The following is a 55,969-nucleotide window of genomic DNA, read 5'->3' as shown; positions in this document are numbered from 1 at the left end:
CTGCTTGGCAACCTTGCACCGGACGCGGTGGAAACGAAGAACGAATTCCATTTCTTCCAAGGGTATGTGAGGGGAAATCATTCAGAGACACTAACAAATAATAATTATTTCTTTAGCTTGTATAAACGGCAGAACAGAGGTGAGGAATCTGTCAGGTGACAAGAACATTATTTCATCAAAGGCCGCGAAATCGCGGCTTTTCTTATTTATGGGTTCTTGTCAAATCCCAATGATAAGAGCTTGATCTCATTCCCGCGATAAGGTGGGAAATCGCATAATGACCGACATCTCATCATTGAACTAACGGGCAGGATAGAGGAATCACTTCACGAATACCTTTAGGTGTACGAATAATTGCGAATTTTGTATGAGAGGACTTAAAGCATGGAAATTACGTTAAATAAAAAGGATGAATAATCATTTGAAAAATCCATTTGGTCATGAGATGGGACTTGCAATAACCATGGGTCCTAAACTAAAAGCAGAAGTTGAACGACAATTGCTTATAGACTTGGATTTTTATCTTGAATTTGATGAAGAACTTAGATTTGATTGGTCAAATAGTAGCATTGAAGGTAAGTGTATGAATTATTTAGATGGCTCATTAGACTGTTTTTCAGGGATCATGATTTATGATGAAGCAGACCAATTAGTGTGCGATGGTTGGATGAACTTTTTGTATTTAGAGGAAAAAGACCAATTAATTGTTTATTGGGATTGCTTGGATGTCTATATAAACGGAATTAAAGTTGAAAAGAAGTCTGATTTTCAAACACCAGAACATATTATGATAAATATGAAACTTAATAAGGATTGAAAAACTTCGAAAGTAAATTAATATTTAATTCATTCAAGGATGAAATCACTTTGAACTAACGGGGAACGTTAGTAAAATACCTCAACAGATGGCGATCGTCGATCGGTTAAGTTTGGAGGAGAATATGAAGTGCAATGAATGCGGATATGAACATAACCGAAACATTCAGAATTGGGCGTTTAACGGAAATGAATCTTATGAGATAAAGTCGAATATTTTTGACTCTCAAATACTTGTGGAAATAGTTGAGTATGCATTATTTCTAAGTATTCCAAAAGATACAACATATATAGATACATGGCTAATCGATTGCCTATCCTGCGAAACCTGTTCACTACAAAATATCAGAAACAAAAGGGAACTATCAGAAATTGAAAATAGATATCAAAACAGAGGACTTGATATACAGTATTTCTTTTAGAATTTACTTTGTTAAACTAAAGGGGAACGAGAGTTCAAAGAAAATGCAGCAGTTTGCCGGTACCTACTGCTCCATGTTTCATTTCGCTAACGGGTCCGATAGTTCAACGAAACAAGGAGCAGATTGCCAGTGGCAGTTGCTCCTTTATTTTGTTGAAGTAACAGGAAGAATAATGCAATAGTTTAGCGCAATAGTTTAAAGACATAAATGATAAAATGGACTTAAAACAAATAAAGGACTGAATTATATATGAACAGTTGTACTTTTCTCATATCAATGGCGACAATCGATGATCTTGATGAATTAACAATTTTGTTTAATGATTATCGGATGTTTTACAATCAAGAATCAAATATTTCAGCAGCAAAGGAGTTCTTATTTGAACGATTTCAACACAGAGAATCCATAATCTTTGTTGCTAAAGATCATAATCACAATAAAATAATCGGGTTTACTCAACTGTATCCTTCATTTTCTTCAATTTCTATGCAGAGATCTTTGATTTTGAATGATCTGTATGTACTTTCAGATTTTAGAGGTGCAGGAACTGCTCGGGCATTATTAGAAGCTGCAAAAGATTATGCAAGAAGCATTAAAGCCAAGGGACTAGCGCTCTCAACAGCGATTGATAACGTAAGAGCACAAGGGATTTATGAAAAAAGTGGCTATGAAAGAGATGAAGCATTTTATCATTATTTTCTAAAGGTTTAGAGAGACAGCAAATTCAATGCCAAGTCATAGTAGTATCTACAAGGATTAAGCTGGGAACGTTAGTTAATTCCAAAGACACAAAGAAGGCTGCCGGGCAAATATGATCCAGCAGCCTGTTTTTGCGTTATGTTATTTTTTGAATCGCTTATTTGCTTTATTAATTTTCACAGGCTACACCATCGCCGTCACGATCTAACTGGGTACTATATCCAGGCTGACCTTTGTATAGCGGTGCCTTGCCCGCGGCTTTTACGGCAGCGCAATTCGCGTAATAGACCGGTTTAGGTGTCGTCGGTGTAGTTGGCGGCTTGGTGACTGTGCCTGCTGCCCCGTCAATTACGAACAAAACTCGCGTACCATCCGGGTACTTCTCAAGATGATTGCCGATCCATGAGCCGGAGCCGCGATTGTCGGAGTACTGCACATAAGCGACATCTGCACCGGTACCGCCTTCGGCGCACATCGCCATAGGGAATTCATCTCGATCAAAGCCCTCCTTTGTCGGGATGCCTTGAAGCGCTTGCTCGCGGCTCTCGTCTGCTCCGGCCCGATCAATCGTGCAGATTGGCGATTTTCCCTTTCCAATCGCGGCTCTCATATGTGCTGCCGTTAACGGGTAGTTGGCAGCTGGGAAGTAGAGGACTTTTTGATGCATCTGGTTGTTGATGTAGACGGCTTTAATTATCGCATCCCATGTCACGAACTTCTTCAGCAGCTCGCCTGCCGCACGTACGGGTACATAAGTCACGCCGTTAATGATTTTCGGGGCGACGTTCGCCTGGTTTCCGTTAACAATCAGCTTCAATGCTTTGCTCGCGGGCTTCTGCTGCTGTTGTTGGTTCTCATCATTAATGAAGACTGTTTTCGTCGCTGCCTCCCATATCACATATTTGTTCAACATTTCCCCTGCTGCACGAACGGGAACAAATGTAACGCCGGTTATGATCGTAGGTGCGACATTCGCCAGATTGCCGTTTACAAATAATCGAATGGCTGTGAGGGCCTTCAACCTTAGAGTCCTCTCTGGAGCGCTTATTTCCTTGTAAGTAACAAGACGTTGTTGTTTGACAACATTTGGTCCCTCATGAGCTGTAGAGCCGCATCCAGTTAAAGCTGCAATCAATGTCGCGATTAATAGTATTTTCTTAAGCATTTGCTGCACTGCACTCCTTCGATTATCTCTTTCCCCATATCCTGCTCCTTCCAGATTTTATTTATTACTTGCGAAGACTTAATATTTAAACTTTGCTTCGACTAGTTTATGTCAATCATTGTTGTTTTTCTATTAAGCTAGCGGGCAGGATTGCGTAATAAAGGAATCAGGAAAGTTTCGTGGAATTGTTGGTTTTGCATGTGATATCTTAAGGAATTGATTTAATGGCTGTTAGTGAACAATTAGATGAAAATATCAAAAGTTTGGTTCAATTGCTCAATTCATTTGAAAGTATTGAAACGAGTGGTAGTTGTGGTGGTCATACTAATTCAAAGGAAGGGCAATGGGTAAAGGGAACGTGATATGTAAAGTTTTGAAGTTATTGAATCACCTGCCGGTTGGGCGCACAATCGAATTTTTAGCATGGTACTTGAAGGATATAATGAACAGGACCCGAATTAACTGGCTGAGTTCTTGGGTTTAGTCAAAGGTGACTTTTATGATTAAACTAATGGGAATCTCTAGTTCAATAAAGATTACGGATAGAATGCTTAGATAAAGGAGTTGCGTCAAATGAATAAGAATAAAAGTACAGAAATAAAACGCTCTTCAAAAGCAGAAAACATTCTAACACAGATCAATAGTAAAACTAAGCTAGGCGACTTACGAAAAATCGCGAAGGACATTAATAAAGATCACGAACTAGCTATGGAACTTTGGTCAACCGAAAAGTTTTTGCCCAGACTGTTGGCAATCTTAATTATGGACAAAAACCATCTCTCACAAGATGTGCTAAATAAGCTTGATACGGATATGCAGATTCACACATTTGATGAGCGAAATAACTTAATGGATTGGCTAATGGCTAATCAGCTCACCAAAGACAAGAAGAAAATTGCATTGATGGAGTTATGGGAAAATAGTCCTTCTGCTCTTCAAAGGCGAGCCTTCTGGTATTATAAAGGGCGTTTGAGATGGACTGGACAAACACCGCCTGATAACAACGCAGACTTACTTTCTGTTATTGAAGCTAATATTACGGAGGAAGAACCGGAAGTTCAATGGGCCATGAATTTCACCGCAGGCTGGATTGGCGTTTATGATCAAAAGAATCGAGCACGTTGTATTAAACTTGGAGAGAAAACAGGTCTTTATAAAGATGAAATGGTATCAAAGGGCTGTACTCCCAATTATTTGCCGGAGTTCATTGCGATTGAAGTTAACAAACGAAATAATAATTAGTTACCCCTGAAAAATGCAGGCTAGTTTAAGCTCATTCGCGGTGAACCGTATCACAAATAAATCGGAGAGTTGAAGTTTTGGTTAATTTGACAAACTGTAATACGAGTAGAGGAAATAAAGTAAAGTGAGTTGCAGGTAATTTATGGATTAATGGCGAATTGAAGAGGCTATTTATTTCTTCAAGGGGAGGCTGTAATCTGTAGTGAATAATGATTCGATTCAATACACATCCGAAGAAAAAGTGAAAGTCTCGCCAAAAAAAGCGTTAGCAAGTGGTAGGTGTGAATGCGGAGAGGGCAAACAATTTAGACTTTTTTTCTTAGAACATAAACTGCACAGACAATGTCGTACATGTGGGGAGACAGTGAATTTAGAGCTATAGCCCACCGAGAAAATTACATTTCTAATCAGATCATTGAGCTAACGGGGAACTATAGTTGAATGGAGTCACAACGGCAGCCGCCACACGATCGGCTGCCGTTGTTCATTGAAGTAACGGCAGTTTAGTTGAAAAGCAATAATAATAAATGCTTGTTATAAAACAAGAAAACCTGAGCTCGATACATGATGAAAACAGCCGCTCATTGTGAGCGGCTGCTTTTTTCATCTAACAGGCGGTTAATTTATTTTAAACTTGTCTTTATTTTTTTCTGCCCATTCTTTAAATGAAGTTAATTTGATATTGTAAGTCTTCAATAAATCAATATCTACATTATAACCAACTACGTTATTCCATTGCTCACCTCGTACAGCTAATGGATGAATTCCTTGCTCTAATGCTTCTTCAATACCAAGTGTTGTGATTTTAAGTTCTTTTCCTGTTACCTCCGAGATGATCTCGGCAATTTTTTTATATGAAATCGATTCGGCAGCTAACTCAATATTATGTTTATTGAATTTTTCAGGATCTGCAAAGGCTGCACAAACAAAAGAAGCAAGATCTTCAATTGCAATGTGATCTATAGGTGTATCCGCAAACGTAACCGTTTTTATTTCCCCTTGTTGTAAGTCAGGATACATGAATGCAGATTTTTCAGAAGTGAAATTTTCCATAATACATGCTGGCTTCACGATAGTCCATAAAGGAAAGCCTGCTGATCGAACAGCCTCCTCTATATCCCATTTATCTGTCCAATACTTTTCAAACCAGTAACCTGTTCCCCATTCTGGAAATTGCGTATATCTGCTTGTGGCTGCAACGGATGTATGCACAAATTGTTCTACGCCACTTTTTATTGCACCTTGAATTAATGCAAAAGCCTGTTTTCTCTCTCGATCTGTTTCGTTGGTATCTATTCCAGAAATCGGCACTGAGAAAACAGCATCGACATTTTTCATAGCATTTTCCAAAGAGGTTGGGTCATCGAAGTTACCTACTACAGCTTCTGCCCCTTTTTGAATAAGTGCCTGGGCTTTAGTAGAATTTACATCTCTAACTAAAATACGAACTTTAAATCCCTGTTTTAATGCTTCATTTGCAACAGCACCGCCTTGTAATCCAGTAGCACCCGTAACTAAAATCAATTTTTTATTATTAATTTTAATATCACCTTTCATGTGTATATTTTTAGTTTGGTTGTAGACTATAGAGCTAAACAAGTTTCTCATACAATAGCCTTCTTGGGCAGTTGACACCAATTTCGGCTTCAATTCGCTCTGAGTACCCCGCGTTGAACCATTTTCTGCTTAAAAGCCTATCTTTGGTTGTTTTCACATCTATAAGGTCTCTTAAATGTTCAATTTCCATTCCTCCATCATGAAACAATTTATTTTAAAATAACAGTAATCGTGGTAATATTACTTTATTTCTTATAAGCGATAATAACAAGTACTGTTATTTTTAATAGGTACTATGGTTTTTGGTAGTAATGATAATTTAATGCTATTTTAGGAGGAGAATTATGACTAAAAATACTAAGTTCTTTGCCCCTGATTGTGGTTTAACAAAAGTTCAACAAATGTTAGGAGGAAAATGGAAACTATTACTACTATGGTATCTTTCAGAGGGGCCAAGACGTTTTGGAGAGATCCGTCGATCTTTCCCGGAGACTACTGAGGCCATGTTGACGAAACAGTTGAGGGAGCTGGAGCAGGATAATTTAATCCATCGTGAAGTATTCAAGGTAGTTCCGCCAAGAGTAGAGTATTCTTTAACAGATTTAGGATTAAAATTTTCTCCAATTATAGAGGCAATGTATGATTGGGGTGAAGAGAATTTGAAGGATTCAACCCATTTGATAATTAATTGATATACTTGTTTTTTGAACACGATTAGCGTTGTGGATTGGTTCTCATATTTTCTTATTCATTATTTATTAAGCTAACTGGAAACGATAGTTCAATGACAATAGGAGAGAATGAACATTTCACACGAGTGGAGAAGTTGTCAATGCACTTCATAAATTAAGAACGTACGGATGATAATATTGTAACCTTTGATGCAGTTCCATTGAAGGATACCTGGACCAATAGAATTAATCATATACCGAAAAGGTAGTGAAAAAGATATTCCTGCATTTGCGGGAGACAGGTTTATTCTCACTGAAAAGGCGAGAGAAAAAATCGGGCATCTTATAGAGCCATTTGTAGAGTTTTTACCAATTAAAAATTCACCATTAGTATTTGTTAATGTCATTAATCTCGTGAAATGTTTTAATGAGGAACGATCGGTTATTCAACGATTGGATAATGGAAACATAGACTACATTCGAGAGTATTCCTTCTATCCAAATGCTCTTCAGAGGCAACTACTGTTCAAGATACCACAAAACACCACTCCTATATTCGTAACAGAGGAATTCAAGACAGCAATCGAGGAGTCTGGCTTGAAAGGACTGGCATTCAATGAAATGTGGGATTCAGCAGTTACACCTGAAGTGGAAGCTGAAATGAAAGGCAGTACGACTACCATCTTGCAGAAATCGAACGAACAAAGGGAACTCAGTATGACTGGGAAACGGCGCTTCAATTTCTGAATGAGGGCAAAGCTATCGCGAGTGGTGAATAAACTGCAGAAAGTGGATGGAGAGTTGTTGACGGGCAAGCTTCTGGCCAATGGAGATTATAGTTGGTTTAATCCGCTTTATCTCGCTCCTGTACTTTTAGACATGAAATGGCATGTTGTAACAAAATCAGAGATATACCTGCACAAAAAATAAATAATATTACTTAAATTAGGGCGACCAACTCTTATCCGTTGAAGTAATGGGCAGATTAAGCTAATACGATTTCGCAGGATCTCTTGTGCCATTGGCAGAACGAACTCTCCGCTGTCTTTTGACATCCTTTTTCGTTGAATTTGTTCAACCTATCTGAAAACTCTTCACTGACCGCATATCGTAACACTTTCTTTTAAATTTGCTGTTACATAAGTTTGACGATATTGGAAAGGATACAACTTGGGGTTCCATCATTTGGAGAAGGGGATGATTTCAGATGAACAATAACGAAAAAACGGATCCAAAACAAAATGTTGACCAAGGTAAGATGAAAAATGCTCAGGAGATGAATGAATTAGGAATCGACTATATCTGGGGTAGCGACCAAGATGAACTAGTCCAGAAACAGAAGAAGGAGGAGTAATCCTGAATTAACAGGATACGAGCGCAAAAGCGATGGAACCAATCCCTCGCTTTTTTTGCATTGCGGTGCCGAGCTACGCTAACGGGCAGGTTAACGCAACCATTCATGGATTTTTATGTATTTATTATGATTGGTAGCAAATGACCAATACTTTTTATAGGTGGTGAGTCGAGATTATGAAAAAACCAGCGTTGATTGGAATTGATGGAGTCTATATCCCTGTTTCCAACAGGGAGAAATCAGAGCAATGGTACATCGAGCACCTTGGATTGGAGAGTAACGAGGATTATTTACTCGCAGGTAAACAAGAGGTTTTTCTACGCGAGCGATCGGATAATCAAGTTCTAACTTTTAAGACAAACCAATGGTTGGTAAGTGGACAAACTTATGAAATGCCAGTAGTCTGTTTTCGAACTTCAGATATTGGTGGACTTTATGAGCACGCCCGTTCGAATGGGATACGTATCGAAGAAATGATTGTACATAGCTGGTTTAGAGAATTTGATTTCTATGACCCCGATGGCAATAAATTAAAAGCTTGGCAACCGAATGAGTAGCAAAAGAACACAATGGTTATTCAACTAACGGGAGACGATAGTTCAATAAAACAGCAACAGTCTAGGACTTTATTTTCTCAGTCCATGGCTGCTGCTGTTTTATTTTTGAGGTTAGTCTAATACTTAATTTTCGAATGTAACGGTTTGTAAATCCAATAAACCGCGCGGCTGCAATACATGCAATCTAATACTTTATTTTCTCAATACATCGGAAACGCGTGTTTTTGGGACCATAATTCAAATACGCCGATTCTGGGCAAAATAACCGCTTTCCTGTCCGCTTACGGAAGCAAGGCGATCCCCGGCGCTCGGCTCGCCCGTTCGATCCCCTCAGCCTCCGGCCATCTGCCGGATGCGCGACTCGACGCGTTCGCCGAGCACTGCTGACGCTTGGCACAGATAGTCAAGCACGACGCGCTGCGATTCGGCGGTTGCAAGGCTCAGAGCGCCGGAGAGATTGTCGACCAGATGCGTCTGCTGCATGGCATCGAGGGCGCGATAAAATTGGCCCGCTTGGGCGAAATTATCGGCCTTGGGCAGCTCGGCGCGCACGAGCTGGCCCTCCACGTACCGGCCTTCCCCGCTCGTGATCTGGGATTCCGGCGTCCAGTCGGCTTGCCGATTGACCGGGACGTTGCGGAAGTCCGGCCCGATGCGCCGGCGCTGCGAGTCGGTGTAGATGTTCGCGCGTCCTTGCAAGATTTTATCGTCCGATAGTTCGGCGCCGTCCAGCAGGTTGGATACCGAGAAAGCGAGTTTCTCCACCTGCTCCATGTAATTATCCGGATTGCGGTTCAGGTAGAGGCGTCCAACGGGCTGCAGCGGGTAGAAGTTCTCGTCCCACACTTTCGTAGGGTCGAGCGGATCGTACGAAAGGACGGCGGCGTCATCGGGGTTCATGAGCTGCACGCAAAGCTCGTATTCTACCGTGCCGCCGGCGGCTATCGCGTCGTAGAGGTCTTGACCGGCGAAATCCGGATTCTCGCAGCCGAGGCGCGCCGACTCGACGGCATCGATGTACTGCAGACCGGCTAGCGGAATCCAGCGGTACTTCACGTACTTACGCACGCCTTCGGCATTGCGCCAGACATAGGTATTCACGCTGTGGCCGGATAGATGCCGATAACTCTTGACGGTGCCCGCGTCGGAGAAGAGCCATAATAGAAAATGGGTCATTTCCGGCGCCCGGGCGACGAAGCTCCACAGAAGCTGGGGATCGGCCAAGTTGTTTACCGGGGAGGGCGAGAGCGCTCGGATGGATTCCGGGAAACGGATCGGATCTCGGATGGTAAAGACGGGAATGTGGTTGAAGATGAAATCGAGCACCCCTTGCTCGGAGTAGAATTTGGTCGCGAACCCGCGAATGCCGCGGGACGTATCGGGCGTTCCTTTATTGCCGCCGGCCAGCGAGAAGCGCACCGCGACGGGCACTTCCTGACCCGGCGTCTGCAAGAAGCAGAGCTTCGTATGCGCCGACATGTCGTGCGTGGTGCGGAAGTAGCCGAACGCGGCGTTGCCTTTGACGTGCACGGGTCTCTCGATGATTTTGCTATGTATGAACGTCTCGAGCGTCTCATGCAGCTTACTGTCTTGCTCCAGTATGGGGCCGCGCGGGCCGACGGTCTGCGAATGAAGAGCTGCGGAGTTGTCGCCGGTTCCTTTCGCGGCAGCTTGCGTGTGAGGGTGGTATACGTCATGCGTTTCCGCGGGTTGCGCTTGCTGCGACGGCTGCGTCTGCTGCGCCTCTGATTTCAGGTTGGTTTCGTTCACGTCGTCCATGCTTTAACCTCCTATGGCAATCCTCCTCGATACAATACTGTTTATGCGGAGCATCAGGGCAACTATGACTGCTTGTCGCGAATTGGTGATCGATACCTTGCAATTCGCATGGAAGAAGCAGAAAAGCTGCTTCCCTCTCGGAAAACAGCTCTCGTTCCAATGCTTATTCGTCTTCGCCTACGACGGTGAAGCGCTGGTTCGCGTGTCGCGGCTGCTCGATCTCGTCCACGATGGCGTCGGCATAGTCGGTGTAGCTAATGTAGTTCTGACCTTTGCCGTTAAGGATCACATGGTCCTTGCCGGTTACGTAAGCGCCGGTTCGATTGCCGGAGGGGTCGAAGAATGCCGCCGGGCTGACGTAGGTCCACGAGATGCCGGACGACGCGCGCAATTGATCGAGCTGTTTGCCGGCATTGAGGGCCGTCGTGTCCATCAGCTTGGTTCGCGTTGCTGTCGTCGGTATAGAGGCTGCCCGCTCCGGGAGGTGGGCGTGATTGCGGAGCCCGGCAAAGTGCGGGCGATCGAGCATGCCGGCGATACGTTCAAAGTGCGCGGACCGCTGAACATTCCGCGTTCGCCGCAGGGGTACCCTGTCCTCGTGCAGGCCGGTTCGTCCGAGGATGGCAAAGAATTCGCCGCGCAGTACGCGGAGGCGATCTTCACCGAGCAGCAGACGCTAAAGGAAGCGCAGCAATACTATGCGGACGTGAAGGCGCGGGCGGCCCGATATGGCCGTAACCCGGATCATTTAAAAATCCTGCCCGGCATTTGCGCGGTAATCGGCGTGACAGAGTCCGAGGCGAAAGAGAAGGAACAGACATTGAGCGAGCTGACCGTACCGGAATACGGGTTGAATCAGCTATCGAATATGCTTGGCTTGGATCTGTTCACGTATCCGCTCGACGGCCCGCTGCCGGAACTGCCGAACGTCAGCCAAATCAACGGCAATAAGAGCCGATTCCAGCTCGTGGCCACTCTTGCGCGGCGCGATCAGCTGACGATCCGCCAGCTGATTCACCGTCTTGCCGGTGGCCGCGGGCATCGGGTATTTGCTGGGACAGCGGTGCAGGTCACGGACCAGCTGGAAGAATGGTTCAAGCAGGGAGGCAGCGATGGCTTCAATGTCATGCCGCCATACTTGCCTGCAGGGCTGGAAGAATTCGCGTCGCAGAGCAAAGAAGAGAGCAAATCACGGAACGGAGAAGACATCAAAGAGAATTGTTTTATTGATGTATTCGGGTGAGGGGGGCATGTCACGTTCGCTGCCAAGCCGAAAAGTAAAGTCGAGAGAGATCTTCGATGACTGGACGATTCCCTTTTGCATTTTCTATGGAAACTTCGCAACCACAAGCAGGAGTGCATTGCAGTTCTCGATTCCATGCCTATTGGTTCTATATCCTCCGACAAAAGATCATTCCGACCACTAGGGCAGCTAGCGGGTCTAGTTATGGGAAGGTGAAGAATAGCGCCTTAGATTATCAGATAATCTAAGAAAACCGCTGCAGCCGCGAGGCTCAGCGGTCGGATAGAAGAAGGGATGGTATCGTCAAATTCGGTAACCGAAGCGCATGCGGGAACAGAAGGGGCGAGTTTTCGCTCCTTTTTTTACTGCTCTGTTGCACGCCGCTCCACGTACCTCCGGAGGCTTTCACTCCCATTTCTCGACGGGTCGATGCCCTTTCATTCCTTCGTTACGCCTATCCGGTGGGTGGAGGCCGGTTATCCTAACGGTACGGGTCTGTGCCCTTTTGTTTAACGCAATCCGGTACTCCGTGCAGTCTTGAGATCCCGCGAATAAGCCAATATTCGTACTATTTCGAGAAGTAGTTAAGCAGCTTGTTTCATAGGGAGAGCGCGATCCGGTTCGTAAGCTTCACCGCTTTGAGCCATGGCAACCAATAGGCGTGCCAACCTGCCGCAAAGCTTCATCACAGAGCGCATCGGCTTCATGCTTTTCGTCTTTACATTCATTTCGTGCTGTCGTTTAAACGATCCATCGTTCATGATGAGGGCCATGGTTGCCATAAACAGGGCATGCCGAAGCCTTGGCCGGCCACGTTTGCTGATCGACATCTGGCCTTTCCATTTGCCTGAACTCGCTTCAGCCAGGTTGAGGCCGGCATGCCGCAGCAATGCATTGCCATGTGAATAGCCGCTGAGGTCGCCAGCCTCACCCAGAATACCGGCGACAGACAAAATGCTCATGCCCTTGATGGCCAGCAGCGGCTTGGCTAGTGGGATCCGGGCCAAAGTAGCCGCCACTTCACCTTCGATGACTTTCAGCTGCTCCGTAGCCAGCTCATATTCGGCAAGCAACTGTTGCAGATGAAGCTTGTAGGCTTTCTCGGCATGCTTGGCGCCAACTGAGCGCGTTGCTAGTGCTAGTAGTTCACCAGCTCTTCGTTCACCGCTGTGCCGCTTCATGACCGTTTTCCAACCGTCGACGATTTGACGAACAGTGAGTTTTTGAAGATCGGCAGGCGTTGGAAAGAGACGCAAGGTTGCTAGCGATCCGGAGCCAATGAGGTGTTTGTAAACCTGCCGCAGCTCGGGGAAGACAATGTCGACCCAGCGGTGGATCTGGTTTTTGACGCTGACGTTACGATGGACAATGGTCTCCCGGTTTGCCATGAGGACGCGCAGTTCCATGAACACTTCACTGTTTTCTTTGATGATGGTGTAGTAGCCGTTCTTCACCATGTCGGCGATAACAAAGGCATCTTTGATGTCACTTTTGGATGGGGTATTGTCGCGGTTTTCTTTGTTCTTTTTGACGAGATGAGGGTTTGCCAGCACGACCTCGAGGCGCCTGTCTTTGAGCCAGGCAGCGAGGCTGAGCCAATAGTGGCCGGTTGGTTCCATGCCGAGGCGATGTCGATGCCGACGACAAGGTGCTGGATTGAAATGATTTTGTTTGGCTTGGGCTTTAAACTTCAAGATAGAGCGACCTCCTTATGATGGCTAAAGGGCTATGACCCGTGATTAACCCATCGTACCGGAGGCGTTCGTTTTTGTGCAAAGCGCAAATTTAACGCTCTACAGGAATCCTAACGGGAAACGTTAGTTCAATTAAGCAGCACCAAAGCAATAAACCGGCAGCAAGATCGGAGATCCGCTGCCGGTTTATTAAGCGTTAGTAGTTCTAAAGCGGTTTGAAGAAGAGCGGAGGTGTCGGAGGTCAACAACATCTATACACTCAAATTCGCATAAACAGCGGCTTTTTTTATTTATTGTATAGAAGTTCTTGTCGTCAACTCAAGACAAGAACTTCTATACAAAACCGTATTAGGACAAGAACTTCTATACAGCCCCGAGACCCCCGAAAATGCAGGATTTATTAAGCTATTTCTTGCGAATCAGAACCAGACAGAGCACCGTGCCAACAGCCAGAATCACGGAAGCAATCCGTATAATGTCAATCGTTCCATCCACGAAGGATGCGCGAGCAATCTGACGGTAGGTTTCAAGAAGAGGATCATTGTGGAATATGGCGTCATACTCTATTCCCGCCAGACCGTCGCTGCCTGCCATGGGACCCCCCGACTCGATTGCTTGGATCACTTGCTCCCTCGCTGATCCAGTAAGTTGGTTGTCTTGCAACGACTGAACTCTATCTGTAACCAATGAGTTGTAACGGCTGGACAGGATAGCTCCGAAGAGAGCAATTCCGAATGCACTCCCCATCTGGCGAGCCACACTGTTCATTCCGGACGCCATACCCACTCGTTGAACCGGCACGGCTTCGACCGCCAGGTTGGAGATGGGCGGATTAATTAATCCGCTTCCTATTCCGGCGATAATGAATCCGGGTAACAGGACCACCCATTCCGAGGGGGCGTTATGATGGGAGAGATGAGACATGGAGTAAACCCCGATTGTTATCAAAACCATGGAAGCGAGGATAAGCCATTTTGAACCTATTTTCCCCATCAATGCACCGGCCAGAGGGCCGAATAGCAGAGCCATCGCGGTGAATGCGATTAGCTTAACGCCTGACTCCATTGCATCCAATCCGAGGAAGCCTTGCAGGTAGATCGTTAGATTGAATAACAATGCGTACATCCCAGCGCTTAGACAGAAGGCGGCAATCGCTGAGCCCGTAAAGCTGGGAATCCTGAATAAACGGGGATCTACCATGGGGTGTTTTATTTGAAGCTCACCTACGATGAATACGACTAGGGCAAAGATAGATAGGCTGAGCAGTTGCCAAACGTGCGACGAGGTCCAATCGTTGCCCTCTTGGTTAACTTGAATCAATCCGTATATGAGGCAGAACATGAAAACGGTGAAGGCAATGAACCCGAACAGATCGATTCTGCGCGCGGCAGACTCGTCCTTGGATTGCTTGATCGCCCATAAAGAAAGCGATATCGCTACGATGCCGACGGGAAGATTCAGATAGAAAATAGATTGCCATCCGATATGCTTAACTAGAAGCCCGCCGATTACCGGGCCGATCCCCGTGGCTAATCCGCTGACACCGCCCCATACCCCGATTGCGATCCGCCGCTGCCTTCCGCTGAACGTCGCCGAGATGATCGCGAGCGATAAAGGCATCATTGCGGATGCGCCTAGTCCTTGAATGCCTCTAGACATATTCAGCATCGCGATACCGCCTGACAATCCGCACAACAGAGAGCCAATTGTAAATACGGCTATCCCCAACATAAAGAGCGTCTTCCGTCCGAAAATATCGCCCAATCGACTCACAGGAACCAGCACCACAGCAAATACTAAAGTATAAGCGTTGACAATCCATTCCAAGCCTGAGAAATCTGTTTGAAGATCGCTGCTAATGGCCGGCAAAGCGACGTTTACAATTGTAACATCTAGCAGGGCCATGAATAGTCCAAGGCAAACAGCACCGAGCGCCCACCATCTCCTTTCCGGGATTTTCTCCGCAACTTCCGCTAACGACATAACCATTCCTTCCCAGACCTCCTTTCCATCGCGTGTGTAACATGCTAAAATTATATTGCATGTAACGATTGTAATTACCAAGGAGTGACATGTCAAATGATTTTTACCTATTACCAATCGCTCTCCATAGGCCTTGCGGTTGATCTCATCAATACGCTTTGTCCCGTTAAGGGGACCGACAGCTTGTCAACGCCTGAAGAATTGAAGCAATTTCTCGTCGAGAGCGAGAAACATGTTCTGGATTCGGCCTCTAGGAAAAATGAAGGGTTTGATTGGGATGCCGCTATCGCTGTTCATCGGGATACCATTCAATCGTGGCCTGTTCGTTCGGAGGATATCGAGATCGTCCGATCGCTGAGAAAATCTTTGCGGACCGTGTTCGAGTTGGCAAAAGAGCAGAAGGCGCAGGATGCAGCGGCACTTTTGAATGAGCAACTCCGTATTAGTGGGGCGACGCCAAGAATAAGCTGGCTACATGGGCCCTACCATCTGCATTTTGAATCGGAGGAGGATGGATGTGCTCATTGGCTGGCTACGACGACAACCATGGGGCTTGTCTTTGTCTTGATTGAGTTTGGAACCGAGAGATTCGGAATCTGTGCCTCTGCACCCTGTCAGAATGCCTTTATCGATACATCCAAGAACAAGTCCAAGCGCTACTGTTCCGAAGCATGCGCTCATCGTGAGAGCGTAGCGGCCTTCCGCAAACGTCAACGCACTGAAAGCTGAACAAACAGCAAGAAGACACCTATTGGTGCCTTCGGATTTAGCCCTGTAGATGATAAGCTGAACCGTATCACACCTACGTGATCACCCTGACGGTCAATTTTGACTTCGCTATGAAGCAGATCACGATACTTTTTGTCCTCGTAGATCGGCTGCCTTTATCGCAGAATTGCGGGGAAAGCAAAAAAGTCCCAAGTGGGCGCTCAATAATCGACCAGCCACTTGGAACTTTGGAAATCAGTATAGTACGAGGCGAATGTTTCGCTTAGTTGCGAGGGGTGCCAAGTGGTTTATCACGGTCTACTAGAGTTATCCTTTGTATAGTTGCATCCAGTTTGCTCCGTCCTTCAGTAGTTCAAAGCCGAACTTGGCGTAAAGCTCATGCGCATCTTCGGTTACAAGTAAGAAACGCCTCAGTCCTTGCAGATCCGGATGATTCACAATGATCTCCATCATCCTCTTGGACAAGCCTTGACCACGATACTTAGATATGACGAAGACATCGGTCAGATAGGCGAAGGTTGCGCAGTCCGAAACGACCCGGGCGAATCCGATCAGTCGTCCGTTCACCGACGAATCGTACGTACCGACCACGATTGCCGAATGGGCGACGGCTCTCTCGAAAGCGTCAAACGTTAGGTTTTTCGCCCAGTACATATGCTCATGCAGATAGCGGTAGGCAAAGGGCAGGTCGAGCAAGCTCCTATCCGTCGATATCATTACGCCGGAAGTGTTTGTTTCCGTCCGGTTCATAACCAATCACCATCCTCCGGGATGTAGACACGGTCGAGCAACCGCTGCTTGGAGAGCATCGTCCGCAGCACGTCCCTTGTGACATGGCAATGGTTGATGGAATCCATATGAATGGCGACAACCTGGGTATATGGCGCGTATCGGATTAGCTCGACTACGTGATCTTCGTCCATCGTAATCACGTCGCCCACAGCAAATCTCGCCCCGCCTGCGTTGACAATCGTCATATCGGGTTTATAGGTATCCAGCGCTAACTTCACATCTTCACACCAAATTGTATCTCCTGCGATGTACAGTGCGGGCTCTCCTGATGCTTGAAAGACGAAGCCGGATACATGCCCCATTTTCTGGCCGATTTCGCCTGTTCCATGTTGACCATTCGTACGCTGAATGGTTACGCCTCGGAAGGTTACTGAGGTTTGAATCTCCGTTATGTTGGTAAAACCTGACGAACGGATAGCGTCGCTATCTCCCTGTTGACAGAATATAGTCAATGACTTCGATAGCGTCAGCATTGCTGCCTCGTCCCAGTGATCGCGGTGCAAGTGTGATACGAGTACGGCGTCCGGAGAGAGCCATGTGTCTAGTGCGCCAGGCAATGGAACGAGCGGATTGCGCCGTTCGTCGCCGGAATTGGGAATCGGCGGGTTGGCAGCCTGATCACTGAACATAGGGTCTAACAAGAAGGTCACTCCCGCATATTCAATCCATAAAGTCGCATGTCGAATGAGCTGAATGTTCATCTGAATTTCCTCCCAAAAAGTTGATGTGTGATAGTATTGATTTTAGCAATAGTCTCGGGACTCGATACATAACTTGATGAACGAATTCAGGCGGTTTTACTTACGCCGTGAAAGGAGTGGGTGCCAAATGGCCAACCAAGCCATTGACGATATTGATCTGAAGGTTCTGCAAGCTTTGTTGAATAACGCGCTCCTTACCTACAAGGAGATCGGAGAGATTGTACATCTCACAGGGCAGGCAGTTGGCGCGCGGGTACGAAAGCTGGAAGACAGCGGCGTTATCGAAGGTTATACGCTGCGTTGGAATCCCGAAAAGATTGGTTTGAATGTTCATGCCTTTCTTATCGTCTTCATGAACTCCAATCAAGCGCATCAAGCCTTCCGAGACTTCGTCCAGTCGTCTGAATCTGTAGCGGAGGTGCATCGTGTAGGTGGTGAAGGCTGCTATTGGTTGCGCATCCGGATTAGAGACGGTTCTGAACTGAACAAACTATTGGAGGAAGTGCTGAAGTACGGCAATTATAAGTTGAGCCTTTCGATCGATCAGGTCAAGTAGACGACTGTGAGAAAATGGTTAAAAGGATGCAATACGAAATTATTTCACGAGGGAGCACATATTGATATGCCGTACGCCTGGGCAGAGGTAAGGGAGAGGTATCCCTTACCTCTGTGTGTTTTAGGAGATAAGCATGAAGGCCCAGAGAGAATGCGCTCGATCTGATTTTAAAAAAGTCGAAATAGATGTGTGCTGGCAAGTCACAGACCTAACCTGCTAAGAGGACAGCTGCGAGAAACACCAGCTGCAGCAGCAATGTACGGACAAGCAGCTTAGGCGTAGGTCTTCCGCCGATAGTTAATCCTTCCCGGGCTGCCCTTACATTGGCAGGGAACATGGCCACGAGTAGAACCGCAAACAGATGGAAGCCGCGCGGGAGGTAGCGGGGAACAGAATGCCGAGGGCACCCGCAATTTCCAGCCACCCGGTGGCCGTCACAATCCAATTCGGTTTTGGAAAAGCAACCGGGATCATCCGGATGAGATCAGGCCGTCTTTTTCCCCAGTGGGCGGAAGCTGTAAGCAGCAGCATGACGGCCACTGCTCCCTGAAGCGGAGAATGCCAATTGTCGAAATAAGACCAGCTGAACAGCCCAAGAACCCTGAACAGCAGAATCGAAACAACAAGCGTAATTAAAAGTGCCAATAAATGGACCGTGCTGGTCGTTTATGCATTGGAAGGGGGCAGCCTGAGGTATGGGGAAATTAGAAGAAGAATCGACGGTATATCGCAGAAGATGCTGACCCACACACTCCGGCAGCTGGAACGGGACGGATTGGTCAAGCGTATCGTCAAGCCGTCTGTTCCGCCAGTCGTTGACTATTCGCTTACGCTGCTAGGGGTAACGTTAGTGGGACCTCTGCAAACCTTGAAGCAATGGGCAAATAGTGTCTTGCCGCTTATCGAAAGCGCGCGAGAGAATTATGACCAGAATACTGGTGTGGCCACCATAAATTCCGAATTAGAGTTAAAATGACAAAGGTAAAGATTCAACCACAAAATCTGAATACCCAAAGAAATTATTGAAAAGTGGGGCCCCTATAAATTTGAACCCCAATAGTACATATGGGATAGAATCAAATGAGATATTAAAAAGTATTCAGAGTGGAGAGTCTAGAAATCCTGAACTTATTATCAGCTATCTGCAAACAATTCTTTAAATGTATTATCCTGATGGCAAAATAAATATCAGCCGTAGTGAAGATCAAAGCATTGCTAATAAAATAGTTGTAGTTCTAGACTAAACATCCTTACGCCAACGGAGATCATTACTTTAATTAAACAGCCTGCCGGCGTGATTCGGCAGGCTGTTTAGCAATGGGGGGCTTGCAATAAATGTCTTAATACCTCAATTAATTACGCCCCCTATTCGCTGCTCGAACAAGAAGGGTAGCGCCATTTGATATGAAAATCGATAATGTTTCCGTAGTGATCCGACTCAATATGGCAGCATCCAGTCAATAATTCTTTTAGCATCTCACGCCCTCGCTGTACTCTTGATTTTGCCCCCGAATAGGAAATCCCTAGTTGTTCACTCAATTCTTTTTGGGACATTCCTCTCAATATGGAGAGTTCCAAGGCTGTCTTGTATTTTTCCGGAAGCTGTTGAATAACCGATTCGAAACAGGCAATGACCTCTTGGGCCAGATCTGGTTCATCATATTCATCCGTCGTTTGATGTTGGTCGAGCAACTCATCGTTCCACTTTTTCTTGCGAAAATAATCTACCATGCTATTGCGAGCGATTTGATAGATCCAGGACGTCAACTTTTCACTATCCTTCAGTTCGTCGACATGATTATTTATCTTAATAAAGATTTGCTGCACGATGTCTTCCACATCTGCCTGATTCTTGATTCGATTCGAGACGAATCTCTTGAGTTGAGGGTAATAGTCATTCCATATTACGGATAATTCCAAAAAAATTCACTCCACCCTGAAGTTTTTTTAGTCAATCTTGCGTCCATGGTCCATTTCCTACGTCTTCCTATTGTAAAACAAACTTGAAATGAGGAGTAGATCGTATGCCAGTAAAACAAATTCTGTTAATTGGTGATGATTACCCGGGGGCCTGGCATCCACTAGAGCAGGTGGCGCAGGAGTTGGAACAGATTCTGGAAGGTGAATTTCGTTTGACCGTAACCAATAATTATGATGACTTATCCACGCTGGATACCAATGAGTACGAGGCATGCATCTCTTATGCGGATATCTGGACACGAACTTTGACATCCGAGCAAATTGCGGGGCTGCTCAAATTCGTAGCGGACGGAGGCGGCCTGCTTGCTATTCATAACGGCATCTCATTGGCGGGCAGCTATGAGCTGCTGCAGGTAATCGGTGCCAAGTTTATTACACATCCCCCTTATCAGCAGCTTCATTTTTATCGAACAATGCATGATCATCCGTTGTTAGACGGAGTGGAAGATTTTACGATCGATGAGGAGCCGTATCAATTTGAATTCGATCCATATACGCCTCGTACAGTTTTTCTGGAATACGAAAATGCCGGTAAAAGATGGCTTTCTGCATGGGAACAGAATTATGGACTAGGAAAGGTAGTCTATTTACATCCGGGTCACAGGGCAGATTCGTTCAAACCAGAAGCCATCCAACGGCTTATTCTGAATAGCGCACGCTGGATTGTTGAACGCGAACGAGAGTAATGAAGGAAGGTCGCATCTTGCACTCGCCCGAGGAGAGTGAAACGATGAACATAGACCTTCTGTACGAAATTAATCCATCTACAGGAATGCTAACGGGAGACTATAGTTGAATGGACAACGGCAGCCGGCTTGCGATCGGCTGCCGTTGTTCATTGAAGTAACGGGCAGGATAGTTCAACAATTAATTATTCAGTATCGGAAATTCAACAACCGTAAGCTGCGCTGTGCGCGGCTTTTTGTTTATTTAGGGCGATTTATTTTCAAATTCGCTTTGACAACGCCACTACTCCGTGTTACGATGTAGCAGTAGTAAGTAATACTGAATATCAGCGATACAGAATAGTAGAGGGTGATCGGAATGGAAGATTTAACGGAAATGCTAAAAGGCGTGCTCGAGGGCTGCGTTCTTGAAATCATAAGCCGTCAAGAAACTTACGGTTACGAAATCACGCGGCAGTTGAATGCCTCAGGCTTCTCGGACGTCGTGGAGGGAACGGTGTACACCATATTAGTCCGGCTTGAAAAAAGCAAGTTGGTAGAGATCACTAAAAAACCCTCCGACATGGGGCCGCCTCGAAAGTTTTTCGCGCTCAACGAAGCAGGGCGCGAGGAGTTGCGTAGGTTCTGGGCAAAGTGGGAGTTCGTATCTTCGAAAATGAACGAGTTAAAGGAGAGCAGATCATGAACTTCTGGGACAAAATCACCGGCAACGACATGAAGAAAGAATTTAAAGCATTCGAATCGAGGAGCCAAGCGTTGCCGGCCGATTATCAAGCGGCATGGGAAGAAATCAAAGGTAACCTTTGGGGATACTCGGATTTCACCGGTCGCAATCTCATGCCGATTCTGGACGGCGTGCTTGGCCTGCTCGAAGAAACGGCAGCGGAGGGTCAGCAAGTCCAAGAGGTGTTGGGCGATGATATCAAGGGTTTCTGCGGAGCTCTGGCAGGCGAAGAAGGAGCTAAATCTTATCGCGACAAATGGCGCAAGCAGCTCAACGATAGTGTCGCTAAAAAACTAGGCAAATAAGGAGGATAAAAACATGAGCATTCAAGATATCATCAAAGGCAAAAAAGAGTGGCGGGCGCATGTGGCCCGCGTCAAAGCGCTCCCGCAGGATTATCAGATCGTGTATAAAGAGATTCAAAAATACCTTTTCAAGATCGGCCCAGTCGAGCTGACCGAAGGAACGGGTTTACTCTCGGGAATCATTGATTTGTTCGAAGAAGGCGCGGCCTCGGGGAAAGGCGTGCTTGAAGTGACGGGCAGAGACGTAGCGGGTTTCTGCGACGATCTCATCAAAGATTCGAAGACCTTCGCCGACATTATTCAAGAGTCAGTTGACCAAGAAGTGAACAAAGCCATGAAAAAGGTTACCGACAAATTGAAGTAAGAGGGGATACCGGGATGCCAAACGCAATTGAAGTGAGAAATCTGCGAAAATCTTTCAAGAACACGGAAGTTCTAAAGGGAGTGGATTTCGAAGTGAAGCAGGGCGACATCTTTGCTTTGCTTGGCTCAAACGGCGCGGGGAAGACGACGGTGGTCCGAATTCTCACCACGCTGCTCAGAGAGGACGGAGGCACCGCCAATGTTAATGGATTCGACGTCGCGTCTAAACCCGATCAGGTACGGCAGGCGATCAGTCTGACCGGACAATTCGCCGCCGTGGACGAAATCTTATCCGGTCGGGAAAACCTGATTATGATCGCCAAGCTGCGATATCTCAAAAACCCGCGTCAGGTGGCGGACGACATGCTGCGGCGATTCGGTCTGAAGGATGCCGCCGATCGTAGGGTATCCACTTATTCGGGCGGTATGAGACGCAGACTCGACATCGCCTTGAGCCTCGTCGGGAATCCGAAAGTCATTTTCCTCGACGAGCCGACGACCGGACTCGACCCCGAAGCGCGCATAGAGGTTTGGAAAACCGTGAAAGAGCTTGCCAATGGCGGGACGACGGTTCTTCTGACCACGCAATATTTGGAGGAGGCCGAGCAGCTCGCTGACCGGATCGCTATCTTGCACGAAGGCAAGATCATCGCCAATGGCACGCTCCAAGAGCTTAAAAAGCTGTTCCCGTCCGCTAAGGTGGAATACGTGGAAAAACAGCCATCATTAGAGGACATGTTCCTCGCCATCGTCGGCAAAAAGGAGATGAAGTAAAATGGAGACGGTAAAACCTCGTTTCTTCACCGATATCGGTGTCATGCTCGGACGATCCATGCGCCATATTTTCCGCAGCATGGATACGATCATCACGGTCTGCCTTACTCCGATCGCGATGATGCTGTTGTTCGTCTATGTGCTTGGCGGCGCCATTCAAGCCGATACGGATAACTATGTGAATTACCTGTTGCCCGGCATCCTGCTCATGGCGATCGCCAGCGGAATCGCTTATACTGCTTACCGACTTTTCATGGACGTGCAGCGGGGGATTCTCGAGCGGTTCCGCACGATGCCGATTTCCCGTTCCGCCTTGCTTTGGGGACATGTGCTAACTTCTCTGATGTCCAACGCCATATCGCTCGTCGTCATTATTCTTGTCGCGTTGATCATGGGTTTTCGTTCATCCGCCGGTATCCTGCCATGGCTTACCGTCGTCGGTATCCTCGCCTTATTCACTTTAGCCTTAACTTGGATCGCCGTCATTCCCGGATTGACCGCGAAATCGATCGAAGGCGCAAGCGCCTTTTCCTACCCGCTCATCTTCCTGCCCTTTATCAGTTCGGCGTTCGTGCCGACCGAGTCGATGCCGAAAGTCGTGCGCGTCTTCGCCGAAAATCAACCGGTTACCTCAATCGTAAACGCCATCCGCGCTTTGTTGTCGGAGCAGCCGGTCGGAAACGACATTTGGATCGCGCTCGCCTGGTGCGTCGGCATTATGATCGTAGCTTACTTTTTTGCAATTAGGGCGTATAAGAAAAGAACTTAATTGTCACCCGACCGTAAGGTTAGTAATTATTGAACACTTAGGGCTTTATCATTAGGATGACCGGTTGCCCGCCGGTGGCAACCGGCATATAGTCGGTTGCCGTTTTTCATTGAAGTAACGGGCAGTTATGCGTAACTTCCAGGGAATGTAAACGTCTAAATAAAGTATGGAACGAGGAGGCAGACATTTCATGGGAGGAACGAATGAATGGGATGCGGAGTGGGAGGTTAACGAAGAGCAGGCGCGGACGCTGATCGGCAGACAATTCCCTCAGCTGTCATCGAAGCAAGTGAAGCGATTGGGCTGGGGCTGGGACAATACGGTTTTTCTCATCGGTGACGAGTACGTGTTCCGGTTTCCAAGAAGAACGATTGCAGTTGGCTCGATTCGTATGGAAGGGATGCTGCTGCCGAAGCTGGAGGCATATATGACCATCCCCTATCCAAAACCGTTGTTTTATGGCGAAGCAAGTGACGAATACCCGGCACCATTTCTTGGCTATGCCTACTTGCCAGGAGATTTCCCCATCGGTTTGACGGAAGAACGCCGGGCTTTATCGGCAGAGACGCTGGCGAAATTTTTGCGGAGATTGCATGAGTTTCCGGTGCAGGCGGCGCTGAAGTGCGGAGTTCAGCAAGACCATCGAAGCTTGACGGACATAGCATCGCGCAAAGTGAAATTGGAGGGCTTTCTATCGAAGGTGGGCGAACATTTGTCGCCAGAGCAGTCCGGTGTAATCGAAGCATATATTAGCAGGCTGCAAACGGACCGTGTCGAGGCGGTGAATACACTGCTACATGGTGATCTTCATTTCAAAAATATGCTTGTGAATGAGAACGGGATCGTTTCCGGCATCATTGATTGGGGCGATCTGAGCGTAGGCCATCCAGCTTGCGATTTGAGCGTTGCTTACAGCTTTTTACCACCATACGCTCGCGGCGTGTTTTTCGAAACTTACGGAGGAGCGGACGAGGAAACGAAGCTGCTGGCGCGGCTGATCGCGGTATACATCCCCGTACTGATCTTGATGCAAGCGGTCGATGACAGGAATGAAGCGATTGCGGCAGAGGCGAAATCAAACATCATGCGGGCACTGTCGGATTAGGCTCATTATTTCGTTGCAGCTATGGGCTTTGGCTATCGGCACCATTTTGTCGTTTAAAGGCCGCGATAAGGTACGATTCGCCTTCTCTGATGCCGCTTTATGTTGAGGAACACGAAATTCAACAGAGTAAGTCGTTGCGCTAACGGGAGACGATAGTTCAATACAACACGATGGCAGCTGGCTTGATGGTCAGCTGCCATTTTTATTGAAGTAACGAGCAGAATAATGTAGCGAAAAATTAAGTAGTTGCAACGTATTGAGTTATACTTACATCTTTTGGACAGCCGTTGTGAGGCGAAACTGCCACAACAGTAAACCTTTGGAATGAATTTAAGAAGCGGAGTGATTATTTGAAAATGAAAGATGACGGAAACGGTTCTTTCATAGGCCTTGGAATTGCTTTAGGTGCCGCTTTTGGTGTCGCATTTGGAGCAGTATTCGGTAATGTAACGGTAAACGATAGTTCAACGAACAGGCGCCGATAACCGACCGGCTGCCTTTGTTTATTAAAGTAACGGGCAGTCTCCTTAAGTGGGAGGCGAGGTCCTTGCCCATAGAAAATAAAGTATTAGACTGGCACACGTTGATTAAAGGGCAGAAGCGTTCAATAAGAACCATAAGAATGCTCTCAATCGGCAGATGGGGATTTCCATTTTTTGTTTGAATCTGGATTTACAAGGACCTCTTTATACGTGTCGATTTTGTAATCAATCATCCTTTGCGTCTCCAGTAAGCTGTCGATCTCGTTCTGAATTCTATTCTTGTGTTCGATCAGGAGGGAGACTCTCTCGGGGAGCGTGACTTCACCCCTTTCGTAAAGCTGGCGGAAACGCTTCATTTCTTCAAGCGTCATTCCGGTCGCTTTGAGTCTCGTTAAAAAGACCATGCCATCCAATTGATGTTTACTGTACGTTCTGTGCCCGCTTGTTTTGCGGTCGGCATACGGAAGCAAGCCGATTTTCTCGTAATAGCGGATCGTATCTTCCGAGAGGCCCGTGAATTCAGCCGCCTGTTTAATCGAGCTTGCGGTTTCGGGAATGTCCATCGATTTGCCGCACCTCCTGACGTATTACCATGGTATCACGCCGTTCTCATCAAAGAAACCGCCGTTCGGTCCATCGCTCGGCAGAGTGGCGAGTTTCACGACGATGGAAGCGCCCTGTTCAACGGTACGATAACCCGTATGCCCATTCAAATCCGTAGACGTGTACCCTGGGTCGGCTGAATTCACTTTGATCGGCGTATCTTTTAATTCTTTGGCAAACAAGACGGTTAGCGCATTGACGGCCGTTTTCGAACTCATGTAGGCGAGCAAATTCAATCCGTATTTTTCGGCATCCGAGTCCGGGGTATTGTACTCGGTCAAGGAAGCCAAGCCGCTTGAAAGGTTTACGATTCTGCCGGCAGGCGATTTTTTAATCAAAGGGAGCATGGCCTTCATGACAGAAAAACTGCCGAAAACATTTGTCTCGTACGTATTCCTTAGAACCGTCAATTCCAGTTGGCTCGGAGGAAGAACTCCTTCGAAGCACACGCCAGCGTTATTGATCAACACATCAAGCGCTCCATACTGATCGTCAATTTGTTCTACTGCGGATTGTATGGTATTCAAGTCTGTTATGTCCAGAGTAATTGCCTGTGCATGTATGTTCTCGGCCGTCAGGGCAGCCGTCGCTTCCCGCCCTCTTGCTTCATCTCTAGAACCGAGCAATATCGTGAATCCTAGCTTGCCCAATTGCCTAGCAGTCTCAAGGCCGATCCCTTTGTTTCCTCCAGTGATCAAAACGATTTTTGATGTACTCATGATTACGCCTCCTAAAAGTGATAGTTACTTGACTCACGATCACTCTACATCTTGGAGTTCACTCCAAGTCAAGAGCAACATGCGCAAGATTAGAAGGCCTTGTTATTGGACTATTGGGGACGTTAATTCAATAAAACAGCAGCAGTCTAGGAACGAAACGAAGTCATGAACTTGGAACACTGCCGAATCAATTTTTTCAAATTAATCAATACATTTTTATTGTTAAACGATAAATAAACTGATAAAATCAAACATGAGGTGAAATAGATGAAAAGAGAGACGCTCTTTTTAAAAGTTGTTCTGGTTGTTATGGCCATTCCCGCATTAGTGATGTGTTTTTATGGACTCCCAGCGATGGCGCATAGTATGATGCCGGATTTTCCGGATATTAAAGTTTATCTTTCCGCTTTGGCTGCGTATGTGGCGGCTATTGCGTATTCATTTACGCTGCTTCAGGCATATAAGCTTCTCAAGTACATCGATACAAATACCGCTTTTTCGCAAACCTCTGTTTTAGCGCTTAAGAAAATAAAGCGAGCGGCGGTTGTCGTATCACTCATGTTTGCATGTAATCTCCCGCTTTTCTACTTTGTAGCTGACGGCGCAGACGCGCCAGGCGTCATGGTCATCGGGCTATTCGTAACCTGTGCGCCAATCGTAATCGCAGTATTTGCCGCAGTGCTGGAGAAACTGCTCAAAAACGCGATCGAGCTCAAAGAAGAACAGGAGTTGACCGTATGATTGTGGTTAACATTGACGTCATGATTGCAAAGCGGAAAATGAGCGTTACTGAGCTATCGGAGAAAGTCGGCATTACAATGGCGAACCTGTCGATACTTAAAAACGGAAAAGCGAAAGCCATTCGAATCTCAACACTCGAAGCGATCTGCAAAGCGCTCGATTGCCAGCCTGGAGATATTCTCGAGTACCGGCAGGATTGAATAAAACGGGGAGTGGAATTTGAGAAGGAGGCGTGCAATGAATAGATGCGTGTATGCCATTGTTGGACTTATCCTTTTCTCCACCCTACTAGTCGGCTGCGGCTCGCGTGAAGAGGTGGTGGTCCATCCGACGACCGAAGTCGCTGTTACTAAAGGCGATTTCACCTACCGCCTCGTGACGGCGAAGCCCGAATACAGCCGCGGGGAATCAGTTCCGATTTACGCGGAGCTGACGTATATCGGAGATGAAGCGAGCGTCACGATTAACCATTCCGCATCGCCGTTTTATTTTCCGATTCAGGAGCTGAAACCGGGATACGTCATCGACTACGCAATGAGTGATGTCGGCGCTAGCACGAAGCTGGTCAAAGGCAAACCGATGCACGAAACATTCAACATCCGAGGCGGTAGCTATAGTGAGAACGATCCTACAGCTTATAAGGACTTTATCGATAACTTCCGCAAGAACGGGTATGACGAAGGCCATTACGCCGTGAAGGGCTTTGCTGATTTTTCTTTGGCGGGCCAGCCGGTGCGAATCAACGCGCAGATTGATTTTCTCGTTGATTAGTTTACCTGGTTAAGCCGGGGGACTTTTAACTCATTAGGCTAACTGCCGAAAAATGCTTTTTGGCTTCATAGCTGTAGTTAGGATATTTCGGATACATACGCATCCGGCATTCATCGTTGTACACAGCAGAATATTCGCTCAGCCGTCCAAAGGTTTGATTAATCGAGCGTAACCGTCCAGCCGAGCGTATCCTCCAGTTGACCTTTCTGAATACCGGTTATCGTGTCATAGATCTTGCTGGTTAACTCACCGATTTCGCCGCCGCTGAGCGTGATGCGTTCGCCCTGCCAGCTCAAGTAACCGATCGACGAAATCACCGCCGCCGTACCTGTACCGAACGCTTCCTGCAGCTTGCCGTTCTTGTGCGCCTCGTACACTTCTTCCATGGAGATCAGGCGCTGCTCAACCGGTAGGTTCCAAGATTCCAACAGCTGAATAACGGACATGCGAGTAATCCCGCTCAGGATGCTGCCGTTCAGTGCAGGAGTAACTACCTTGCCATCGAGAACGAAGAACACGTTCATGTTGCCGACTTCCTCGATGTACTTGTGCTGAATGCCGTCCAGCCACAGCACTTGGGAGTAGCCTTGCGCACTTGCTTCTTTCTGCGCACGAAGTCCCGTTGCATAGTTCGCACCGGTCTTCGCGCTACCCACGCCGCCCTTCACAGCACGAACATAGTCGGACTCCACATAGATGCTGACCGGCTTAAGGCCTTCCGCGTAGTAAGCGCCAACCGGCGACATGATGATAATGAACTGGTAGCGGGTCGAAGGTGCAATGCCCAGCGCCGATTCCGTAGCAATGATGAACGGACGGATGTAGAGGGACGTGCCCTCATTCGTAGGAAGCCAGTCTTCATCGACAAGCACGAGCTGCTTCAACGCTTCAATAGCGACTTGCTCGTCCAAGTGAGGGATGCACAGGCGTTCATTGGATTGGTTGAGACGTTGGAAGTTTTTCTCCGGACGGAACAAGAGAATCCTGCCTTCGGCCGTTTTATACGCTTTCAAGCCTTCAAATACCGTTTGACCATAGTGAAAAACCTTGGCTGAAGGATCCAGAGTGATTGGTTGGTACGGCACGATGCGCGGCTGATGCCAGCCCAATTCTGTCGTGTAGTTCAAGATGAACATGTGGTCCGTGTAATACTTACCGAAGCCAAGCGCGTTCTGGTCTGGATTTTGTTTCTTCGTCGTCGTTCTTGTAATCTCAATCGCTTGCATAGAAGCACCGCCTCACATGAATGTAGAAGTATGAATTGAATGGTAACTTTTTCCCGGATATATTTGAAATATCTGATTTATCTGATAAATATACCTAAAAGGTATGGAGTGGAGGTTATCCGAATTTAATCATTCAAGGCGACGGATCTTCGCCCGACTCCAGGCCCGCTTGGAGCAGGACGCTGACCAATTGTTTGGCTGCCGGCGATACCTCCCCGAAGGAATGTGCCACGATACCGATATCACGAGAGATTCCGGGCCGAATTACCTTGACGACCAAATCATGCGGCACAGAAGATAGCGTGAAATTGGAGATTAGCCCAATGCCGAGCCCGTTTCGGACCATGCGGATCAAGGTTTCGGCCGATTGAACCGTCAATCCTTCCCCCAACTCAATCCGGTATTCTCTCAGGATGGAAGCCATGGCCATCTCATGGCCTCCTTTGCAGAAAATAACATCGTCACGGTAGCGCCCCAGATCGATAATCGGTTCCTTCGCCAGTGGATGATTCGAGGGAACGATCGCAACCATGTAATCGGATTGCAGTCTCTCGAATTCAAAGCAATGGAAAGGAGAAGCCACGATTCCGAGCTCTACCGTTCGATCTTCTACCCATTGCTTGACTTGATCGGAGACGCCTTCCAGTAACTCAATTCTCACCAACGGATAATGTGCACGGAAAATGGCTATGGCCTTGGGGAGCAAGTTCGTTGTTGCTGCCGGGAATGAGGCGATTGTAACCTTGCCACTGAGCAGCCGGTTCTCCCGGCCGGCAATTTGATAGATGCTGTTCTCGATCGCCTTCATCTGCCTGGCCAACACGAGAATCTCCCGTCCAACTTCGGTTAGCAGCAACCCTTTATGTTTGTCCCGGAGGAACAACTGGATGCCGAGTGACGCTTCCAAATTTTTGATCGCTTTGCTGACGGCCGGCTGTGAAATGAACAATGCTTTGGAGGCCTCCGTAATGTTCGATGTCTCCGCAACCTGCACGAAGATTTGGAGAAGGTTCAAGTTCATTTTCGCACGCCCCGATCATAACCAAATGGTTATATGATATATTCACATTATGTATTTCAGTTATATTGAATTATACCCTATGATGAGATTCGAGAGCGAATCTTGCGTTCCCAATTCTTGATCATAGGAGGTATTTGCGCATGGGAAATTATTCCTTCCAATCGGAATCTATCGGTCCGGTTCCTCGAGATTGGCGGATATGGATAACCGCTTGGCTCGTAACAGCGGTCTTTGTCCTCTCCAATTCAGCCACCCCGCTTTATGTTCGCTGGCAGCGGGAAATGGGTTTCTCCAATGGGACTCTGACGTTAATCTTTGCCGCGTATATCGTCGGTTTGCTCGCGACCTTGCTCGTCGCCGGCCAGTTATCTGACCGGTACGGGCGGAAGCCGGTGTTGTTCCCCGGCCTTGCGGCTGCCGTGCTCGCCTGTGTTCTATTCGGCACTGCCTCTTCGGTCACCGCGTTACTGCTCGCGCGATTACTGTCGGGCATTGCAGTTGGCGTCATCGTCTCGGCTGGCATGGCTTCGGTCGTGGATGTAGGGGGCTCAACCCGGAGACATACGGCTTCGCTTGCCGCTTCGGTCGCCATGGTGCTGGGGGCAGGACTCGGTCCGCTGTTATCGGGCATCTTGGCCGAATCACTTACCCGACCGCTCGTCCCCCTGTTCGGTACCCAGCTCTTGATATTGGCCAGTGCTTTCGCCGTTGCCGGGACACTTCCAAGAAGACGACTCCCAGCACGCCACAGCGAATGGCGGCTTCGGATGCCATGCGTGCCTAAAGCCAACCGGCTGCACCTAATTCTTGGCATCGCGGTCTTCGCCCCGGGTATCACTTCAACGTCCTTCATCTTGTCGCTCGGCCCCTCATTGCTTATGAAATTATTGGGCGTTTCGAGCCCTATCGTCGCTGGCGGAATGGCATGCCTTATGTTTCTGTCAGCGACAGGTGTTCAATTTCTCCTTAAGAAGCTCTCCATTCGAAGCCAGTTCTTGTTGAGTACGGCATCTGTCTTCCTCGCCATGCTCTGCATGGCAATAGCGGTCTATACGTCCACCTTCGCTCCGCTGGTGCTGGCCGCCATGCTGGCAGGAGTTGGCCAAGGTCTTGGCCAACTCGGTGGCTTGACGCTGATCGGTTTGCATGTTCCCGAGCATCGCAGAGCTGAAGCGAACGCGGTTCTTAACATCGGCGGCTATATCCCTGCCGCCATCCTCCCCGTGTGTACGGGCTACCTGATCGACTATACGGGATTGGCCATAGGAGCGACCAGCTTTGCCGTAATCCTAACTACGGTTGCCATGATTGGGGCAGGGTTTGTACGTGTAAAGCTGCAGTAAATGGTTTGAAAAGGATGAAAGCCGCAGACTGCCGGCGGCAGCTGCTCCATTTTCGTTACGGTAACGGGCAGCTTCGCTGAATAACAGCGCCACCGCAATCGAGTCGATGTTGTTGACGTCACCCTTGTTATTTCGATATTATTAGAAATATAGAAAATTTCCAAATTATATCAAATGGTTTTAAGAAAGGCGTGATTAGGATGAGCGATAAACCTTTATTAGTCATCGTCGGTTCCGGACCGGGAGTAAGCGCCGGTCTAGCCAAGAAATTCGGAAGCAATGAATTTCGAGTGGTTCTTATATCAAGGAGCATGCCATCGCTGGAACGCAGCTTGGAAGAGCTTCGACAGGCACATATTGAAACGCACGGAATTGCTGCGGATGCATCGGATCCGGATTCTTTAATCACAGCCTTGAACCAGATAAGATACAATCATGGAGTTACTGATGTATTGGTATATAATGCGGCACACATCGTACCAGGAGATCCTCTTTCGTTAACCGAACGGCAGCTTATTGAAGATTTTAAGGTGAACACTGTCGGAGCATTGACCAGCGCGCAACAGGTGATTCCGGATATGATCGAGCGGAAGCAAGGGTCGATCTTTTTCACAGGGGGCGGTATTGCGCTCACTCCGAATCCGTTGTATACCTCTTTATCCATTGGCAAAGCCGGACTCCGCTCGCTGGCGATTTCAATGGCCGAGACTTTGTCTCCTTACGGAATATATGTAGGTCAGGTTCTTATCGCTGATCATGTCCAAAAGGGGACGTTTTACGATCCAGATCGGATAGCCGACGTATTTTGGGAATTATATCTTAAAAGAAACCAAAGGGAATATTTGTTTAGTGAATAATTTTTGACGCACTGAAGGCGTGAGTACTGGTAGTATTGGAGCATCGTCAGGAGGGGTTCATCTATGCAGAATTTATTCGGGAAGGTCGCACTTGTAACAGGGGCTAGTTCGGGTATCGGCCGAGCTACCGCGGAATTAATGGCATCAAGGGGCGCTAAGGTTGCGATCCATTATCGCGATAACCTAAAAGGGGCCACGGAAGTGCTTAGGGCTATTCGAGAATCGGGTGGCGATTGTATTGCTGTTCAGGCCGATGTAACCCAAAAAGATCAAGTAGAGAAAATGGTTCAAGAGGTTATTTCCATTTATGGGGCCGTCGATATACTGGTAAATAACGCCGGAGGGGGCGTCAAGAAGAGCACATTCTTGGATATGACGGAACAACTATGGGAGGAGACCTATGCGTTAAACGTTAAAAGCATCCTTTTTTGTTCCCAGGCAGCAGTAAATCATATGATTCCGCGAAAATCAGGCAAAATAATTAATCTTTCTTCGGCAGCTGCCCGTCTTGGAGGCGCAGGCGAAAGCATCCATTATGCCTCAGCGAAAGGGGCCGTAAATACCATGACGGTCGGTATGTCCAGAGAACTTATCCAATATGGGATTATCGTTAACGGGGTAGCCCCCGGAATGGTTGATACGCCATTTCATGAAAAATTTGCTCCCGATGAGAACCGTCTTGAACGGCTAGTCGCTTCCGTTCCTCTTCAACGCGCTGCAACGCCCGTGGAAATTGCGGAAGTGATCTGTTTCCTTGCTTCGGATGCGGCGAATTATGTGTTGGGAGAGACCATCACTGTCAGCGGAGGAAGATGATGCGCAATCTAAGCTTATAAACTTAGTTTAATAGTAAGCTAATGTGGAACGATGGCTCAACGAAAAGCGGGGCAGTTTGCTGGTTGCAACTGCTCCACTTTTCATTTAGCTAGAAAGGAAACATCCCAGATGAGCGTCTTGGATGTTTCTGTTCTTTTCGAAAGCGGCTTATTGCAGAATCAGCCGGAGCGTTTGAAGCAATATATTATTCTCCTCCGGTGTGCCGATGGAGATCCGCACATGCTGCGGCAGGCCCCAAGCGGCTCCGTATCGAACAATAACCCCTTTCCGCATAAGCTCGAGATAACGCTGCTCCGCATCGTCAAGCTCAACTAGAATAAAATTACTCATGCTGGAGGTATAAGACAAGCCAAGCTCATTAAAACCCTGATACAGCCGTAAACGTTCTTCTTTCACCAGTAGGCTAGATTTTCGGACATGATCATCATCTACGATCGCTGCCGCAGCTGCTGCTTGGGCAAGAGTATTTACATTAAACGGTTCCTTCACTTGAAGTATTTCTTTAATTATCGCTTGCGCAGCAACCCCGAAGCCTACCCGAATTCCTGCTAATCCATAAACTTTGGAGAAGGTTTGCAGTACAATCACGGGATAACCTGCTTGTACAAACTCAATTCCATCGGAATAATCATCCTCGGTTACGAAGTGACTGTAGGCGGAATCGAGCATTACAAGCACATATGGAGGCAGTAAATTCAACAACTCCGTTAGCGCCGTTTTACGCAGAATGGATCCAGTCGGGTTATTGGGCGAGCATAGATATAGAATCTTCGTACGTTCACTGACAGCTTCAAGTATTGCGGGGACATTGTACTGATAGTCTTCTGTCAAAGCGACCGTCCGGATGACTGCCCCCATTAATTGGCCTCCGAACTCATATTCACTAAACGAAGGAGCCGGCACAATAATTTCGTCCCCCGCTTCAATAAATGCCTCGGACACAAGCGTAATCAATTCATCTCCACCGTTGGTAATAATGATTTGCTCAGAAGCAAGCTCGTATCTCTCGGCTATCGTTGCACGTAAATCCACTGCCTGCGCGTCAGGATACCGATGGATATCACCTAGCAATTCGCGTATCGCTTCCACTGCTTTAGGTGAAGGACCGAGTGGATTCTCATTGGAAGCAAGCTTCACAACGCGATCAAGTCCAAGTTCCCGCTGCACCTCCCAAATCGGCTTGCCTGGCGAATAAGGCTTCATGCGTTTCAGTACATTCCGTGATTGAATGTCAGACTTCGTTAAGGACATGATTGATTCACCGTCGCTTTTTTCAATTCGCAGCAGAACGTTGCGTTAATTCAATAATACAATAACGCGTTAATGCGGTAAAGTTATTTCGCGAGAATTCCAAGTTGAAGGGTTAGATAAAATTTTAAGAAATGAAGCCCCAAACGCAATTGTTAGGAAATTAAGGCGGTCAGAGGATCAAAGCGGTCAGAGGATCAAAGAGGGGACATGACTACCTTAGTAACCTCAAGGTAAGTAACTGACAAACATTTCACTTCTTAAGGAAATCTCCCGTTTCTTGTATACTAAATGAATAGAATGGCGAAAGGAGCGATGCCCCTGATTGATTGCGATGACAAAGTCCGGGGCGCATTGAACTTAAAGCGCTTTCTTGAACGTGACGAACAGTCGATGTGAAGCATGTGCATGATGAACATTCGGCCAGGTGGCGAGCTGCAGGCCGTAATTTCAGGAGAAGACCGATCTCTGGGAGCTGAGGAAAATGGATGTGACAGACGGTCAAGGCTTCGATGGACCAATCAAGTGGGACGTATTGACGATCGGCTACTTAAGCCGAAACAAATTCTGGGGCGAATCATCCGATAAGGGATACCGTTCCCCACGCTGTACCTGCACGTTGATCAGAACGAACGGAAGAACCATCATCGTGGATCCGAGCTGCCCGCCTGAAGAAATGCTCCAGATCTTGGACCAGCGTACGGGCTTGAAGGCGGAGCAAATCACGGATGTGTTCCTTACGCATTTTCATGGCGATCATCGCTACGGCATCGAAGCTTTTCCGCATGCAAAGTGGTTCATGCCCGAGCGTGAAATCGAGCATTGCCGCGGGCAAGTTCCGGCGGAAAGCCCAGAGTCCCTCTTATTGACGAAATTGATTCCGGTGAATCAAAGCTTGATGCCCGGCATTGAAATTTTGCATACGCCCGGGCATTCAGAGGGACATTGCTCGCTTGTCTTTGCGTGCGAGGGGTTGACGGTGGTCGTGGCCGGAGATGCGGCAATGACCAAGGACTTTTACCTGGCGCGCGATTATTACTTTAATACGTCCGATCCGGAAGCGGCGGTAAAGTCCATTGACGACATCGCGCGGATTGCGGATATCATTGTTCCCGGCCATGACAATTATTTTATGAATAAGCGGTCATAAACATAATGGAGGCGAACGGAAAGATGGAGCAGCAGACGGATACGAAGGTCGGACAGAAGACAATTCGGAAAGGACTCATCGACTGTGACGTGCACCCTTACCCTAGAAGCACGGAGGAAATCCGATCCTACATGAAGAAGCCTTGGCGGGACCGTTATCACGGCGGCGGACGCGGCTTTTACGGAAATCCCGTGCAGGGAGACCGCGTGGACGCAAGACCGCCGCAGGGAGGTTCATCGGGCTCCGATCCGGACTTCCTCCGAAAGCAGCTCATTGACGAATACGGCCATGCGTATGCGATTCTCATGCCGCGCGCTTTCTGCAATCTGCACCCCGATCCCGATTTCGGCACCGCAATTGCAGCTGCCTATAACGACTGGCTTGCGGACACGTGGTTGAGCAAATATAATCATGACGGCGTATTCAAAGGTTCGATCACCGTGAACACGCAGGATCCGCAGGCTGCCGCGCGCGAAATCGAGCGTTGGGCGGGACATCCGCATTTCGTGCAGGTGATGACCGATTCCGGCGCCCGTTCCCCGTTCGGGCAGCGGGAGTACTATCCGATCTATGAAGCTTGCGAGAAATTCGGACTGCCCTTCGCCATTCATCCCGGTACGGATGGAATGGGAATCAACACGCAGCCGTCTCCGGGGTACCCGACCCATTACATCGAATGGCACACCTGTTTGTCGCTTGGTTTTCAGTCTCATCTGGTGAGTTTTCTTACGGAAGGCGTATTCGAGCGGTTTCCGGGCTTCAAGATCGTCCTTGTCGAGGGCGGCGTCTCTTGGCTCGCTCCCTTAATGTGGCGGCTTGATGCGGAATACAAGGCGCTTCGCTCCGAGGTCCCCTGGTTGAAACGCCGGCCGACCGAATATTTGCGCGATCATGTGCGGATTACGTCGCAGCCCCTGGAAAGACCGGACGACGACAATCACCTGCTGCAAATCTTCGACATGATGGACGCCGAGCATTTACTTATGTTTTCCAGCGATTATCCGCACTGGGATTTCGACTCCCCGACCCGCGCATTTCCTAAGCTGCCGGAAGCCCTGCGCCGTCGTATCTTTTTTGAAAATGCGCTTGAATTCTATAAGCTCTAGATCAAGGAGGCGCTTGACATGGGAAAGCACGTTATCGGAGCAGTCGCCGAATTTCCGGCGGGAACAAGAAGAACGTTGGTCGTAGAGGGGCGCCCGATCGGCGTATTTAATGTGAACAATACGTATTACGCGCTCAAGAACAGCTGCCCGCATCAAGGTGCGCCGCTTTGCGTCGGTACCGTAACCGGCATGACGCTGCCGTCGCGGCCCGGCGAATACGTCTACGGCCGGGAAGGCGAGATCCTGATCTGCCCATGGCACGGCTGGGAGTTTGATATTACGAATGGCAAGTCGATCTTCGACCCGCACAAATGTCTGGTCAAAACCTACGATGTGACGGTTGAAGCTGAGGAAGCCGGCGAAACCGGGGAATTGGAAACGTATCCCGTCACGGTAGAATCCGGTAAAATCGTCGTGCACATGTAGGGGAGGGCAGGCTTGTGAAATATTCGGTCTTGGGGAAAACAGGGCTTAACGTGAGCCGGATTGCAATCGGCGGTTATGTATTTGCGGGGGTTAACAAGGCTAGAGGGTGGGACCCCTACGGCACGGAGGGAAGGCAGAAGGCGATAAGCACGATCCATGCCGCTTTGGATGCGGGCATCAATTATGTCGATACGGCCCCGAGCTATGGGAACGGCCACAGCGAGGCGATCATCGGCGAAGTCATGCGAACCCGGCGGGATGAATGCTTCCTGGCAACGAAGGTGACGGCGCACGGTCAAGACAAGGCGGCTGTCATCCGGAGCGTCGAGGAGAGCCTGAAGCGATTGCAATGCGACCATGTCGATGTCATTCAATTTCATGGCGGCACGTATTCCGCTACGGATACGAAGCATATTTTGAACGAGGGCCCGCTGGACGCGCTGCTGACCCTTAGGGAACAAGGAAAGGTACGCTGGCTTGGCCTCACGACGGAGGACGCTTACTCGGCGCTGGATTTGATGGATACGGGGATGTTCAGCCTCGTTCAGGTCAACTACAGCTTGATATATCAATCCGCTTCGCTGCATCTATTAGACCAAGCCAAGGATAAGGGCATCGGGGTTGCAGTCATGAGGCCCATGACATCCGGCATCCTGCAAAGGCTGCTCGGGCAGCTGGAACCGAGATGGATCGAAGCGGCGGATCCGTATGAGGTATGCCTGAAATTCGTCCTGTCCGATTCAAGGGTGGGCGTCATCAATGTCGGCATGCGCTGGCCGCATGAGGTTCAGCAGAACGTGGAGCTGGTCAATCGGTATGAGCCGTCCTTCGATATCGCCGAGCTCCCGAGATTAACGGCGAAAATTTATCAAACCGACGATGCATGTAACGGATTGTGAATGAAGGCAGGCTGGAACAGCATCATTGGATAATAAAGCAAAGAACCCCTCAATTGCTGACGGGGTTCTTTGCATTGATATCCGGACGACATGCGTTGGTTGACTTCTGTCGGTCATGAAAGGTCGCGAAAATCGCGGATTTTGTATGTATGGGATTAAATTCTTGTCAAAAAATCAAATGACAAGAACTTGATCCCATTTCCGAAAATGACAACAACGGAAGCGAGCCGCAGACTTAACCCGCTAAGAGGACCGCTGCGAGAAACACGAGCTGCAGCAATGTACGGACAAGCAGCTTAGGGGTAGGTCTTCCGCCGATAGTTAATCCTTCCCGGGCTGCCCTTGCATTGGCAGGGAACATGGCCACGAGTAGAACAGCCAAACAGATGGAAGCCGCGCGGGAGGTAGCGGGGAACAGAATGCCGAGGGCACCCGCAATTTCCAGCCACCCGGTGGCCGTCACAATCCAATTCGGTTTTGGAAAAGCAACCGGGATCATCCGGATGAGATCAGGCCGCCTTTTTCCCCAGTGGGCGGAAGCTGTAAGCAGCAGCATGACGGCCACTGCTCCCTGAAGCGGAGAATGCCAATTGTCGAAATAAGACCAGCCGAGCAGCCCAAGAACCCTGAACAGCAGAAACGAAACAACAAGCGCAAATAAAGGTGCCATTTTATCCCTCCGTCTAGAAGCTTTTCGTTATCATGAGAAATAAGATGAGGATCGGCAGCAATGTCGCGGGAACTCCGAAGATGGCCCAGTAGCGGGACGCTTGATGATATTCATTGGAGATGTTCCCGCTTTCGATGCATGAAGCGCTATGGCGGATCATTCCGCGCTGCAACGGAATGAGAATGGCTAACCAGATCACGCCGGTAACGGCAAACAAAATCAGCGATAGCGTAAGCCAATTCATCCCCGACAGCGGCATTTTCGCCTGTACGGCCATCGCGATACCCGAGACAATGATGATCACGAGACCCGGGAGCGTAAATACATAATCGGCAAGCATGACGTTTTTTACCGTGCTGTGAATGACGGTCGGGTTTTTCGACAAATCCGCACGAACCTTCCAAAATGCTGCCGTCATGATATTTCCTACGAATATCACGACTCCCACTAGATGCAACGTTAACCATACGTTCATGATAGAATCTTCCTTTCTTTCTCTGTTTATCGGGTTTTTAAAATATTGACCATAAACGACGAATAATCTTGGGTATTGAAAGAAACCGAAGCTAAAGGAATAGAGGATCGGACGCGCAATCCGAGTGTTAGCAGGACGAACATTTCGGCTGTTTTATCCGGATCGATCGATTCCGAAATAACCCCGTGCAGTTGGCCGGTCAGTATCCATTGCTTGGATAAATGCACCGACCGCTCATAATACTGATTGAGAGTTTCCGCGATGATAGGTTGATCTTCCTTTCCAAGTAAATAGATCAGCACCTTGTTCGTTACGTCCCGAGCATCTTCCAGCTTCGAAAGACTGTCGATGATCTTCTGCAAGGGTCCATGGAGCGTTTTTTCATCTTGTGCCACTGCGTTCATAAAATGATCGTTTGTCTCTTCGAGCCGCTCCTGCAGCACCCAGGCAAAGATCTCGTCCTTGCTCTTCACGTAATGGAAGATAGCGCCCTTTGACAATCCCGATTTTTCCATGATGTCCTTCATCGTGACAGCGTGACACCCTTTTTCCCGTATCAGCTCTTTGGTCGAATCAAGCAGCAGCCTAGTGGTTTGCTGCCTACGTTCCTCATGCTTCAAAGCAATCCCTCCGTGTTCTTTCTACGATTGACGAGTGGTAATATTTTCATTATAAAAACCGACCATCGGTTTGTAAATAGGAATTATCAAATCTCCACTCATCAATTATCTGAAGCAGGTTATTGAAGGATTCCCCCTCCCCTCGAAGGCTTACCGCATGGCAGCCCTTCGCTATGCAGCCGAGAGACGAAATTTATTTTCCTTGATCATCAAGAAAGGACCTGGTTTAACATTCCCAGCATTATTCCTGGCAGTTTTGTTCAAAATACCGATACGACCAACATGCGCGATCGCTGCGGGAACGAAGCGCCCGTGTCCATTCAAATAGTCGACTGACCGATTGTCATGGCGCGAACAGAAGAAAGTTTGGTGCGACAAAAATGCCCAACGTGGATAGAAGAACACTGAAGTCCCAAGAGTCAATAAAAACGGCTTTTATAGAATTGATGTCGATCAAAAAAATCGATCAAATCACGATGCAAGAAATCGCGGAGAGAGCCAATGTTGGTCGTAGGACCATTTATCTTCATTACCTGGATAAATTTGATCTGCTTGATCAATTGGTCTTGGAGCATATTGACGAATTAAGGAAAATTTGCGATTCGGAAATGAATTTTTCACATGGCAGTCTCATATGGTTTGATTACTTTGAACGGAATTATTCTTTTTTTTCAATTATGTTACAAAGCAAAGAAGCTGCCACCTTTCGCAAGCGATTCCTCAATTATGTTTACGAACGACTAGAGCATTATATCGATGTGACCAAAGGAGTCAATCAGGGATTAAAGCGGGATGTCATTTTTTGTTTTCTTGGAACAGCTATCGTAGGGATCGTGGAATCGTGGTTAACCAATGAACTATCCGAACCCGTTCATGTTGTGGCAGAACAGATGGGATTGTTATTAGATCGAAATCTAATCGTTGATTGTGAAAAGGAATAGTCGAATGACTCTCGATTTAAAATGGAGGCACCCTTAATAGGGTGCCTTTTAAAATTTTGATTCGTTTCTACCGTCTGCAGCCGAATGTCGAATTGAACGGGGAGAGAACATCGTAGATGCACAATGTGAAGAGGATTGCGCACTAATGCACAATCCTCTTCATTTGGTCATTGAAGTCATCCTGTTTCGGATTAGAATAAGGAACAGTTGCGCAACGTTACTGCACTTGGCATAAAAAATGAGAATGAGGTGAACATGATGTTGAAACTTGGCATACTAGATCAATCGCTTGTTGGGGAGGGACGCACTGCAATCGAGACCCTCGCGACTACAACTCGCCTCATCATCGAAGCGGATATGATGGGTTTCTCCCGTTTTTGGGTTTCCGAGCATCATGGATCTAAAGGACTCGCTCACTCCAGCCCAGAGGTACTAATTGGATATCTGGCTTCGCATACTACCCGAATTCGCGTTGGCTCAGGCGGTATTATGATGCCGCACTACAGCGCGTATAAGGTTGCCGAGAACTTCAAGCTATTGGAAGCTCTGTATCCAGGCCGAATCGATTTAGGCGTTGGCCACGCAACCGGCAGTCTTCCCTTAGCGACAAGCGTACTTCAAGAAGGGCATCAACAAGAAGCTAATTATTCGCAACAGGTCGATGATCTCGTGTCTTACCTGCATGACGCCGTACCGGCGGATCATCGTTTTCCTGCCATTGTTGCTTCTCCATCGGTTCCGACGGCGCCAGAATTGTGGTTGCTCGGTTCAAGCGGCAAGACAGCCGAGCTTGCAGCCGAGGTAGGAGCTTCTTACGCGTTTGCCCATTTTATCATCTTTGCTAAGGGCGGTCCTGAAGCTGCGGCGCTGTATCGCGAGCAATTTAACCCGAATGGAATGAAGAGCAAGTCACAGTCTTTGGCTGCCGTTATTGTCATTTGCGCCGATACGGAAGAGGAAGCACAGAGACTGGATTCCAGCGTAGGCTTATATTACCAAGAACTGGCCAAGGGCAAGGAAATCCCTTTCTTTCCTAAGGTCGAGACCGCCGAGCAATACCCTTACACGGATGAAGAACTTGAAAAGCTGAAGGCTGGCCGCGAAAAACGAATCGTCGGCAATCCCGAGCAAGTTAAGCTTGGGCTCACGAAGCTGGCGGAGGAGTACCAGACCGATGAACTGCTGCTGTTATCACCCATTCATGATTTTGAAGCCAGACTGCGATCTTATCAACTCATTGCAAGCGCTTTTGGAATGAAGTGAAAAACGTTATTTTCTATCCGCGTGGCTGTTTAGCTAATAGCACTTATCAGTAAAAATTTAATGTTCCGATTCGCGGAACATCTGAGGCGATTTGCCTGTATATTTGCGGAACGTTCTGGAAAAGTAATGCACGGAGCTGAAATGGTATTTGTCCGCGATTTGCATCATGCTGAGGTTGGAGGAGCGCAAATCCTCTTTCGCTCGGCTAATGCGGAACCGATTGATGTATTGGATCGGCGATAGGCCGGTCGTTCGCTTAAACAGCTCGAAGAAGTAGCCTCTGCTGACGCCGATCTCGTCGGCGTAGCGATCCAGCTCGATATCGGCGCCGTTCAGCAGTTCGGCTTCCATTCGTTCCAGAAGCTTGCTGATTCGAGGGTCCGGGATATAGGCGTCTTGCAGCGAGAACGCAAGGAATTGATGGATGAATGCGGTGAAATGGCTCTGAGCCGTCATGCTGCGCAAAAAAGTCCGTTCGTTCGTATGTTCGTTCGAGATAAAACTCCGCTGCAGCAGATCGGTCCAGCTAAGCAGCGAAGCGCCTACGTTCGCGATTTCGGGCAGCGGGTAGGGAAAGGTCTCGCCGAGCAGATCCGTTCGCAGCAAATCCCTTTCAAAGCAGATTGGAGCTGCCCCGTCCCTAAAAGCTTCCGTGCGATCGACGTAGGACCAATCGAAATAGCAGCATACATGCGTCATAGGCTCGTCCGCATCCGCGATCCAGTCATGCGGTTGACCGGGTTCCATATAGACCATCATGCCCGGGGAAGCTTCATATTCGGCGCCTCGCAGACGAAAGCGGCCTTTTCCCTCCGTAATGAAGTAAATGGAGCTCGTGTATACGTATCGATTGAGGCTCGTCTGTCCGCGATAGAACGGGTACTTCGTGGCGTAATAGACATACGGGTGGAATTTGGAAAAATCCATCGCGGCGATGCTCCTTCCTTGTAGCTACGAATATAATTCAAATTCACCTGACTATTGTGCAACAAGCTGACTGTAGGCTAAATACAAATCGCGCGGCCCCAGGTACATTAAATATATCACATCTACCTGTTCATGAAGGGGCTGCATAGCATGTCGAATACGTTAAACTTGCTGACGGACGAGCAAATGATTCAGTTTATTACGAACGGATATCTAGTGCTTCAAAACGATTTACCGGATGAGCTGCATCGAAGCGTCATGAATCAAATCGATTTCGTCCTGCAAAACGAGGGGAATCCCGGCAACAATATTTTGCCTCGCGTACCGGACATCCAGAAATTTTTTGATACGCCGGTAACAAAGGGCGCGCTGACGAGCGTCCTGGGACCTGACTATTATATGCATCCGCATCGCCATATGCATTTGAATCAGCCGGGTAACGGGAAGCCGGGAGGCGGGGAGTGGCATAAAGACGGCTTCTGGTCATCCATGCGCAGTCATCGTCCATGGTGGGTCATGATGTTCTACTACACGCAGGATATTACGGAAGCTATGGGCCCGACGGCAATCATGCCAGGCTCACAATATAACGAGAAATTCCCGGACCGTCCGGCGCTGCTGCCGACAGGCAAAGCGGGTACGATTGCGCTCGTTCACTTCGATCTGTGGCATAAGGCTTCGCTAAACACGTCCAATATGGACCGATACATGCTCAAGTTCCAATTCGTCCGTCTATCCGAGCCGAAGTCGCCAAGCTGGAATCATACGAACGCCGTGCCGGTCTTCCCTTCCGACGCGCCGGATGCGCATTTGAATGTATGGAACGATGTTTGGCGCTGGCTCAAAGGAGAGGCGAGCAAGGCGAAGGACGCTGCCTTGGACGATATAGAGGTGCCTGTATTCATCGAGGCATTATCGAGCGAGGATGAGGTCATCCGCAGCCAGGCGGCCGACAAGCTCGGACTCGCCGGCGAAGCCGCGGCGGCAGCCGTTCCGAAGCTGACGGAGCTTATACGCGATTCGTCCGAGAATGTGGCATTGAATGCCGTCTATGCGCTTGGACATCTCGGGGATTCCGGCACGGCGGCTTTGCTCAAGGAAGTAGGAGAAGGCTCCAAGCTAACGGCGCAACGAGCAGCCTACGGACTTCAAGCTTCCGGGAAGGACGCCGTTCCCGGTCTGGTTCGGCTGCTTGCGCATCAAGACGAGAATAGAAGGGCTTTGGCTGCATTCGTGCTGGGGATGCTCGGATCGGCGGCCTCATCCGCAGTTCCCTCTTTAATCGTCGCGTTGCAAGACGCAAGCGAATGGGTACGACGGAATGGCGTCGAAGCGCTCGGAATGATCGCCGAGCCGGCAGGCGAGACGGTACCGGCATTGGTCCGGACGCTCGAAGAAGCGGTTGCGCGGGAGTCTGCGAGCAAGGAGAACGTCAGCACCGGCTCTTATGTATACAATCAGGAATATATAACGAACAAAATCGCCTATACCGCGGCATTGTCCTTACTGCGAATCGGCAAGCTCGGCGACGCGGATCTCGTCATCGACGGGCTTGAGTCGGGCTTGGAAAGCCGGGACCGCTATACGAGAGCCTACGCTTTCGAAGCGCTGACGGCTATACGCACGGCTAGGGCGGTAGACGTGCTGATTAAGCATTATGGAGCTGCGCGCTGGTGCCCGGACACGCATATAGCAAGTGCATTTTAATTTTTAATGCAGCCGTAGTAACCGCAGTCAGGAAATAAAGGACTAATAGATCGCATTTTCCAGCCCGGCCGAACTTGGCCGGGTTTGCTTATGTTCCGGCGAGCCTTGACGTCTTCGGATTCCGTATATCGCACGGCAAACTTGCCGCTCGACACAACCGTCCACCGCTCGACAATATTAGCCGTCCCGTTCGGTAAACTTGGGCCGCACTCCCCATGTAGAGGAGGAGGAGCCACCCTATAATAAGAATTGCCATATATTAGAAATTCACTCAGAAAGGAGGATCACGGTAATAACCCTAACCTTAGCTGCAATCGACATGGCAAACGAGCTGCCAACAAACCATTTTCAATAGGAAAAGGTGATCCCATGCTCAAAAAGTCCACCAATCTGATCGATTTCAAAAACATTTTGCCGTACGACAGCGAGTTGTTCGGCGTCTACCAGCCGTTGCTCGGCTGGAAATCGGAGCGAACGCTGAAACGGTTCAACAGAGGTTATGCGCTTGACCGGCGAAGACTGATCTCGCTGCTGCAGAGCCGTTATCGCGGCATCTACAAGCTGACCGGCGTCGAAGGGCATGTGCGCGAGATCGAATATATCCACCCCGGGGAACAGCCGGGTGCCATCAAGGGCTTCGGCAGCTTCTTGCTGCAGGCAATCGCGTCCAAACTGCCTCCGTTCGAGGACTACAAGCCGGACATGTGGCCGGAATTCATCGAGCGCGAGAAGCTGGATAGGCTGCTCAATACCGTCGTCCGCGAGGCGTGCATGACATGGTATGCCCAAATGCTGCAGCAAAATGGCAATCTGATGGTTTCCGTCAGGCTATCCCCTGCAGCGGCATCGGAGGCGCTGGAGAAGAAAGTAGCGGAGGAATCCGTTATCGCCGGCATGCTGCTGTATTTGGCGGACCACAAGCTGTACGACCAGCTGAAGCAGCTGTTCTACAAGACCGATCCCGACCTGGATGCGCTGCTGCAGGCGCTGAACGCAAGCGACCCGTTCGAAACGCTGGATCCCAAGAACGATCTGGACCGGGTCGGTCTCTCCCCGATCGGCATCGTGCATCTGTTCCGTCAATATTTTTTCGAGTTCGATACGTTCCTCGGCACGCCCGTGGGCCACGTCTGGCTGAGCCCCGGCGCATCCGCGGAGCTGATCGAAGTCAGCACGCGCAAGACGACCGTCGAGCGGTCGACCGAGCAGTCGACGGAAAGCACGACACGCAGCGAGCTGTCCACGACGGACCAGGACGAATTGTCCGACAGCGTGAAGGAAGACAACCGGACGGATACGAAGTTCGGGGCCAACGCGAACGCGAAGGAAAGCTGGATCTGGGGCAGCGCCGAGCAATCGGCCAGCTTCGACATGGGCACGACGCAGCAGAAGGCGCGCGAGCAGTCGCATAAGCATATGCGCCAGCAGACGGAGAAGCTGTCGACCGAGATTCGCAGCAACTTCAAATCCACGTTCAAAACGGTGACCGAGACGACGGAGACCTCGAGCAAACGCTATGTGCTTTCGAATGAAACCGACCAGCTCATTAACTATGAATTCCGCCGCAAAATGCGCCAGGTCGCCGTTCAAGTACAGGATATCGGCACGTATCTGTGCTGGCAGACCTATGTAGACGAGCCGGGCAAGCAGCTTGGCGTGGCGGAGCTCATGCATATCGCGGCATCGCCCGACGTTGCCAACATGCCGCATCCGGAGGCGATCGTACCGCCGGGAATGGTCGTAACGGATTACCCGATCGACATCTCGTTCGTTCAGACGTCCGAAGATGAGGGAGATAAGGACGAAGGCTATACGGACGGCAAGGAAGAGGACACGGACTTCAACGAAGGCGATATCGAGACGATTCAGGCGGATTTTCCGCAGACGGTCATAAGCCAGCAGGCCGGCTACGTGCTGCAGAAGGTCAGCTTCGATACGTCCGGAGGAGATATTCAGTTGTCGGTAAAGAATTTGACGCAGGCGCCGAACAGCACGGAAGCCAAGTTCACGGTGCACGTCAACCACGTTAATTTCCGGGGCAGCTCCCCGATCCGCGTTATGGCCAAACTGACCTGGATGCCGGACGCGACCATAGCCAAGGACATCGAGGCCCAGAACAAGGCCAATATCAGCGCGTTCACCGCCAGGCTGGAGCAGGAGTACCGCAAGGAATTCGTCGATGCGGCCAAAGAGCGCATCAAGCTGGCGAGCCAAATCCGCTCCCGCAGCTTCGAGGACCTGCGCGAGGAGGAGCGGATCGTCGTCTACCGCGTGCTTATCCAGGAGCTGCTGACGAAGGGGATTCCGTTCCCGGACAACCGCACGCGACATGCCGCGGCGGAGCTGCTCAATTCCATCTTCGACGTGGACAAAATGCTCTATTTCGTCGCGCCGGAATGGTGGAAACCTCGTGATCACGCCCATCAGTCGTTTGGGACGCTCGTGCCGAACGGGCAGATCGGACCCGACGGCCAGCCGGTGATGGTGCCGGACGTCGCTTCGAGCATTCCGGCCGACAGCTTGACGGGCTGGGGCGGCATGAACGAGAAGCGAGAGGACAACTATTACATCACGGACGAGTCCGACCCCGCAAAGCTTGGAAGCTCATTGGGCTGGCTGCTTCAGCTTGACGGCGACAATCTTCGCAACGCCTTCCTCAACGCGCCGTGGGTCAAGGCGGTTATCCCGATTCGCCCCGGCAAGGAAAAATCGGCCATGAACTGGCTGAAGCAAGTAGAAGGCATGAACGGCATCGGGTCGTCCGATATGTACGGCGGCACGGAACCCGACCTGCAGGGCAAGACGATGCTGGAGGTGCTGGACCTGCTGTCGGAGAAGGTCAAGGCGAAGCACGACAAGTCGATCCAGACGACGGAGTACCCCGACCCCGACAACCCTGGCGATCCTGCCAGCACGGTTAGCGCGACGCCGGTCGACAAAGTGTACGAGAATGGCTTCTACCCGCTGCAAGGCGGCTTCCATGCCATGATGGGCGACGACTTCGAAGTGTTCGATCAATGGATCGAGGTGCTGCCGACGGATCAGGTGGTCGCGGTCGAGGTGAAGTACGATCCCAAGACGGGGAGACAGATCTAGTGGGCAAACCGAACCATGCGCCGAAGCTTAAAATAAAGAAGCCGGCCGCGGCCGCGAAGCCGAAAGCGCCGGTCAGGCCAAAAGTGAAGCCCGCGACGCCCGTCGCCAAGCGGAGCATGGACGATATGCCCGCCGGATCGCTGGATGCGCTGAAGGAGAGGGAGGCAGCCATTCTCGCCTCCGTTCCCGGAATCGTCAATCCGGTGAAAGATGCGACGGTCGTGCTGCTGTCGTCGTACGGCTATTTTCGCGTCATGAAGTTCGACAATCAGGGCAATGCGGCAGATCGTCAGTATTACCTCTATTTCACGAACAAAAGGTCCGGCGGCGTGTTCGAGGTGCACGGCACGATCGCATGGACGTACATGAATTTCGTGCCGAACCGCGACGACATCAGCGACTTTCCGATCCAGGACACCGTAGTCGTCGGTTCGACGATGCAGGACAGCCTGTCGGCGTTCAGCCGGTATGCGCTGCTCTGGTCGCAGGCGACCAACGCCGTCGCGACGCGGAATTACGCCGACTACGCGCCGTCCAAGGAGACGCTCTTCATCGCCTGCACGAGAGAGCTCGACACCGGCTTTCCTGCCACGCTGATCTATAAGAACTGGAAGGACGAGAAGACCGCGCAGTACAAGGACAGCCGCTTGATCCGGAGCGCGGGCATGCCGACGCAGATTCTGCTGCACGAGACGGCGACGTCCGGCAACATGAACATCTCGGGCGTGCGCAAGGAAAAGACGTATTATCCCATCCCTCATTTCTGCATCAACAATATCGACGGAAGCGGGAACGGCCATATCCTGCAGTTCGTCGATATCGCCGAGAAGACGTATCACGGGGAAACGCTGAACGACCGCGCGGTCGGAATCGAGTTCGTCAACGAGCCGCTGCAGGAGGAGGACCACCCCGATCTCAAGGACAGCAAGAAAGGCGTCTATCTGAAGACCGTGCTGGATAAATACCCGCAGCTGTTCATCCCGCTTGAATTCGACGAGTCCAAGGCCGATCAGACGCTGACCGTCAATAAGGCGGATATGCTGAATTGGAATGCGTTGAAGCAGATCGAGGTCGGGGCGGCCAAGGCGAAGGCGGCCGAAGAGAAGGGCGGGGTAGTGACGCTGAAGTTCGTCAAATCCGACAAGTTCGAGCATTTGGCGAGTCTGATGCGTTTGCTGCAAAACAAAGGCGGCTTTCCGGGTCTGGACATCGATGCCGCGGAGCAGCATATGTCGGTCGTCACAAGCGACAAAAAGAAGATATTCGTCTTCCAGCACGGCTATGAGGAAAAAGATAAGACGTTCCACTACGCCATCGATATCCGCAAACGCGGCATCTACACGCACGGCCTGATCGGCGGTCATCACGACGGGTACCAGCAGGCATTATACATGTACCTGAGGCTGATCAAGAAGCAGCAGCCGCTGGCCTGCCTGCAGACGATGATGGATATGCTGGCGAAGAGCAAGCTCCCGAAGGGGACGAAGCGGCCGCCGATAAAGCTGAAGGAAGTGCTAACGGTGACCAAAGGCAAGGAGGAAGAGCCCAAGTCGCCGAAGGAAATCAAAATCACGAGCTATCTGGAGCTGCCGTAATGATTCGCGCTGTTACAATCGTAGCAGCGTGTTTTTCATTTGTTACAGAAGCCAAGGCAGGCTGCCACGCTTTATTCTCCTCTATCCATGGTAGACTGGCCATCCATCCATGAGTAAAATGATAGATATGTTGAAAGCGCTATCTATCCGTGCGGGGGAGGGATTATATTGTCGGGACATGATCGCAATTATGCGGGTTATCTTCTGGTGCATTTTATCGGCGAACAGCCAGACGGCGAGCAGGTCTATTTCGCTTACAGCGAGGACGGCCTGCATTGGAAGGACCTGAACGCGGGCTTGCCGGTTCTGCGTTCCGAGCTAGGGGAGAAGGGCGTGAGGGATCCGTTCATCGTGCGCTCGCCTAAGGAGGACAAGTTTTACCTGATTGCCACGGATCTGCGCATTGCAAACGGAAAGGGCTGGTCTGCCGCATCCGATGCAGGAAGTCGCGACATCATCGCATGGGAATCCGCCGACCTGGTGAATTGGTCTGCGCCGTGGGCCGTCACGCTTGGCGTGCCGGGCGCGGGCTGCGTCTGGGCGCCAGAGGCGATTTACGACGAAGCCGCGGACGAATTCCTGGTGTTCTGGGCGTCCGCGACGCAGGAACCGGAGGAACGCGAGCGCAAACAAAAAATTTATAGCGCCCGCACCAAGGATTTCCGCAGCTATACGGCGCCGGACAAGTATATCGAACGGGAAAACCACATCATCGATACCACGATCCTTGCCTATAACGGCATCTATTACCGCTTCTCCAAGGATGAGACAACGAAGCATATCCAGGTCGAACGAGGCGCTTCGCTGGACAAAGACGCATTTACCAATGTTTCCGTCCCGGTCTTGGAGGATTTGCTGGGCGTTGAAGGTCCGGAGATATTCAAGCTTAACGACCGTGAGGAATGGTGCCTTATTGTCGATTGCTTTGCGGAAGGAAAGGGCTATCTCCCGCTGCTGACTTCCGACCTGGATAGCGGTGAATTCCGCGTTCTGCCCGAAGGCTCGTTTGATTTGGGCCAAACCAAGAAACGCCACGGCGGCGTCCTCCCGATTACCGCTGCTGAATGCAGCCGCCTCTTGGCGGCGTATGGCGACGGGCATCAGGCGCTACCGGGACAATTCGCCGACCCGGATCTGGCGAAGTTCGGCGACCGCTATTACCTGTATCCGACAACCGATGGCTTCACGGGTTGGTCAGGCACGCAATTTCATGTGTTTTCTTCGGCAGACATGCGGAATTGGCGAGACGAAGGCGTAATCCTGGATCTTGCGACGGAGGATGTTCCCTGGGCTGTCGGCAGCGCATGGGCTCCGGCCATCGCGAGCAAGGAGGGGAATTATTACTTTTACTTCTGCGGCAAAATGAATAGCGGCGAGAGCGCCATCGGCGTTGCGGTTGCCGAGACTCCGACAGGTCCGTTCCGCGCGCAGCCGCAGCCGCTCCTCACGTTGGAACAAACGAAGCGTCTTGGCATCGCCATGGGTCAGGCCATCGACCCTTCCGTCTATATGGAGGAGGACGGTACGGCTTATCTCCTGTTCGGAAATGGACATCCTGCCATCGTTCAGCTCGGCGCGGATATGGTAAGCGTTAGCGAGGATTCGATGAAGAATCTCGTAGGCCTGTACGACTTCCGGGAGGCGGTCACCGTTCTGAAGCGCGACGGACTGTATCACTTCACGTGGTCCTGCGACGACACCGGCAGCGAGGATTATCATGTGAACTATGGCACGGCGGAGCATCTGAACGGGCCGGTAACTTATCGGTATCCGGTCCTTGTCAAGAATAAGGACCAGGACATGCTCGGCACCGGCCATCATTCCATCTTCCGGGAGCCCGGCACGGATACGCATTGGATGGCGTATCATAGGTTTGTTACGCCGCTGACCCGGTTTGCAGAAGGAAAAGGCTATCATCGTGAAGTTTGCATCGATCCGCTCGCTTTCGGCGGTGATGGGCTGATGCGGCCGCTGCAGCTGTAGAGGATATATGAGGGTAACCGTTGAAACGCCTCCGTTTTCCCCATAGGGGCAAAGGAGGTGTTTTTGAATCAGAGGCCTCGGCCAAAGATTCATACGAAGGTCTCTTGTCAAACTTCACGGTACCAATAAATGCAATGTTCCGAGGTTAAGGTAATCTTATTGGATTGGCGATTATCGTATGTTATCATAATATGAAACAGCAACGCGAATGCTAGGAGGGTTTTAACATTAATAACGTCGTCCTGAATGATGCAATGATCATGTTGAAAAAAACAAGCCGCACTTTTTATATTCCGATCAGCCAATTGGATTCAGGATTGAAAGAGGCGGTAACAGCTGCCTATTTGTGCATGAGAGCCATTGATGAAATAGAGGATCATGAAGAACTCACCGACAAATTGAAAGTGGAATTATTGATCGGTATCCACGATGCATTCCAGTCCCCGAATAGTATTGAAGCTGCGCAACAATTATTATCGCCGTATCGGGCGGTATTGCCGGCAGTGACGATGCAGCTCGATGAGTGGATGGCTCTTTGTCCTTCTTCCGGAGCCCCGATCGTCAATCGGTACATCGCCAAGATGGCTTTGCAAATGTCCGAATGGGTTGAGAGCGGGTGGAACATCCATACGGAAGAGGATTTGGATCGTTATACCTACAGCGTGGCCGGCATGGTCGGAGAAATGCTATCGGAACTTTGGTTATGGCATGACGGCACGCAATCCGATTTAACGAAGGCGGTTGCTTTCGGAAGAGGGCTGCAGGCCGTTAACATCCTCCGAAATCGTAACGAGGATATTAAACGCGGCGTTGACTTCTTCCCGGATGGTTGGGGATTCAAGGAGATGCAGCAGTATACGCGCCGCAATTTACAAGTCGCCGACTCGTATATCGCCGACTTGAAAGAGGGTCCGGCGTTGAAGTTCTGCAAGGTACCATTGGCGTTAGCACATGCCACGGTAAACCTCATCGCCGTTGGCGGGAACAAATTGACAAGGGATACCGTTCTCAAAATCGTGAGCCGCGTGACTGGATAATAGGGTGTTCACCCAAACTTCGATAGCCCACAAAGAGCCCAGGAGCATCTATCTTCTGGACTCTTTGTGGGCTGTTTTTTTGCAAAGGACCTAGGTATTCGGCAAAATGACTGTATACGGAAAATATGCTGGACATGATTAACGTAGAAGCGATTAAGCTTGACCACATTTGGTCTTTTCAGTATGCCCAATTGTTTGGAATAGGACATTTTCCCCTTCACGGGCATAGAAGGAACAAAGGCTGCAACGACGGGATAATTCCGGGCGAACGGGAAAATCTAAGCGAACTAAGCCGAGCCCTTCGCGCAGAGTCAGGGAAAGGAGTATGTGCATGAATCAAACCTTAATTGAAAAGCATATGTTTTCGGTCTGGAGCGAAACGGACCAGAAGAAGAGAAGAGCGGCAATAGACGAAGTGTACGCGGAGAACTGCATGGTCTTCGATCCGATGTTCCCTGATCCTTTCCAGGGACGCAGCAGGCTCATGGATCTGATCGATAACGTGCAGGATCAATTTCCGGGTTTCGTCTTCCGCATCGAATCTTACGACGCGCATCATCAAGCCGTCCGCCTCCACTGGTCCTACGGGCTTCCTGGAGAAACGCCTGTGGTGACAGGTGAGGATATCATGTTCTTTGAAGGCGACCGGATTCAAACCATGTATATTTACATCGACCAGCCGCCCGCATGACGATTCCATGCAAAAGAAGCCGCCCGATCAAAGGGGGCTTCTTGTCTTTTATTACATAATATCAATGATTACGGATCGGTTTTGTGGAAAACCTAAGGCGAGGGTTCAAAGGACATCGATGGATTAGAATGCGAAAAGGCGGAATCTTGGCAACATTTTCGGGGAGATAGATACGGTTTCTTTTGGAACCAAAATTGGGGATTCTCGTCATGAGTCGCAAAACGATTATGATTCGGATCGAAAAGGTCATGGAAGAACTCTCTTAACTTAAAGGGAATTATCACATCCTCTTTTTGCTCGGTCAAGTAATCTATATTACTGAGCCATTATTAATTTAGGGTTATGATTGCTTCATCCTTTCAGAGCACCTGAGAGAACCGCAAAGTATCACGGCGAACCGTTAAGCAGATGATAAACGCGGTCGCGGGAAGGCTTCAAAAAACAACGCATAGGAGGAGTCAGCATGTCCAATAAACACGTCCAATTGAATATTCGATTTAAAGCCAAACCGGGAAAAAAAGAAGAATTCCGCAAAGAGTTGTCTTCCCTGATTGAAGAAATGTCATCCGAGAAGGCATTCATCAGCGCTATCGTATCCGATGACTTGGATCAGCCGGATGACCTGGTCATTTATGAAACCTGGCAAGGCACCAGAGATAGTTGGCTGGAGGAAGAGTTTACGAAACCATACCGTAAGAATTACGAAGGAACCCTCGGCGATTTGATCGTGGATCGGAGCGTTAGTTGGCTGGTACCAAGAGGAGAATGGGGAAGTCAATTAACGAAAGCATGAAGGTGGAACCAACGGCTTGAAAAATAAACGGCCCCTTGGGGCTTGGATATTCTGTTCGCCAACGCTGGACTTGGCAGCATTCAGCCCTTGGTTCAAATCACGGAAGAAGTAATATCCCCTTCAGGTAGACACTCCAAAAAAACCTCATGTTATCATGAAGTTTTGAGTGCCGCTTGGAGGGGATATTATTATGGCTAATAAAGGACATACATGCCAGACGTATGCTGAAGAGTTCAAACTGAAGGCTCAGCAAGTGGTGGAGGAGTACATGTATTACTACAACTACCACCGCTTTCCAGACAAACTAAAACAACGCGCACCGATTGAGTATCGATGCGCGTGGGCTGCTTAGCTTTTTTAGCTGTCTACTCGACAGGGGTATGATCCTATTCAAATGGATGCCAACTCTGATCCGTTTAAAAATGCTTGCCTGCCGTAATAGTAGTTCCCCATTCGCCCATCGGCGTGTAGAAACTGAGTTCTCTTCCCAACAAATACTCGGCCGCTCTCGTGTAGGGACCTTGACGATAAGCTTTCGATTCTTCCTCTGCCAGCCAAGTTTCTTTAGAGCAGTTCCAGATTTCATAAAAAACAATTTCATCCGGGTTGTCGACATTTTCATGAACGATGCCATTTACGAATGTCGGCTCTTTTGACATCGTGTCAAACAACGGCTTCAGATTTTCGAAAAAAGCCTGTTTGTCCGAATTTGGCTTCAATTGGAACCGCGCAATAATGACAGTCTGTTCGGTTTGGTTCATCATAAAATAAGACCCCTTACGTTCAATTTTTGTTTATGTTTCCCGGGAATAATCCAAATTATATCGGGAACCTTCGGAAAGGTCTGTAGTTTAGATTACATTTAGCCTGTTCAATCTATTGGCATTTTCTCTGCGCCTCTTGCCATTGATGTTTATCTGCGAGCATACGCGGGATTGCGTCTGCGATCCATCCGGTCTTAATGGGGTTATCCGTTCATAGCTATAGGAAGACGGTTGACTTGCAAGGAGGGCGAGCGATAGGTGTCCGTGACGGTGCTCTACAAGAAAATGAAGATCGAAGGGCTTGACGTCTTCTTTCGCGAAGCGGGGAACCCCAGGAATCCCGCCATGATTCTCCTTCATGGTTTTCCCAGCTCATCGCACATGTTTCGGGATTTGATACCGCTCTTGGCCGACCGCTATTATGTCATTGCGCCGGACTATCCTGGATACGGGAACAGCAGCATGCCTTCGGCGGATGAATTCTCTTATACGTTCGAGCATCTTTCCTTGGTTATCGAACAATTGATTAATCGGCTTTGTATTTCTCGTTATATTTTGTATGGCCATGATTATGGCGGTCCTGTCGGTTTCCGACTCGCGGTGCGCCATCCGGAGCGGGTTTTGGGTTTCGTCATTCAGAACGCCGTAGCGCATGCCGTCGGGCTCGGTCAACCATTTGATTTGTTCAAGGCGCTTTGGGCGGATCCGAGTCCCGAGAATAAGACAGCCTTTGCCTCGCTTGTCGACGTTGCGTTCACGAAGAAGCAATATGCCTTCGGCGCGTGCAATCCTTTCTTGATTAGTCCGGACGGGTATGCAGTGGACCAGTATTTTCTCGATCGGCCGGGAAATGCCGCGATACAATTGGCATTGGGCTACGATTATCGGCATAACGTGGAACTCTACCCAAAATGGCAGCAGTACTTGCGGACCTACCAACCCCCGACCTTGATTGCATGGGGCAAAAATGATTTTATATTCACCTTGGCGGGGGCGTACGCGCTCGCGCGGGAACTAACCTGCGTCGAGCTCGTGCTGTTATGCGGCGGGCACTTCGTCCTAGAAGAACAGAGCAACACGGTTGCGGCATTGATCAAATCCTTTTTTTGCCGCGTTTACGGATTCTAGCAAGGGAAGGATGACGCGGGTGACGGTCAGCCATTCCGTTTTTCTCGTTCCCCAAAAAAAGCCCTTCCTCCGACTGGTCAAGACCCCATTTAGTGGACAGTTAGAAAAAGCCCTACCCAAAAAACTGTCTCCGGTATTGTGCCGGAGACAGTTTTTTTAATTTTCTTTGCGGACGATGGTTGTT

The 55,969-nt window shown here is 49.2% G+C and carries 58 protein-coding genes and 4 pseudogenes; 40 read left to right on the top strand and 22 right to left on the bottom strand.

The genetic code is table 11. From position 1 onward, the window contains the following. Positions 1–421: 421 nt before the first annotated feature. Positions 422–817, top strand: coding sequence for a hypothetical protein (locus tag AC0YNU_RS30715; RefSeq protein WP_475763453.1), 396 nt, complete (start codon positions 422–424; stop codon positions 815–817). A 670-nt stretch (positions 818–1,487) separates the two neighbouring features. Continuing rightward, the gene (locus AC0YNU_RS30710) at positions 1,488–1,949 is read left to right on the top strand and encodes an N-acetyltransferase family protein (protein WP_475763451.1); all 462 of its coding nucleotides are present in this window, start codon (positions 1,488–1,490) and stop codon (positions 1,947–1,949) included. A gap of 157 nt (positions 1,950–2,106) precedes the next feature. On the opposite strand, the gene AC0YNU_RS30705 is transcribed toward AC0YNU_RS30710, so the two are convergent. The 3 genes and pseudogenes from AC0YNU_RS30705 to AC0YNU_RS30695 all read right to left on the bottom strand — a co-directional run. After that, positions 2,107–2,295, bottom strand: coding sequence for an excalibur calcium-binding domain-containing protein (locus AC0YNU_RS30705; protein WP_475763511.1), 189 nt, complete (start codon positions 2,293–2,295; stop codon positions 2,107–2,109). Beyond that, positions 2,284–2,604 (bottom strand): annotated as a pseudogene (locus AC0YNU_RS30700) (NucA/NucB deoxyribonuclease domain-containing protein); the annotation flags it as partial. The gene AC0YNU_RS30705 and the pseudogene AC0YNU_RS30700, both read right to left, overlap by 12 nt. Before the next feature lie 21 nt (positions 2,605–2,625). After that, a pseudogene (locus AC0YNU_RS30695) lies at positions 2,626–3,102 on the bottom strand (stalk domain-containing protein); the annotation flags it as partial. A 224-nt stretch (positions 3,103–3,326) separates the two neighbouring features. Here AC0YNU_RS30695 and AC0YNU_RS30690 point away from each other — a divergent pair. Further along, positions 3,327–3,464 (top strand): hypothetical protein, encoded by a 138-nt coding sequence (locus tag AC0YNU_RS30690; protein WP_475763449.1) that lies wholly within the window; start codon positions 3,327–3,329, stop codon positions 3,462–3,464. A 211-nt stretch (positions 3,465–3,675) separates the two neighbouring features. Continuing rightward, a complete protein-coding gene (locus AC0YNU_RS30685; protein WP_475763447.1) occupies positions 3,676–4,344 on the top strand; it encodes a DNA alkylation repair protein in 669 nt (222 codons plus the stop codon). A gap of 618 nt (positions 4,345–4,962) precedes the next feature. On the opposite strand, the gene AC0YNU_RS30680 is transcribed toward AC0YNU_RS30685, so the two are convergent. Then, on the bottom strand, positions 4,963–5,952 hold the full coding sequence (locus AC0YNU_RS30680; RefSeq protein ID WP_475763445.1) for an NmrA/HSCARG family protein: 990 nt from the start codon (positions 5,950–5,952) through the stop codon (positions 4,963–4,965). 293 nt (positions 5,953–6,245) lie between these two features. On the opposite strand from AC0YNU_RS30680, the gene AC0YNU_RS30675 reads away from it, so the two are divergent. The 4 genes from AC0YNU_RS30675 to AC0YNU_RS30660 all read left to right on the top strand — a co-directional run bounded on the left by AC0YNU_RS30675 (position 6,246) and on the right by AC0YNU_RS30660 (position 8,483). Then, positions 6,246–6,593, top strand: coding sequence for a winged helix-turn-helix transcriptional regulator (locus AC0YNU_RS30675; protein ID WP_475763443.1), 348 nt, complete (start codon positions 6,246–6,248; stop codon positions 6,591–6,593). 207 nt (positions 6,594–6,800) lie between these two features. Beyond that, on the top strand, positions 6,801–7,319 hold the full coding sequence (locus tag AC0YNU_RS30670) for an imm11 family protein (protein WP_475763509.1): 519 nt from the start codon (positions 6,801–6,803) through the stop codon (positions 7,317–7,319). A 460-nt stretch (positions 7,320–7,779) separates the two neighbouring features. After that, the gene (locus AC0YNU_RS30665; RefSeq protein ID WP_475763441.1) at positions 7,780–7,926 is read left to right on the top strand and encodes a hypothetical protein; all 147 of its coding nucleotides are present in this window, start codon (positions 7,780–7,782) and stop codon (positions 7,924–7,926) included. A gap of 176 nt (positions 7,927–8,102) precedes the next feature. Further along, positions 8,103–8,483: a VOC family protein gene (locus AC0YNU_RS30660; RefSeq protein ID WP_475763439.1), complete on the top strand. Its 381-nt coding sequence runs from the start codon at positions 8,103–8,105 to the stop codon at positions 8,481–8,483. Positions 8,484–8,813: 330 nt separating this feature from the next. On the opposite strand, the gene AC0YNU_RS30655 is transcribed toward AC0YNU_RS30660, so the two are convergent. Together AC0YNU_RS30655 and AC0YNU_RS30650 are read right to left on the bottom strand one after the other, a co-directional pair. Next, entirely contained in the window at positions 8,814–10,262 is a 1,449-nt protein-coding gene (locus AC0YNU_RS30655) for a catalase (RefSeq protein ID WP_475763437.1), read from the bottom strand. Between the two features lie 163 nt (positions 10,263–10,425). Next, positions 10,426–10,741: pseudogene (locus AC0YNU_RS30650) on the bottom strand (NAD(P)-dependent oxidoreductase); the annotation flags it as partial. An 11-nt stretch (positions 10,742–10,752) separates the two neighbouring features. Between AC0YNU_RS30650 and AC0YNU_RS30645 the strand changes: the two are divergent. Continuing rightward, positions 10,753–11,505, top strand: coding sequence for an LLM class flavin-dependent oxidoreductase (locus tag AC0YNU_RS30645; RefSeq protein ID WP_475763434.1), 753 nt, complete (start codon positions 10,753–10,755; stop codon positions 11,503–11,505). Between the two features lie 584 nt (positions 11,506–12,089). Here the strand turns inward: AC0YNU_RS30645 and AC0YNU_RS30640 are convergent. Then, positions 12,090–13,130: pseudogene (locus AC0YNU_RS30640) on the bottom strand (IS110 family RNA-guided transposase); the annotation flags it as partial. A 474-nt stretch (positions 13,131–13,604) separates the two neighbouring features. Further along, complete coding sequence (locus AC0YNU_RS30635; protein WP_475763432.1) at positions 13,605–15,188, bottom strand: MFS transporter; 1,584 nt, start codon at positions 15,186–15,188, stop codon at positions 13,605–13,607. Between the two features lie 90 nt (positions 15,189–15,278). Here AC0YNU_RS30635 and AC0YNU_RS30630 point away from each other — a divergent pair, with 90 nt between their 5' ends. Next, positions 15,279–15,911 carry a CGNR zinc finger domain-containing protein gene (locus tag AC0YNU_RS30630; RefSeq protein ID WP_475763430.1) on the top strand — a complete coding sequence of 211 codons (633 nt, stop codon included), beginning with the start codon at positions 15,279–15,281 and terminating at the stop codon, positions 15,909–15,911. Positions 15,912–16,217: 306 nt separating this feature from the next. Here the strand turns inward: AC0YNU_RS30630 and AC0YNU_RS30625 are convergent, their stop codons facing one another. Together AC0YNU_RS30625 and AC0YNU_RS30620 are read right to left on the bottom strand one after the other, a co-directional pair. Next, entirely contained in the window at positions 16,218–16,661 is a 444-nt protein-coding gene (locus AC0YNU_RS30625; protein ID WP_475763428.1) for a GNAT family N-acetyltransferase, read from the bottom strand. Then, positions 16,658–17,404: an MBL fold metallo-hydrolase gene (locus AC0YNU_RS30620; protein WP_475763426.1), complete on the bottom strand. Its 747-nt coding sequence runs from the start codon at positions 17,402–17,404 to the stop codon at positions 16,658–16,660. Before AC0YNU_RS30620 ends, AC0YNU_RS30625 begins: the two co-directional genes overlap by 4 nt. A gap of 127 nt (positions 17,405–17,531) precedes the next feature. On the opposite strand from AC0YNU_RS30620, the gene AC0YNU_RS30615 reads away from it, so the two are divergent. Next, positions 17,532–17,960: an Lrp/AsnC family transcriptional regulator gene (locus AC0YNU_RS30615; RefSeq protein ID WP_475763424.1), complete on the top strand. Its 429-nt coding sequence runs from the start codon at positions 17,532–17,534 to the stop codon at positions 17,958–17,960. Positions 17,961–18,278: 318 nt separating this feature from the next. On the opposite strand, the gene AC0YNU_RS30610 is transcribed toward AC0YNU_RS30615, so the two are convergent. After that, a complete protein-coding gene (locus AC0YNU_RS30610; RefSeq protein ID WP_475763422.1) occupies positions 18,279–18,491 on the bottom strand; it encodes a DoxX family protein in 213 nt (70 codons plus the stop codon). Between the two features lie 124 nt (positions 18,492–18,615). Here AC0YNU_RS30610 and AC0YNU_RS30605 point away from each other — a divergent pair, with 124 nt between their 5' ends. Beyond that, complete coding sequence (locus AC0YNU_RS30605; RefSeq protein ID WP_475763420.1) at positions 18,616–18,936, top strand: winged helix-turn-helix transcriptional regulator; 321 nt, start codon at positions 18,616–18,618, stop codon at positions 18,934–18,936. Between the two features lie 389 nt (positions 18,937–19,325). Here AC0YNU_RS30605 and sigZ read toward each other — a convergent pair whose 3' ends face one another. Further along, positions 19,326–19,880 carry an RNA polymerase sigma factor SigZ gene (gene sigZ / locus AC0YNU_RS30600; protein WP_475763418.1) on the bottom strand — a complete coding sequence of 185 codons (555 nt, stop codon included), beginning with the start codon at positions 19,878–19,880 and terminating at the stop codon, positions 19,326–19,328. Between the two features lie 104 nt (positions 19,881–19,984). On the opposite strand from sigZ, the gene AC0YNU_RS30595 reads away from it, so the two are divergent. The 7 genes from AC0YNU_RS30595 (at position 19,985) to AC0YNU_RS30565 (ending at position 24,666) form a co-directional block, all read left to right on the top strand. Next, complete coding sequence (locus AC0YNU_RS30595; RefSeq protein WP_475763416.1) at positions 19,985–20,626, top strand: ThuA domain-containing protein; 642 nt, start codon at positions 19,985–19,987, stop codon at positions 20,624–20,626. A 376-nt stretch (positions 20,627–21,002) separates the two neighbouring features. Beyond that, positions 21,003–21,311, top strand: a complete 309-nt coding sequence (locus tag AC0YNU_RS30590; protein ID WP_475763507.1) for a PadR family transcriptional regulator — start codon at positions 21,003–21,005, stop codon at positions 21,309–21,311. Continuing rightward, positions 21,308–21,655, top strand: a complete 348-nt coding sequence (locus AC0YNU_RS30585) for a DUF1048 domain-containing protein (RefSeq protein ID WP_475763414.1) — start codon at positions 21,308–21,310, stop codon at positions 21,653–21,655. Before AC0YNU_RS30590 ends, AC0YNU_RS30585 begins: the two co-directional genes overlap by 4 nt. A 13-nt stretch (positions 21,656–21,668) precedes the next feature. Further along, positions 21,669–22,019, top strand: a complete 351-nt coding sequence (locus tag AC0YNU_RS30580; RefSeq protein WP_475763412.1) for a DUF1048 domain-containing protein — start codon at positions 21,669–21,671, stop codon at positions 22,017–22,019. A 14-nt stretch (positions 22,020–22,033) separates the two neighbouring features. Next, positions 22,034–22,792: an ABC transporter ATP-binding protein gene (locus AC0YNU_RS30575; protein ID WP_475763410.1), complete on the top strand. Its 759-nt coding sequence runs from the start codon at positions 22,034–22,036 to the stop codon at positions 22,790–22,792. Positions 22,793–22,835: 43 nt separating this feature from the next. Beyond that, positions 22,836–23,561: an ABC transporter permease gene (locus AC0YNU_RS30570; RefSeq protein WP_475763505.1), complete on the top strand. Its 726-nt coding sequence runs from the start codon at positions 22,836–22,838 to the stop codon at positions 23,559–23,561. A 190-nt stretch (positions 23,562–23,751) separates the two neighbouring features. Next, positions 23,752–24,666 (top strand): phosphotransferase, encoded by a 915-nt coding sequence (locus AC0YNU_RS30565; protein WP_475763408.1) that lies wholly within the window; start codon positions 23,752–23,754, stop codon positions 24,664–24,666. A gap of 628 nt (positions 24,667–25,294) precedes the next feature. On the opposite strand, the gene AC0YNU_RS30560 is transcribed toward AC0YNU_RS30565, so the two are convergent. Then, positions 25,295–25,711 (bottom strand): MerR family transcriptional regulator, encoded by a 417-nt coding sequence (locus tag AC0YNU_RS30560; protein WP_475763406.1) that lies wholly within the window; start codon positions 25,709–25,711, stop codon positions 25,295–25,297. 24 nt (positions 25,712–25,735) lie between these two features. Continuing rightward, on the bottom strand, positions 25,736–26,470 hold the full coding sequence (locus AC0YNU_RS30555) for an SDR family oxidoreductase (protein WP_475763404.1): 735 nt from the start codon (positions 26,468–26,470) through the stop codon (positions 25,736–25,738). Between the two features lie 267 nt (positions 26,471–26,737). Between AC0YNU_RS30555 and AC0YNU_RS30550 the strand changes: the two genes are divergently transcribed. Genes AC0YNU_RS30550 through AC0YNU_RS30540 form a run of 3 tightly spaced genes read left to right on the top strand, consistent with a single transcriptional unit; the run spans position 26,738 to position 27,982 of the window. After that, positions 26,738–27,211, top strand: coding sequence for a DUF2975 domain-containing protein (locus AC0YNU_RS30550; protein ID WP_475763402.1), 474 nt, complete (start codon positions 26,738–26,740; stop codon positions 27,209–27,211). Beyond that, positions 27,208–27,411, top strand: a complete 204-nt coding sequence (locus AC0YNU_RS30545; RefSeq protein ID WP_475763400.1) for a helix-turn-helix domain-containing protein — start codon at positions 27,208–27,210, stop codon at positions 27,409–27,411. The genes AC0YNU_RS30550 and AC0YNU_RS30545 overlap by 4 nt, the downstream gene beginning before the upstream one ends. 37 nt (positions 27,412–27,448) lie before the next feature. After that, positions 27,449–27,982, top strand: coding sequence for a hypothetical protein (locus AC0YNU_RS30540; RefSeq protein ID WP_475763398.1), 534 nt, complete (start codon positions 27,449–27,451; stop codon positions 27,980–27,982). A gap of 158 nt (positions 27,983–28,140) precedes the next feature. On the opposite strand, the gene AC0YNU_RS30535 is transcribed toward AC0YNU_RS30540, so the two are convergent. Both AC0YNU_RS30535 and AC0YNU_RS30530 read right to left on the bottom strand, forming a co-directional pair. Then, on the bottom strand, positions 28,141–29,208 hold the full coding sequence (locus AC0YNU_RS30535) for a branched-chain amino acid aminotransferase (protein ID WP_475763396.1): 1,068 nt from the start codon (positions 29,206–29,208) through the stop codon (positions 28,141–28,143). Positions 29,209–29,341: 133 nt separating this feature from the next. After that, on the bottom strand, positions 29,342–30,229 hold the full coding sequence (locus AC0YNU_RS30530) for a LysR family transcriptional regulator (RefSeq protein WP_475763394.1): 888 nt from the start codon (positions 30,227–30,229) through the stop codon (positions 29,342–29,344). Between the two features lie 140 nt (positions 30,230–30,369). On the opposite strand from AC0YNU_RS30530, the gene AC0YNU_RS30525 reads away from it, so the two are divergent. The 3 genes from AC0YNU_RS30525 (at position 30,370) to AC0YNU_RS30515 (ending at position 33,245) form a co-directional block, all read left to right on the top strand. After that, positions 30,370–31,572: an MFS transporter gene (locus tag AC0YNU_RS30525; RefSeq protein ID WP_475763392.1), complete on the top strand. Its 1,203-nt coding sequence runs from the start codon at positions 30,370–30,372 to the stop codon at positions 31,570–31,572. A 200-nt stretch (positions 31,573–31,772) separates the two neighbouring features. Beyond that, on the top strand, positions 31,773–32,429 hold the full coding sequence (locus AC0YNU_RS30520) for an SDR family NAD(P)-dependent oxidoreductase (protein ID WP_475763390.1): 657 nt from the start codon (positions 31,773–31,775) through the stop codon (positions 32,427–32,429). A 63-nt stretch (positions 32,430–32,492) separates the two neighbouring features. Further along, positions 32,493–33,245: an SDR family NAD(P)-dependent oxidoreductase gene (locus AC0YNU_RS30515; RefSeq protein WP_475763388.1), complete on the top strand. Its 753-nt coding sequence runs from the start codon at positions 32,493–32,495 to the stop codon at positions 33,243–33,245. A 168-nt stretch (positions 33,246–33,413) separates the two neighbouring features. Here the strand turns inward: AC0YNU_RS30515 and hisC are convergent, their stop codons facing one another. Continuing rightward, positions 33,414–34,517, bottom strand: a complete 1,104-nt coding sequence (hisC, locus tag AC0YNU_RS30510; RefSeq protein ID WP_475763386.1) for a histidinol-phosphate transaminase — start codon at positions 34,515–34,517, stop codon at positions 33,414–33,416. Positions 34,518–34,998: 481 nt separating this feature from the next. Between hisC and AC0YNU_RS30505 the strand changes: the two genes are divergently transcribed. The 4 genes from AC0YNU_RS30505 to AC0YNU_RS30490 are packed head-to-tail and all read left to right on the top strand — an operon-like array spanning position 34,999 to position 38,095. Further along, entirely contained in the window at positions 34,999–35,664 is a 666-nt protein-coding gene (locus AC0YNU_RS30505) for an MBL fold metallo-hydrolase (RefSeq protein WP_475763384.1), read from the top strand. Positions 35,665–35,687: 23 nt separating this feature from the next. Continuing rightward, entirely contained in the window at positions 35,688–36,770 is a 1,083-nt protein-coding gene (locus AC0YNU_RS30500; RefSeq protein ID WP_475763382.1) for an amidohydrolase family protein, read from the top strand. Between the two features lie 18 nt (positions 36,771–36,788). After that, the gene (locus AC0YNU_RS30495) at positions 36,789–37,196 is read left to right on the top strand and encodes a Rieske (2Fe-2S) protein (protein ID WP_475763380.1); all 408 of its coding nucleotides are present in this window, start codon (positions 36,789–36,791) and stop codon (positions 37,194–37,196) included. A gap of 14 nt (positions 37,197–37,210) precedes the next feature. Beyond that, positions 37,211–38,095, top strand: a complete 885-nt coding sequence (locus AC0YNU_RS30490) for an aldo/keto reductase (protein ID WP_475763378.1) — start codon at positions 37,211–37,213, stop codon at positions 38,093–38,095. Between the two features lie 235 nt (positions 38,096–38,330). On the opposite strand, the gene AC0YNU_RS30485 is transcribed toward AC0YNU_RS30490, so the two are convergent. From AC0YNU_RS30485 to AC0YNU_RS30475, 3 genes are read right to left on the bottom strand one after another with little or no spacing between them, the layout of a single operon-like run. Continuing rightward, positions 38,331–38,765 carry a DoxX family protein gene (locus AC0YNU_RS30485; protein WP_475763376.1) on the bottom strand — a complete coding sequence of 145 codons (435 nt, stop codon included), beginning with the start codon at positions 38,763–38,765 and terminating at the stop codon, positions 38,331–38,333. A 13-nt stretch (positions 38,766–38,778) separates the two neighbouring features. Then, positions 38,779–39,240, bottom strand: a complete 462-nt coding sequence (locus tag AC0YNU_RS30480) for a DUF2269 family protein (protein ID WP_475763374.1) — start codon at positions 39,238–39,240, stop codon at positions 38,779–38,781. Positions 39,241–39,266: 26 nt separating this feature from the next. Then, positions 39,267–39,860, bottom strand: coding sequence for a TetR/AcrR family transcriptional regulator (locus AC0YNU_RS30475; RefSeq protein ID WP_475763372.1), 594 nt, complete (start codon positions 39,858–39,860; stop codon positions 39,267–39,269). A 380-nt stretch (positions 39,861–40,240) separates the two neighbouring features. Here AC0YNU_RS30475 and AC0YNU_RS30470 point away from each other — a divergent pair, with 380 nt between their 5' ends. Together AC0YNU_RS30470 and AC0YNU_RS30465 are read left to right on the top strand one after the other, a co-directional pair. Continuing rightward, on the top strand, positions 40,241–40,801 hold the full coding sequence (locus AC0YNU_RS30470; RefSeq protein WP_475763370.1) for a TetR/AcrR family transcriptional regulator: 561 nt from the start codon (positions 40,241–40,243) through the stop codon (positions 40,799–40,801). A 258-nt stretch (positions 40,802–41,059) separates the two neighbouring features. After that, positions 41,060–42,064, top strand: a complete 1,005-nt coding sequence (locus tag AC0YNU_RS30465; RefSeq protein WP_475763503.1) for an LLM class flavin-dependent oxidoreductase — start codon at positions 41,060–41,062, stop codon at positions 42,062–42,064. Positions 42,065–42,121: 57 nt separating this feature from the next. Here AC0YNU_RS30465 and AC0YNU_RS30460 read toward each other — a convergent pair whose 3' ends face one another. Beyond that, positions 42,122–42,991 (bottom strand): helix-turn-helix transcriptional regulator, encoded by an 870-nt coding sequence (locus AC0YNU_RS30460; RefSeq protein ID WP_475763368.1) that lies wholly within the window; start codon positions 42,989–42,991, stop codon positions 42,122–42,124. A gap of 150 nt (positions 42,992–43,141) precedes the next feature. Between AC0YNU_RS30460 and AC0YNU_RS30455 the strand changes: the two genes are divergently transcribed. The 8 genes from AC0YNU_RS30455 to AC0YNU_RS30420 all read left to right on the top strand — a co-directional run bounded on the left by AC0YNU_RS30455 (position 43,142) and on the right by AC0YNU_RS30420 (position 54,245). Then, a complete protein-coding gene (locus AC0YNU_RS30455) occupies positions 43,142–44,698 on the top strand; it encodes a HEAT repeat domain-containing protein (protein ID WP_475763366.1) in 1,557 nt (518 codons plus the stop codon). Positions 44,699–45,067: 369 nt separating this feature from the next. After that, the gene (locus tag AC0YNU_RS30450) at positions 45,068–47,794 is read left to right on the top strand and encodes a peptidoglycan-binding protein (protein WP_475763364.1); all 2,727 of its coding nucleotides are present in this window, start codon (positions 45,068–45,070) and stop codon (positions 47,792–47,794) included. Further along, entirely contained in the window at positions 47,794–49,389 is a 1,596-nt protein-coding gene (locus AC0YNU_RS30445; RefSeq protein ID WP_475763362.1) for a peptidoglycan recognition protein family protein, read from the top strand. The genes AC0YNU_RS30450 and AC0YNU_RS30445 overlap by 1 nt, the downstream gene beginning before the upstream one ends. A gap of 168 nt (positions 49,390–49,557) precedes the next feature. Beyond that, entirely contained in the window at positions 49,558–51,372 is a 1,815-nt protein-coding gene (locus tag AC0YNU_RS30440) for a glycoside hydrolase family 43 protein (protein WP_475763360.1), read from the top strand. 254 nt (positions 51,373–51,626) lie between these two features. After that, entirely contained in the window at positions 51,627–52,409 is a 783-nt protein-coding gene (locus tag AC0YNU_RS30435) for a squalene/phytoene synthase family protein (RefSeq protein ID WP_475763358.1), read from the top strand. A gap of 331 nt (positions 52,410–52,740) precedes the next feature. Continuing rightward, positions 52,741–53,100, top strand: a complete 360-nt coding sequence (locus tag AC0YNU_RS30430; RefSeq protein WP_475763356.1) for a nuclear transport factor 2 family protein — start codon at positions 52,741–52,743, stop codon at positions 53,098–53,100. Positions 53,101–53,563: 463 nt separating this feature from the next. Next, on the top strand, positions 53,564–53,893 hold the full coding sequence (locus tag AC0YNU_RS30425; RefSeq protein ID WP_475763354.1) for a putative quinol monooxygenase: 330 nt from the start codon (positions 53,564–53,566) through the stop codon (positions 53,891–53,893). Positions 53,894–54,083: 190 nt separating this feature from the next. Next, positions 54,084–54,245, top strand: a complete 162-nt coding sequence (locus AC0YNU_RS30420; protein ID WP_475763352.1) for an IS3 family transposase — start codon at positions 54,084–54,086, stop codon at positions 54,243–54,245. A 64-nt stretch (positions 54,246–54,309) separates the two neighbouring features. Here AC0YNU_RS30420 and AC0YNU_RS30415 read toward each other — a convergent pair whose 3' ends face one another. Further along, the gene (locus AC0YNU_RS30415; RefSeq protein WP_475763350.1) at positions 54,310–54,657 is read right to left on the bottom strand and encodes a putative quinol monooxygenase; all 348 of its coding nucleotides are present in this window, start codon (positions 54,655–54,657) and stop codon (positions 54,310–54,312) included. 258 nt (positions 54,658–54,915) lie between these two features. Here AC0YNU_RS30415 and AC0YNU_RS30410 point away from each other — a divergent pair, with 258 nt between their 5' ends. After that, positions 54,916–55,785, top strand: a complete 870-nt coding sequence (locus AC0YNU_RS30410; RefSeq protein ID WP_475763348.1) for an alpha/beta fold hydrolase — start codon at positions 54,916–54,918, stop codon at positions 55,783–55,785. The last annotated feature ends 184 nt before the right edge of the window (positions 55,786–55,969 follow it).

This window comes from Paenibacillus sp. J31P316 (assembly GCF_056269105.1).
This window is presented reverse-complemented; position numbering and strand designations above follow the sequence as displayed.

Excerpts from the sequence above, each read along its gene's own strand:
- AC0YNU_RS30525 (WP_475763392.1), top strand. The coding sequence starts at position 30,370 with ATGGGAAATTATTCCTTCCAATCGGAATCTATCGGTCCGGTTCCTCGA.
- AC0YNU_RS30420 (WP_475763352.1), top strand. The coding sequence starts at position 54,084 with ATGGCTAATAAAGGACATACATGCCAGACGTATGCTGAAGAGTTCAAA.
- AC0YNU_RS30620 (WP_475763426.1), bottom strand. The coding sequence starts at position 17,404 with ATGAACATTCAGCTCATTCGACATGCGACTTTATGGATTGAATATGCG.
- AC0YNU_RS30595 (WP_475763416.1), top strand. The coding sequence starts at position 19,985 with ATGCCAGTAAAACAAATTCTGTTAATTGGTGATGATTACCCGGGGGCC.
- AC0YNU_RS30625 (WP_475763428.1), bottom strand. The coding sequence starts at position 16,661 with ATGAACCGGACGGAAACAAACACTTCCGGCGTAATGATATCGACGGAT.
- AC0YNU_RS30520 (WP_475763390.1), top strand. The coding sequence starts at position 31,773 with ATGAGCGATAAACCTTTATTAGTCATCGTCGGTTCCGGACCGGGAGTA.
- AC0YNU_RS30505 (WP_475763384.1), top strand. The coding sequence starts at position 34,999 with ATGGATGTGACAGACGGTCAAGGCTTCGATGGACCAATCAAGTGGGAC.
- AC0YNU_RS30665 (WP_475763441.1), top strand. The coding sequence starts at position 7,780 with ATGAACAATAACGAAAAAACGGATCCAAAACAAAATGTTGACCAAGGT.
- AC0YNU_RS30465 (WP_475763503.1), top strand. The coding sequence starts at position 41,060 with ATGTTGAAACTTGGCATACTAGATCAATCGCTTGTTGGGGAGGGACGC.
- AC0YNU_RS30450 (WP_475763364.1), top strand. The coding sequence starts at position 45,068 with ATGCTCAAAAAGTCCACCAATCTGATCGATTTCAAAAACATTTTGCCG.
- AC0YNU_RS30545 (WP_475763400.1), top strand. The coding sequence starts at position 27,208 with ATGATTGTGGTTAACATTGACGTCATGATTGCAAAGCGGAAAATGAGC.
- AC0YNU_RS30515 (WP_475763388.1), top strand. The coding sequence starts at position 32,493 with ATGCAGAATTTATTCGGGAAGGTCGCACTTGTAACAGGGGCTAGTTCG.
- AC0YNU_RS30415 (WP_475763350.1), bottom strand. The coding sequence starts at position 54,657 with ATGATGAACCAAACCGAACAGACTGTCATTATTGCGCGGTTCCAATTG.
- AC0YNU_RS30610 (WP_475763422.1), bottom strand. The coding sequence starts at position 18,491 with ATGCTGCTGCTTACAGCTTCCGCCCACTGGGGAAAAAGACGGCCTGAT.
- AC0YNU_RS30565 (WP_475763408.1), top strand. The coding sequence starts at position 23,752 with ATGGGAGGAACGAATGAATGGGATGCGGAGTGGGAGGTTAACGAAGAG.
- AC0YNU_RS30435 (WP_475763358.1), top strand. The coding sequence starts at position 51,627 with ATGATCATGTTGAAAAAAACAAGCCGCACTTTTTATATTCCGATCAGC.
- AC0YNU_RS30555 (WP_475763404.1), bottom strand. The coding sequence starts at position 26,470 with ATGAGTACATCAAAAATCGTTTTGATCACTGGAGGAAACAAAGGGATC.
- AC0YNU_RS30570 (WP_475763505.1), top strand. The coding sequence starts at position 22,836 with ATGCTCGGACGATCCATGCGCCATATTTTCCGCAGCATGGATACGATC.
- AC0YNU_RS30425 (WP_475763354.1), top strand. The coding sequence starts at position 53,564 with ATGTCCAATAAACACGTCCAATTGAATATTCGATTTAAAGCCAAACCG.
- AC0YNU_RS30575 (WP_475763410.1), top strand. The coding sequence starts at position 22,034 with ATGCCAAACGCAATTGAAGTGAGAAATCTGCGAAAATCTTTCAAGAAC.
- AC0YNU_RS30485 (WP_475763376.1), bottom strand. The coding sequence starts at position 38,765 with ATGGCACCTTTATTTGCGCTTGTTGTTTCGTTTCTGCTGTTCAGGGTT.
- AC0YNU_RS30615 (WP_475763424.1), top strand. The coding sequence starts at position 17,532 with ATGGCCAACCAAGCCATTGACGATATTGATCTGAAGGTTCTGCAAGCT.
- AC0YNU_RS30580 (WP_475763412.1), top strand. The coding sequence starts at position 21,669 with ATGAGCATTCAAGATATCATCAAAGGCAAAAAAGAGTGGCGGGCGCAT.
- AC0YNU_RS30655 (WP_475763437.1), bottom strand. The coding sequence starts at position 10,262 with ATGGACGACGTGAACGAAACCAACCTGAAATCAGAGGCGCAGCAGACG.
- AC0YNU_RS30585 (WP_475763414.1), top strand. The coding sequence starts at position 21,308 with ATGAACTTCTGGGACAAAATCACCGGCAACGACATGAAGAAAGAATTT.
- AC0YNU_RS30675 (WP_475763443.1), top strand. The coding sequence starts at position 6,246 with ATGACTAAAAATACTAAGTTCTTTGCCCCTGATTGTGGTTTAACAAAA.
- AC0YNU_RS30460 (WP_475763368.1), bottom strand. The coding sequence starts at position 42,991 with ATGGATTTTTCCAAATTCCACCCGTATGTCTATTACGCCACGAAGTAC.
- AC0YNU_RS30495 (WP_475763380.1), top strand. The coding sequence starts at position 36,789 with ATGGGAAAGCACGTTATCGGAGCAGTCGCCGAATTTCCGGCGGGAACA.
- AC0YNU_RS30455 (WP_475763366.1), top strand. The coding sequence starts at position 43,142 with ATGTCGAATACGTTAAACTTGCTGACGGACGAGCAAATGATTCAGTTT.
- AC0YNU_RS30540 (WP_475763398.1), top strand. The coding sequence starts at position 27,449 with ATGAATAGATGCGTGTATGCCATTGTTGGACTTATCCTTTTCTCCACC.
- AC0YNU_RS30590 (WP_475763507.1), top strand. The coding sequence starts at position 21,003 with ATGCTAAAAGGCGTGCTCGAGGGCTGCGTTCTTGAAATCATAAGCCGT.
- AC0YNU_RS30530 (WP_475763394.1), bottom strand. The coding sequence starts at position 30,229 with ATGAACTTGAACCTTCTCCAAATCTTCGTGCAGGTTGCGGAGACATCG.
- AC0YNU_RS30430 (WP_475763356.1), top strand. The coding sequence starts at position 52,741 with ATGAATCAAACCTTAATTGAAAAGCATATGTTTTCGGTCTGGAGCGAA.
- hisC (WP_475763386.1), bottom strand. The coding sequence starts at position 34,517 with ATGTCCTTAACGAAGTCTGACATTCAATCACGGAATGTACTGAAACGC.
- AC0YNU_RS30500 (WP_475763382.1), top strand. The coding sequence starts at position 35,688 with ATGGAGCAGCAGACGGATACGAAGGTCGGACAGAAGACAATTCGGAAA.
- AC0YNU_RS30550 (WP_475763402.1), top strand. The coding sequence starts at position 26,738 with ATGAAAAGAGAGACGCTCTTTTTAAAAGTTGTTCTGGTTGTTATGGCC.
- AC0YNU_RS30690 (WP_475763449.1), top strand. The coding sequence starts at position 3,327 with ATGGCTGTTAGTGAACAATTAGATGAAAATATCAAAAGTTTGGTTCAA.
- AC0YNU_RS30685 (WP_475763447.1), top strand. The coding sequence starts at position 3,676 with ATGAATAAGAATAAAAGTACAGAAATAAAACGCTCTTCAAAAGCAGAA.
- AC0YNU_RS30710 (WP_475763451.1), top strand. The coding sequence starts at position 1,488 with ATGAACAGTTGTACTTTTCTCATATCAATGGCGACAATCGATGATCTT.
- AC0YNU_RS30680 (WP_475763445.1), bottom strand. The coding sequence starts at position 5,952 with ATGAGAAACTTGTTTAGCTCTATAGTCTACAACCAAACTAAAAATATA.
- AC0YNU_RS30535 (WP_475763396.1), bottom strand. The coding sequence starts at position 29,208 with ATGCAAGCGATTGAGATTACAAGAACGACGACGAAGAAACAAAATCCA.
- AC0YNU_RS30480 (WP_475763374.1), bottom strand. The coding sequence starts at position 39,240 with ATGAACGTATGGTTAACGTTGCATCTAGTGGGAGTCGTGATATTCGTA.
- AC0YNU_RS30635 (WP_475763432.1), bottom strand. The coding sequence starts at position 15,188 with ATGGTTATGTCGTTAGCGGAAGTTGCGGAGAAAATCCCGGAAAGGAGA.
- AC0YNU_RS30470 (WP_475763370.1), top strand. The coding sequence starts at position 40,241 with ATGCCCAACGTGGATAGAAGAACACTGAAGTCCCAAGAGTCAATAAAA.
- AC0YNU_RS30630 (WP_475763430.1), top strand. The coding sequence starts at position 15,279 with ATGATTTTTACCTATTACCAATCGCTCTCCATAGGCCTTGCGGTTGAT.
- AC0YNU_RS30660 (WP_475763439.1), top strand. The coding sequence starts at position 8,103 with ATGAAAAAACCAGCGTTGATTGGAATTGATGGAGTCTATATCCCTGTT.
- AC0YNU_RS30560 (WP_475763406.1), bottom strand. The coding sequence starts at position 25,711 with ATGGACATTCCCGAAACCGCAAGCTCGATTAAACAGGCGGCTGAATTC.